At 52.4% G+C, this 48,156-nt stretch carries 44 protein-coding genes, 1 tRNA gene and 1 pseudogene; 32 read left to right on the forward strand and 14 right to left on the reverse strand.

Annotation, left to right across the window (positions count from 1 at the left end):
* Positions 1 to 125: 125 nt before the first annotated feature.
* The 7 genes from ACQ3G7_RS23820 to nfsB all read right to left on the reverse strand — a co-directional run bounded on the left by ACQ3G7_RS23820 (position 126) and on the right by nfsB (position 5,637).
* Complete coding sequence (locus tag ACQ3G7_RS23820) at positions 126 to 983, reverse strand: fumarylacetoacetate hydrolase family protein (RefSeq protein ID WP_061492440.1); 858 nt, start codon at positions 981 to 983, stop codon at positions 126 to 128.
* A gap of 26 nt (positions 984 to 1,009) precedes the next feature.
* The gene (ttdB, locus tag ACQ3G7_RS23825; RefSeq protein WP_088236934.1) at positions 1,010 to 1,618 is read right to left on the reverse strand and encodes a L(+)-tartrate dehydratase subunit beta; all 609 of its coding nucleotides are present in this window, start codon (positions 1,616 to 1,618) and stop codon (positions 1,010 to 1,012) included.
* Positions 1,615 to 2,514 (reverse strand): L(+)-tartrate dehydratase subunit alpha, encoded by a 900-nt coding sequence (ttdA, locus tag ACQ3G7_RS23830; protein WP_430892663.1) that lies wholly within the window; start codon positions 2,512 to 2,514, stop codon positions 1,615 to 1,617. Before ttdA ends, ttdB begins: the two co-directional genes overlap by 4 nt.
* Before the next feature lie 20 nt (positions 2,515 to 2,534).
* The gene (locus ACQ3G7_RS23835) at positions 2,535 to 3,830 is read right to left on the reverse strand and encodes an MFS transporter (RefSeq protein ID WP_061492442.1); all 1,296 of its coding nucleotides are present in this window, start codon (positions 3,828 to 3,830) and stop codon (positions 2,535 to 2,537) included.
* 335 nt (positions 3,831 to 4,165) lie between these two features.
* Positions 4,166 to 4,567, reverse strand: coding sequence for a type II TA system antitoxin MqsA family protein (locus ACQ3G7_RS23840; protein WP_430892665.1), 402 nt, complete (start codon positions 4,565 to 4,567; stop codon positions 4,166 to 4,168).
* A gap of 1 nt (position 4,568) precedes the next feature.
* A complete protein-coding gene (locus ACQ3G7_RS23845) occupies positions 4,569 to 4,874 on the reverse strand; it encodes a type II toxin-antitoxin system MqsR family toxin (RefSeq protein WP_430892667.1) in 306 nt (101 codons plus the stop codon).
* Between the two features lie 109 nt (positions 4,875 to 4,983).
* Positions 4,984 to 5,637, reverse strand: a complete 654-nt coding sequence (gene nfsB, locus ACQ3G7_RS23850) for an oxygen-insensitive NAD(P)H nitroreductase (protein ID WP_430892669.1) — start codon at positions 5,635 to 5,637, stop codon at positions 4,984 to 4,986.
* Between the two features lie 187 nt (positions 5,638 to 5,824).
* Here nfsB and ACQ3G7_RS23855 point away from each other — a divergent pair, with 187 nt between their 5' ends.
* The 8 genes from ACQ3G7_RS23855 (at position 5,825) to ACQ3G7_RS23890 (ending at position 14,038) form a co-directional block, all read left to right on the forward strand.
* Positions 5,825 to 6,760: a LysR family transcriptional regulator gene (locus ACQ3G7_RS23855; RefSeq protein ID WP_430892671.1), complete on the forward strand. Its 936-nt coding sequence runs from the start codon at positions 5,825 to 5,827 to the stop codon at positions 6,758 to 6,760.
* A gap of 525 nt (positions 6,761 to 7,285) precedes the next feature.
* Positions 7,286 to 8,305 carry a zinc-dependent alcohol dehydrogenase gene (locus ACQ3G7_RS23860; protein WP_430892673.1) on the forward strand — a complete coding sequence of 340 codons (1,020 nt, stop codon included), beginning with the start codon at positions 7,286 to 7,288 and terminating at the stop codon, positions 8,303 to 8,305.
* Between the two features lie 38 nt (positions 8,306 to 8,343).
* The gene (locus ACQ3G7_RS23865; RefSeq protein ID WP_430892675.1) at positions 8,344 to 9,009 is read left to right on the forward strand and encodes a dihydrofolate reductase family protein; all 666 of its coding nucleotides are present in this window, start codon (positions 8,344 to 8,346) and stop codon (positions 9,007 to 9,009) included.
* A 28-nt stretch (positions 9,010 to 9,037) separates the two neighbouring features.
* Positions 9,038 to 9,640 carry a DUF1349 domain-containing protein gene (locus ACQ3G7_RS23870; protein ID WP_430892677.1) on the forward strand — a complete coding sequence of 201 codons (603 nt, stop codon included), beginning with the start codon at positions 9,038 to 9,040 and terminating at the stop codon, positions 9,638 to 9,640.
* Between the two features lie 12 nt (positions 9,641 to 9,652).
* A complete protein-coding gene (locus ACQ3G7_RS23875; RefSeq protein WP_430892679.1) occupies positions 9,653 to 10,846 on the forward strand; it encodes an MFS transporter in 1,194 nt (397 codons plus the stop codon).
* Positions 10,847 to 11,034: 188 nt separating this feature from the next.
* Positions 11,035 to 11,346: a PTS sugar transporter subunit IIB gene (locus tag ACQ3G7_RS23880; RefSeq protein ID WP_430892681.1), complete on the forward strand. Its 312-nt coding sequence runs from the start codon at positions 11,035 to 11,037 to the stop codon at positions 11,344 to 11,346.
* 108 nt (positions 11,347 to 11,454) lie between these two features.
* On the forward strand, positions 11,455 to 12,777 hold the full coding sequence (locus ACQ3G7_RS23885) for a PTS sugar transporter subunit IIC (RefSeq protein WP_430892742.1): 1,323 nt from the start codon (positions 11,455 to 11,457) through the stop codon (positions 12,775 to 12,777).
* A gap of 358 nt (positions 12,778 to 13,135) precedes the next feature.
* The gene (locus tag ACQ3G7_RS23890; RefSeq protein WP_430892683.1) at positions 13,136 to 14,038 is read left to right on the forward strand and encodes a helix-turn-helix transcriptional regulator; all 903 of its coding nucleotides are present in this window, start codon (positions 13,136 to 13,138) and stop codon (positions 14,036 to 14,038) included.
* A 27-nt stretch (positions 14,039 to 14,065) separates the two neighbouring features.
* Here ACQ3G7_RS23890 and ACQ3G7_RS23895 read toward each other — a convergent pair whose 3' ends face one another.
* The 3 genes from ACQ3G7_RS23895 to ACQ3G7_RS23905 all read right to left on the reverse strand — a co-directional run bounded on the left by ACQ3G7_RS23895 (position 14,066) and on the right by ACQ3G7_RS23905 (position 16,486).
* Positions 14,066 to 14,464: a (R)-mandelonitrile lyase gene (locus ACQ3G7_RS23895; protein WP_263098741.1), complete on the reverse strand. Its 399-nt coding sequence runs from the start codon at positions 14,462 to 14,464 to the stop codon at positions 14,066 to 14,068.
* A 142-nt stretch (positions 14,465 to 14,606) separates the two neighbouring features.
* Entirely contained in the window at positions 14,607 to 15,770 is a 1,164-nt protein-coding gene (locus ACQ3G7_RS23900; protein WP_430892686.1) for a multidrug effflux MFS transporter, read from the reverse strand.
* A gap of 113 nt (positions 15,771 to 15,883) precedes the next feature.
* Positions 15,884 to 16,486: a helix-turn-helix domain-containing protein gene (locus ACQ3G7_RS23905; protein WP_430892688.1), complete on the reverse strand. Its 603-nt coding sequence runs from the start codon at positions 16,484 to 16,486 to the stop codon at positions 15,884 to 15,886.
* 45 nt (positions 16,487 to 16,531) lie between these two features.
* On the opposite strand from ACQ3G7_RS23905, the gene ACQ3G7_RS23910 reads away from it, so the two are divergent.
* The 4 genes from ACQ3G7_RS23910 to ACQ3G7_RS23925 all read left to right on the forward strand — a co-directional run bounded on the left by ACQ3G7_RS23910 (position 16,532) and on the right by ACQ3G7_RS23925 (position 19,670).
* A complete protein-coding gene (locus ACQ3G7_RS23910) occupies positions 16,532 to 17,224 on the forward strand; it encodes a B3/B4 domain-containing protein (RefSeq protein ID WP_430892690.1) in 693 nt (230 codons plus the stop codon).
* Positions 17,225 to 17,237: 13 nt separating this feature from the next.
* A complete protein-coding gene (locus ACQ3G7_RS23915) occupies positions 17,238 to 18,122 on the forward strand; it encodes a dihydrodipicolinate synthase family protein (protein WP_430892692.1) in 885 nt (294 codons plus the stop codon).
* Positions 18,123 to 18,292: 170 nt separating this feature from the next.
* Positions 18,293 to 19,216, forward strand: coding sequence for a DUF8812 domain-containing protein (locus ACQ3G7_RS23920; protein WP_430892694.1), 924 nt, complete (start codon positions 18,293 to 18,295; stop codon positions 19,214 to 19,216).
* Positions 19,206 to 19,670, forward strand: a complete 465-nt coding sequence (locus ACQ3G7_RS23925; RefSeq protein ID WP_430892696.1) for a lysozyme inhibitor LprI family protein — start codon at positions 19,206 to 19,208, stop codon at positions 19,668 to 19,670. The genes ACQ3G7_RS23920 and ACQ3G7_RS23925 overlap by 11 nt, the downstream gene beginning before the upstream one ends.
* 53 nt (positions 19,671 to 19,723) lie before the next feature.
* Here the strand turns inward: ACQ3G7_RS23925 and ACQ3G7_RS23930 are convergent, their stop codons facing one another.
* Positions 19,724 to 20,782, reverse strand: coding sequence for an AbrB family transcriptional regulator (locus ACQ3G7_RS23930; protein ID WP_430892698.1), 1,059 nt, complete (start codon positions 20,780 to 20,782; stop codon positions 19,724 to 19,726).
* Between the two features lie 884 nt (positions 20,783 to 21,666).
* Here ACQ3G7_RS23930 and ACQ3G7_RS23935 point away from each other — a divergent pair.
* The 16 genes from ACQ3G7_RS23935 (at position 21,667) to ACQ3G7_RS24010 (ending at position 40,934) form a co-directional block, all read left to right on the forward strand.
* Positions 21,667 to 22,119, forward strand: coding sequence for a phage tail protein (locus ACQ3G7_RS23935; RefSeq protein ID WP_430892700.1), 453 nt, complete (start codon positions 21,667 to 21,669; stop codon positions 22,117 to 22,119).
* Positions 22,120 to 22,134: 15 nt separating this feature from the next.
* Complete coding sequence (locus tag ACQ3G7_RS23940; protein ID WP_430892702.1) at positions 22,135 to 23,208, forward strand: phage tail sheath family protein; 1,074 nt, start codon at positions 22,135 to 22,137, stop codon at positions 23,206 to 23,208.
* Positions 23,209 to 23,225: 17 nt separating this feature from the next.
* Complete coding sequence (locus ACQ3G7_RS23945) at positions 23,226 to 24,596, forward strand: phage tail sheath family protein (protein WP_430892704.1); 1,371 nt, start codon at positions 23,226 to 23,228, stop codon at positions 24,594 to 24,596.
* Positions 24,597 to 24,641: 45 nt separating this feature from the next.
* Entirely contained in the window at positions 24,642 to 25,850 is a 1,209-nt protein-coding gene (locus ACQ3G7_RS23950) for a phage tail sheath C-terminal domain-containing protein (RefSeq protein WP_430892706.1), read from the forward strand.
* Positions 25,850 to 26,305: a phage tail protein gene (locus ACQ3G7_RS23955; protein WP_430892708.1), complete on the forward strand. Its 456-nt coding sequence runs from the start codon at positions 25,850 to 25,852 to the stop codon at positions 26,303 to 26,305. The genes ACQ3G7_RS23950 and ACQ3G7_RS23955 overlap by 1 nt, the downstream gene beginning before the upstream one ends.
* Positions 26,302 to 26,469 carry a DUF5908 family protein gene (locus tag ACQ3G7_RS23960; RefSeq protein WP_430892710.1) on the forward strand — a complete coding sequence of 56 codons (168 nt, stop codon included), beginning with the start codon at positions 26,302 to 26,304 and terminating at the stop codon, positions 26,467 to 26,469. The genes ACQ3G7_RS23955 and ACQ3G7_RS23960 overlap by 4 nt, the downstream gene beginning before the upstream one ends.
* On the forward strand, positions 26,466 to 27,158 hold the full coding sequence (locus tag ACQ3G7_RS23965; protein ID WP_430892712.1) for a CIS tube protein: 693 nt from the start codon (positions 26,466 to 26,468) through the stop codon (positions 27,156 to 27,158). Before ACQ3G7_RS23960 ends, ACQ3G7_RS23965 begins: the two co-directional genes overlap by 4 nt.
* A complete protein-coding gene (locus tag ACQ3G7_RS23970; protein ID WP_430892714.1) occupies positions 27,151 to 28,770 on the forward strand; it encodes a phage baseplate assembly protein V in 1,620 nt (539 codons plus the stop codon). The genes ACQ3G7_RS23965 and ACQ3G7_RS23970 overlap by 8 nt, the downstream gene beginning before the upstream one ends.
* Positions 28,771 to 28,793: 23 nt before the next feature.
* Positions 28,794 to 29,216, forward strand: a complete 423-nt coding sequence (locus ACQ3G7_RS23975) for a GPW/gp25 family protein (RefSeq protein WP_430892716.1) — start codon at positions 28,794 to 28,796, stop codon at positions 29,214 to 29,216.
* Positions 29,213 to 29,629 (forward strand): contractile injection system spike tip protein, encoded by a 417-nt coding sequence (locus ACQ3G7_RS23980; RefSeq protein WP_430892718.1) that lies wholly within the window; start codon positions 29,213 to 29,215, stop codon positions 29,627 to 29,629. The genes ACQ3G7_RS23975 and ACQ3G7_RS23980 overlap by 4 nt, the downstream gene beginning before the upstream one ends.
* A 74-nt stretch (positions 29,630 to 29,703) precedes the next feature.
* Entirely contained in the window at positions 29,704 to 32,334 is a 2,631-nt protein-coding gene (locus ACQ3G7_RS23985) for a baseplate J/gp47 family protein (RefSeq protein WP_430892720.1), read from the forward strand.
* A gap of 12 nt (positions 32,335 to 32,346) precedes the next feature.
* The gene (locus ACQ3G7_RS23990) at positions 32,347 to 35,253 is read left to right on the forward strand and encodes a baseplate wedge protein (protein ID WP_430892722.1); all 2,907 of its coding nucleotides are present in this window, start codon (positions 32,347 to 32,349) and stop codon (positions 35,251 to 35,253) included.
* A 22-nt stretch (positions 35,254 to 35,275) separates the two neighbouring features.
* Positions 35,276 to 36,412 (forward strand): hypothetical protein, encoded by a 1,137-nt coding sequence (locus ACQ3G7_RS23995; RefSeq protein ID WP_430892724.1) that lies wholly within the window; start codon positions 35,276 to 35,278, stop codon positions 36,410 to 36,412.
* 39 nt (positions 36,413 to 36,451) lie between these two features.
* Entirely contained in the window at positions 36,452 to 38,149 is a 1,698-nt protein-coding gene (locus ACQ3G7_RS24000; RefSeq protein ID WP_430892726.1) for a contractile injection system tape measure protein, read from the forward strand.
* Positions 38,146 to 40,191: an ATP-binding protein gene (locus ACQ3G7_RS24005; protein ID WP_430892728.1), complete on the forward strand. Its 2,046-nt coding sequence runs from the start codon at positions 38,146 to 38,148 to the stop codon at positions 40,189 to 40,191. Before ACQ3G7_RS24000 ends, ACQ3G7_RS24005 begins: the two co-directional genes overlap by 4 nt.
* Before the next feature lie 128 nt (positions 40,192 to 40,319).
* Positions 40,320 to 40,934, forward strand: coding sequence for a LuxR C-terminal-related transcriptional regulator (locus ACQ3G7_RS24010; protein ID WP_430892730.1), 615 nt, complete (start codon positions 40,320 to 40,322; stop codon positions 40,932 to 40,934).
* A 112-nt stretch (positions 40,935 to 41,046) separates the two neighbouring features.
* Here ACQ3G7_RS24010 and ACQ3G7_RS24015 read toward each other — a convergent pair whose 3' ends face one another.
* Together ACQ3G7_RS24015 and ACQ3G7_RS24020 are read right to left on the reverse strand one after the other, a co-directional pair.
* Positions 41,047 to 41,328, reverse strand: coding sequence for a hypothetical protein (locus ACQ3G7_RS24015; RefSeq protein ID WP_430892732.1), 282 nt, complete (start codon positions 41,326 to 41,328; stop codon positions 41,047 to 41,049).
* A gap of 84 nt (positions 41,329 to 41,412) precedes the next feature.
* Positions 41,413 to 41,853, reverse strand: a pseudogene (locus ACQ3G7_RS24020) (L-sorbose 1-phosphate reductase); the annotation flags it as partial.
* A 229-nt stretch (positions 41,854 to 42,082) separates the two neighbouring features.
* On the opposite strand from ACQ3G7_RS24020, the gene ACQ3G7_RS24025 reads away from it, so the two are divergent.
* Together ACQ3G7_RS24025 and ACQ3G7_RS24030 are read left to right on the forward strand one after the other, a co-directional pair.
* Positions 42,083 to 43,006 carry a DUF8812 domain-containing protein gene (locus ACQ3G7_RS24025; RefSeq protein WP_430892734.1) on the forward strand — a complete coding sequence of 308 codons (924 nt, stop codon included), beginning with the start codon at positions 42,083 to 42,085 and terminating at the stop codon, positions 43,004 to 43,006.
* On the forward strand, positions 43,003 to 43,461 hold the full coding sequence (locus tag ACQ3G7_RS24030) for a DUF1311 domain-containing protein (RefSeq protein ID WP_430892736.1): 459 nt from the start codon (positions 43,003 to 43,005) through the stop codon (positions 43,459 to 43,461). Before ACQ3G7_RS24025 ends, ACQ3G7_RS24030 begins: the two co-directional genes overlap by 4 nt.
* A 164-nt stretch (positions 43,462 to 43,625) precedes the next feature.
* Here ACQ3G7_RS24030 and ACQ3G7_RS24035 read toward each other — a convergent pair.
* Positions 43,626 to 43,720, reverse strand: a tRNA-Sec gene (locus ACQ3G7_RS24035).
* 288 nt (positions 43,721 to 44,008) lie between these two features.
* Here ACQ3G7_RS24035 and ACQ3G7_RS24040 point away from each other — a divergent pair.
* Positions 44,009 to 45,400, forward strand: coding sequence for a glycoside-pentoside-hexuronide family transporter (locus tag ACQ3G7_RS24040; RefSeq protein ID WP_430892738.1), 1,392 nt, complete (start codon positions 44,009 to 44,011; stop codon positions 45,398 to 45,400).
* A gap of 10 nt (positions 45,401 to 45,410) precedes the next feature.
* Positions 45,411 to 47,729 carry an alpha-xylosidase gene (gene yicI / locus ACQ3G7_RS24045; RefSeq protein ID WP_430892740.1) on the forward strand — a complete coding sequence of 773 codons (2,319 nt, stop codon included), beginning with the start codon at positions 45,411 to 45,413 and terminating at the stop codon, positions 47,727 to 47,729.
* The last annotated feature ends 427 nt before the right edge of the window (positions 47,730 to 48,156 follow it).

Consider the following 48,156-nt stretch of genomic DNA (forward strand, 5'->3'; position numbering starts at 1 on the left):
AGGGTGAGGGGAAAACCACGGCACTATGCCATTGCATTCGACAGCGCGTTTCGCCGGGCGGCCAGGTGCGTTAAGTTCCCTCTCCCCTGTGGGAAGAGGGTCAGGGTGAGGGGAAAACCACGGCACTATGCCATTGCATTCGACAGCGCGGTAACGCGGTTGACCAGGCGGCCAATGTTGCCGATTTCCACCTCGATCACATCCCCTTCCTTCATAAACAGCGGCGGCGTCCGTTTTTTGCCCACGCCCCCCGGCGAACCGGTAATGATCACGTCGCCTGCCTGCAGCGGGCTAAAGCGGGAGATATATTCCACCAGCATGGCAACGGAGTTGATCATATTGTGGGTCGAATCGTTCTGCACGCGATTGCCGTTCAGCCAGGTGCTGATCGCCAAATCCTGCGGGTCGCGGATCTCATCGCGGGTCACCATCCACGGGCCGAACGCGCCGGTTTTGCGCCAGTTCTTGCCCGACGTGAACCAGGTATATTGCATATCACGTACTGAGCCATCCATAAAACAGCTGTAACCGGCGATATGCTCTAACGCGTTGTCGCGGCTGACATTATCCGTATCTTTGCCGATCACCACCGCCAGCTCGCCTTCGTAATCAAACTCATTGCTGCTGTCGGGTTTGCACACCACATCGCCGTGTGCGGAGAGCGTATCCGCGAAGCGAACAAACAGGGTCGGCGCATCGATGGTTTGTTCGAACTCGATCCGCTTTTCCATGTAGTTCATGCCCACGCAGAAAATTTTACTGGGGTTTTCAATGACCGGCAGAAAACGGATCTCATCGGCGTGAAAATCCGCCTGCGCCGGGATCATCGGCGTCAGTTCCGCCAGCGCATTGCCCGCGATGGCGGATTTCAGGTCCGGGAAATACGCCGATAAGCGTTTCCCCAAATCAAAAACCTGCGTGCCGTCAATGCAACCCCATGTTTTTTCACCGGATGTCGGGTTAACAAAACTCAGTAACTTCATGATAATACCTGTGCCTGAACGGCGGGTTATTTAATAAACTTAACCTGCTGATTAATCTCTTCAATAATCGGCAGTTTTCGGGCGTTGTAGACTTTCTTGTTCTCTTCGAACAGGTTATTGCCTTCGCAGTCGATAGAGATAATTAACGGGCCGAACTCTTTTACCCGGTTGACCCACAGGGTCTCCGGCATCCCTAAATCGCGCCACTGGGCATCTTCGATTTTCTCTACGCAGGTGGCCGCCAGCACCGCGCAACCGCCAGGGAACACCGCGTGCACCGCTTTGTGCGTGCGGCAGCCCTCTTCGGTGTTCGGCCCCATCCCGCCTTTACCGACGATCAGCTTCACGCCCGTCTGCTCGATAAACTCTTTCTCGAACTTTTCCATACGCATGCTGGTGGTCGGCCCAATCGAGATCATCTCGAATTCATTTTCGCCTTTCTCCACCACGATTGGACCGGCGTGGAAAATCGCCAGACCTTTCAGGTCGACCGGCAGCTCGCGCTTTAACTCAATCAGGCGGCGGTGCGCCACGTCGCGGCAGGTCACCAGTGTGCCGGTCAGGTAGACAATGTCGCCAGGCTTCAGGGAGAGTAAGTCTTCGTCTTTAATGGGTGTGGTGAGCACTTTTTTCATAATACAGCCCCCTGGTGGGAAAGAATTTCGTAAGAGAGATCGGGGTTAAAACGGATTGCGCCGCGGCGGTGCGCCCAGCAACCGGTGGAAACCGCCACGCCAATGGTCGACGGGTGGCGGGCGGAGGACTCAATGTTGACGCCCATCACCGACGCTTTGCCGCCCAGGCCCTGTGGCCCCAGTCCGACTTTGTTCAGACCCTCTTCCAGCAGTGCTTCCATTTTGGCGGCGTCAGGGTTCGGGTGGCAGGAGTCCACCGGGCGCAGAATCGCTTTCTTGGAAAGACGCGCAGCTGTTTCTACCGACGTCGACACGCCAACGCCAACCAGCAGCGGCGGGCAGGCATTCACGCCGTAGGAGGTGATCACGTCAAACACGAACTGGTTGACGCCTTCATAGCCCTGGCCTGGCATCAGTACTTTAGCCGCGCCCGGCAGCGAGCAACCGCCGCCAGCCATGTACACTTCGATGGTGCAGCTGTCATCATCCGGGATGATTTCCCAGTCCAGCCACGGTATGCGCGAGCCGGTATTGGTGCCGGTGTTTTTCTCAATGAAGGTTTCTACTGCGTTGTGGCGCAGCGGCGCTTTTTTGGTGGCTTCCAGCGTGGCGGTTTTCAGAATCGACTCCAGCCCGCTTAAGTAGGGGAATTTCGCCCCGCAGGTGATGAAGTACTGGATCACCCCGGTGTCCTGGCAGCACGGGCGATCCAGCTCGTCGGCCCGTTTCTGGTTCTCAAACATGGAGTCGTACACCGCCACGGCCAGCGGTGCGTCCTCTTCCGCACGCAGTGCTTCGAGTTTTTTCATAACGTCTGTCGGCAGACGTTTCCCGACATACCCGGTAAAACGGGTCATCACGTCAGTTAATGACGAAATTGCTTCAGATGTGCTCACAATATGCTCCATTTCTTATTTCAGGCTAATGAGCTCTTCATTGCCTTACGTTTACGGCTAATTTCGATAGAGAGGGTCAGGACGGCGGAAACCACCAGCATGCCTGCCACGCACCAGAGGGCGAGGGAGAAGTCACCGGTGGTCTCTTTCAGCCAGCCGATCACCGCCGGGCCAGCGAAACCACCCAGGTTGCCAATTGAGTTGATGGCAGCGAGGCCTGCTGCCGCAGCCGGTCCATTGAGGAACAGCGACGGGATACTCCACAGCGGTGGCTTACAGGACGAGATACCGACGTTGGCCATCACCAGCGCGAAGATGGCCAGCGGCAGGCTGTGCACCAATCCGGCGAGGATAAAACCAAGGCAGGCGAACAGGCAGGCGCTGACTACGTGCCAGGTACGCTCTTTGGTTTTGTCGGAGTGTTTTGCCCACAGGATCATCGCCACAATCGACAGTGCCGCCGGGATGGCATTAATAAAGCCAATCTGGAACGTGGTCAGGCCGAAGGATTTAATAAACTGCGGCGACCAGATATTCAGTGAATAGAGGCCCGCCGACGTTCCGAAATAGACCACTGCCAGCGTCAGTACGCGAATATCGGTCAGCCCTTTCCAGATGCTGGTTTTCGCCTGACTGCCTTTGTTCTGGTTCTCTTCCGCCAGGGTGTTAATCAGCCACTGGGTTTCATCTTTGCTTAACCAGCGGTTTTTCTCCGGACGATCGTTGAGATAGAAGAAGGTGAAAATACCCAGCAGGATGGCGGCAGCGGAATCCAGCATAAACATCAGTTGCCAGCCTTTCAGGCCAAACGCACCGTGCATGCTTAAAATGGTGCCTGCCAGCGGCGAGCCAATCATCGACGAAATCGGCGCGGCTGCCATAAAGAACGCGATGACCTGCGCACGGCGTTTAATCGGGAACCAGGTACTTAAGTAGAGAATAATACCGGAGAAGAACCCGGCCTCAGCGACGCCTAATAAAAAACGCAGAACATAAAAACCGGTCGAGGTTTCAACAAACATCATGCAGGCGGCAATAATACCCCAGCTCACCATAATACGGGCCAGCCAGATACGCGGTCCGACTTTCTGCAAAATAACGTTTGAGGGAATATCTGTTAAGAAATAGCCAATAAAAAACATGCCCGCGCCAATACCAAATACCGTGGAGGAAAATCCTAAGTCCTGGTTCATAGTGAGCGCGGCGAAGCCTATATTTATGCGGTCAAAGAATGCAATAAAATAAGCAAACATCACAAAGGGTACGATACGCCAGGATATTTTCCTGAGCGTAACCTGTTCAGTTGTAGAGTTCATAACATTGTTTTCCAGCAGTTAAAATAATAATGACAGGCAACGTTACGGAATAAAAATGCGACCTGCTGACGAAACAACTATGAGAGGAATAAAACGGGGGATCATCCGGCGATGATTATATAAAAAATGCAAATAATCGATGGCGAAACAAAAACCGCGACGGAAATCCCGCTCGCGATCAATAAAACCTTAAAAACCGTGCGATTATTAACAGAATGCCAGAAGTGATTTTACATTAATGAAACAATCGCTCCGACGAGGGAAAAACGGGATATGTGATAGGGTTCAAAATCCAGGCGAATAAAAAGCCCGCGTTGATGGAGGCGGGCTTTGTATCAGGCATGTTTTAGTTCTTCAAACAATTCGGGGTGTTTATCCAATGCCTTGAACAGCAATATTAAGGGTTTAGGGGGGGCAACACGTCCGGTTTCGTAGCGGCTGAATGCATTGGCGCCACCACCGAAAATCTCGGCAGCCTGGCGCTGGTCAAGGTTGAAACGTTTACGTACTCTGGCGATAAAGTGTGGATCGACTTCGTCGGCATTAACGTTGCGTACAAACGCAGCAACCTGTTTTGCGTAATGTTCACCGTTGATGCGGTCAAAAACTATGTCGCCGCAGTTGTCGCAAAAATCACCCATAACGTTTTTTATCAACGTCTTACGATTTTTGTACTCATAAGCGACGTCGCGTGTTTCATGTTTGAGTTCTGCACCGCCGCAAACAGGACATTTCATGTTATCTCTCCTTAAACGAGACGATCAGCACGTCGTTCGAGACGATTAATTTCAGGTATATTCTTTGCCCATTCCACAATGGACGATAGACGTCATGCCAAATAGTGTGATCGGCATATGCCGTCATGCTTTTAAAAAAATCGGTCATTGTCAGGCTAAGAATGACTGTACACATTTCATCAAAGGGCGGTACGGCAAAACCGAGTTCGATAGCGCCAGCGATTGCGCTGGACGTTATTTTAATTTTTCCATCCGTGACCATTTGCTTAACGATATGTAAGCGGGTATGGGGCGTTCCTTTCTCCATAGTATTAACCTAAAAGCCAAATTATGCAAATAGGGTAATATTGTTCCCGCGGCAAGAAAGTGATCAATTACGCAGACATAAAAAAGCCCGGCGAACCGGGCTGGCGGGCTTAGATAAAGGTAAAAATCTCGTCGCGCGGCAGGCGGGATTTTGGCAGCGCGGCGTTAAAGTCTTTTTCGCTGCGAAAGCCCAGTGAGACCAGCACCACGCTGGTCAGCCCTTTCTCACGCAGACCCAGTGCAAGGTCCAGCGCGCGCTGATCAAACCCTTCCATCGGCGTGGCGTCAATGTCGAGCATCGCGGCGCTCAGCAGCAGGCCACCCAGCGCCAGGTAAACCTGTTTCTCCATCCATTGTGGAATATCGCGCTGCTCGTAGCGGTGCATATCCACATAAGAGCGGCGACTCTTGTCCTGACCGGCCTGCGCGCCTTCGGCGACAAAGCGGCCATCTTTTTGCTCCTGCGCCAGCACGTTTTGCAGGTGCTGGTCATCGAGATCGCTGCGCATGCACAGGGCGATGACATGAGAGGCGTTCAGCACTTTCGGTTCGTTATAGGCATACGCGCCGCTGGTGGATTTCGCTATCGTTTCACGGCCTTCCGGCGTGGAGGCAACCACAAAGTGCCACGGCTGTGAATTCACAGACGAGGGGCTGTTTTGCAGCACGTTAAGTAAGGTGTCAATTTTTTCCTGCGGCAGCGTTTTACCGGGTTCAAACGCTTTCACCGTATGGCGGGCAATCACAGCATCATCAAGGGTCATCCTGTTTCTCCTGGCGCAAAAATAACAAGTAGATTGAGGGGATTGTTGGAGGATAAACGCAAAAGATAACGAGATAAATCGCTGTAAAGAGGCAACACTTTCACTCCTGGAGTGAAAATGAAGTTTGCCTGCGCGCTATTTTCTGGCACAACAGACGGTGTACGCCCTTTTATTACCCGGAGAGACCATGATTCGGCTGGAAGATGTCACGCTGTTTGTCCGCTCGGCGGCACTGGGAAGTTTTTCAAATGCCGCACGGGAAGCCGGTTTGCTGCCGGGTCAGGTGAGCGCGGCTGTGCACCGGCTGGAGCGGGATTTGGATAAGCGCTTGTTTGTGCGATCCACACGCAGCTTACGGCTGACGGCGGAAGGCGAAAAGTACCTGCCCTACGCCCAGGAGATGCTGGAAGTGGTGCACGCCGGTGCGGAAAGCCTGCACAGCGGCGATAACGAGATCAAGGGCGAGCTGCGTGTGGCGATGCCGTCGGACATCGGCCGCAATGTGCTGTTGCCGCTGATCACCCGTTTTTGCCAGCAGCACCCAAAAGTGTCCTTGCGTCTTTCGCTGTCCGATCACATTAGCGATGTGTTCCGCGACCCGGTCGATATTGCCATTCGTTACGGCGTGCTGGATAACAGCAGCTATGTGGCGTTGCCGCTGGCGGAAGATAACCGCCGCGTTCTGGCAGCCTCGCCTGCTTATCTGGCACGCAACGGCCGCCCGCAAACGCTGGATGAGGTGGTGAATCACCCGTGCTTGTTGTTCACGATGAATAGCCAGGCGTATGACAAGTGGAGCTTCCCGGAAAACGGCATGCGCCGCCAGCTTATCGTTAAGAGCCGCATGTTGTGCGATGACGCTGACGTGGCCCGGCGCTGGGCCATAGATGGGCTGGGGATTGTCTACAAATCGTGGATCGATCTCAGCGATGACGTACTGGCGGGCCGCCTGGAGGTGCTTTTGCCGCAGCATCCGGGGGAGGCAGCACCGTTAAACCTTATCTGCCCGCACCGTAAACAGTTTTCTCCGGCTATCCGCCACCTGCACAGCGCATTACGCGAGCACCTTCAGCCGATCACCGCGCTGATGACCAGTCACCCTGCGTTTAAGGCAACATATTGAGTACAACATAATTGCGTCGTCACTGGTCGATGAAAACCCGCGAGCGCATCATAAAGGAATACTGCTGAGGGCATTAAGCCCCATTGCGAATGGAAAATCATGCATATTCATCGCCGATAATTCCACCAACGGCAGCCTGGACTTTTCTGCTGGTACCCGTTTCCTTCTGTGAATTGCAGTTTTCCCCGCCGATTTATACTCTCGTTGCAATATTATTTTCACCCTTTGTACTTTAATTCATTGTTTTTATGACGTTGTCTTTTCTTATTTTTTAATTATCTTTTTATATTTGTTGTGGTTCTGTGGTGTGGTTACGTGATATCAATAAAAACAAAGAGATAGGCTTATTTTAAATTTCATATAAATTCAAGCATTATGTTTTTTAAGATTGTGAGCTTTAGTTAAGGATATTTTTATAACAAAATATTGTGATTTTGCTCTCAAATGAATACAGAGGTAGCCGCTATATCTATTGGCGAAACGGATTTTTATATATGGAAGATTCTTTATAAATGGATTGTATTTATGAAAGCCATTTCACTAATTGATGAAAAAACGTTAGGGCTCATAACCCATCAGCATTACCCGCTATTACCGGATGATAGTGTTGAGATTGATATTGTACTTTCTGGTATTTGTGGCACTGATTTGGCGGTGTTAGCAGGGCGAGAGGCGGGGCTACCGGGCATTATTCGCGGGCATGAAGCTGTTGGCGTGGTTGTTAATGTCGGCAACGCGGTGACGGGCCTGCAACCGGGTATGCGAGTTGTTATCGATCCGAATGAGTATTGCGGGCGCTGTGCAGCCTGTCGCTCCGCGCACACACATCTCTGCACCGGCGGCCAACATGGAGGGCTGGATATCGCTGGTGTGAATAAACACGGTATGTTTGCGGAGCGATTTATTACCCGGATGCCATTTGTTTATCCGCTACCGGATACGATGAGCTGGGAAACCGCGGTACTCATTGAACCTGTCGCCTGTATTTTAAACAATATTGACCATGCTGAGATTCAGGCGGGAGAGCGGGTGTTAGTGCTGGGATCGGGACCGATGAGTCTGGTGGCTCAGTTGCTGCTCCGGGCGATGGGTGTAAAGACACTGGCGACGGATCTGAACCCAAACCGTATTCAATTCGGGCAGTCGCTTGGGTTGGATGTCCTGCATGCGGATGAACTCGGAACCAGGCTACAGCAAACCCGGGTAGATGCGGTTATCGACACGGTAGGGAACCAGCTTGATGTTGCCATGAGCACGGTTCGCCGGGGCGGCAGGGTTGTTCTTTTCGGGTTTGACGGAAATTACACCTATCCATTGCCGGTAAAACACGTTCTGGTTAATGCCATCCGTCTGATTGGCGCGGGGGAATATAATCAACATTTCCCGCGTGCATTACAGATGGCCAGTATGATTCCCGCGCTGGGCGAGCTGGTGACGCATCGTTATACCCTTGACGAATATGCAGAGGCATTTGACCATCTGCTCAACGATCCTTGCTCTAATATTATAAAATGTGTCTTTACACCGAATGAAAAATATCTGTGAAAATTCTCCTTCTTTAAACAAAGATAAGTTGAGAAATTATGAAAATTACTATTTTTAGTCAAATTTCTATTGATGGTAAATTAACGCTCGGCCATGGCGGGTCCAGTAAAGGATTATTCCAGCGGCTTAACGATGAAGATATACAATTTATTCATGAATTCCGTGGGAAGGTCGATGCCATTATGGTGGGGCGAAATACCATTGTGACGGATGATCCGCAATTAACCAATCGTTATGGCGGCAGTAATCCGCTGCGCATTATTCCTACCGCATCGCTGGATTTTCCCGATTCGGCAAGAGTGTTGTGCTCGCCGGAAGACTCCCTGATTGTTACGACAGAACGGGCTCGTGGTCACGCGATGATTCAACGAATCCGCGAACATGGCAAAGAGGTACTTTTCGCGGGAATCGATCGGGTCGATTTTAATCTTCTTTTTTCACTACTTAAACAGCGTGGAATAGAACATATTATGGTGGAAGGTGGTGGCTATTTAAACTGGCAGATGTTTGATCTTGATGTGGTGGATGATATTATTTTAATGCAGTTACCTATTATTATTGGCGGAGCAACTACGACTACTCTCGCAGATGGTGAAGGATACCAGGATATAAATAATACCAAAGCTTTTTCACTGCACCATTTCGATGCCAGGTCTAATTATAACCTTCTGCATTTTAAACGTATATCTGCCCAGACGTATTAATATCACTCATGGATGGCTGAGAAATAATATGGAAAAATTCAAAGCTTCAGAATTAATCTGGCTTAATGTCACTGAATACCTTGTCCTTGATGAGGATGATATTATTCTTTACACCTCTCCCGATACTGATTTTTGGCGCGGGACGTATTATGGGCTGGAGTATGATAATGCACCTGCAGCAGTTATTAGCCGCGAGGAGCGATTCTGGACTCTGAAAGCCAGAGCGTCGTTTAATTCTGCAATCTATTTTGATCAGTGTGGTCTGTTCATTTACCAGGATGAAGACCACTGGATGAAAAGCGGTATTGAATATCAAAACAATGGTTACCAGCAGTTGTTTTCGGTGGTGACCAATCAGGGATTTTCGGATTGGTCGATGTCTAACTTTGATCGGTATCGGCAGACCATGTATTACCGGTTGAGCCGCAGGGAGAGCGATTTTCTGCTGGAAAACTCACTGGATGGCAGAGATTTTCACATGATGCGCATGTTCCATTTGTCCCACGCGGAGGCGAGGGTGCAGTTTGGTTTTTTTGCCAGTAGCCCCGGAGACTCTTCTTTTGCCGCCCACTTCTCTGAGATTGAACTGATGGAGTGTCAGTGGCAGGCGCATGATGCTGACCGTTTCTGACAGGGATAAAAAATGACGATTTCACCTCATCAGCAGTGTCTGTCTCTCTGCGCCTGCTATGCCGCCATGATATGCCTGGCCATTGCACTTAACTTCTTACCCGTCTACCTGACCACATTCAGCGACGCCTTTGACAGTGTTTCCGGGCTGACCGGCGAACAATTGGGGCGTATTCCGGCAGTGATGTTTCTCAGTTTTATCACCGCTATCCTGGTGACCGGGCCGCTGGCCGACCGGGGCAATGCTCAGCGGTTTATTTTATTCGGGCTGCTGGTCATGGCACTTGGGTTAGGACTTGTGGCGATGGCGCCCACCTACACTTTCCTGTTGTTCGCTGTCGCGATGATGGGATGGGGAGCAGGCATGTTGGATATGCTGCTCAGCCCGATTGTCGTGGCGCTACAGCCTGCCAGGCGCAGTGCGGCCATGAACTGGCTACACTCCTATTTTTGTCTCGGTGCGGTAGGCGCAGTACTGATAGCCAGCTTTGCGCTGAAATGGGGGATTTCATGGCGCATGGTTGCGTTGGGGGTCATGATTGCGCCATTGGGGACGGCACTGTTGTTCCTGCGGCTTACTTTCCCTCCTCTGGTGCAGGAAGCGGCGCCGCGAGAAGCGATGACAAGCTTGATAAAACGCCCTTATTTCGTCGCTTGCCTGATCGCTATCTTTTTAGGCGGCGCAACAGAGACGGGGCTGTCGCAATGGTTGCCGACTTATGCTGAGCGGGGATTGGGATTTTCGAAGGAGATCGGTGGGTTTGCACTGGCTGGCTTTTCTGTGGCGATGGCGCTGGGGAGAATGGCGGCGGCTATGGTGCAGCAGCGTATTTCTCCAGAGGCGTTAATGCTGGGCTGCTGTGCTGTGACCATGGCGCTGTTTGTTGTGATCGGTTTTCCTCCCAGCCCAACGATTGCCATTGCTGCCTGTATTCTGGCGGGATTTTCAGGAAGCTGTCTCTGGCCAACCATGCTGGCCATGTCTGCAGACGCCTATCCGCGAGGCGGTGCGACCATGTTCGGTGTGCTGACGGCTTTTGGTAATGCAGGCTGTAGTCTGGTGCCGTGGCTGGTTGGACTGATCATGGAATATTCATCGTTGCATATCGGCTTATTGACCGTTGCGCTGTGCCCTGGCGGTATGATCATTGTGCTTGTATGGATGCATCGATTATCCGGAAAAGATAACGGCGTGCAGGTGGGATAATTACACGCCTTCATTCTCTCTTACTGACGAGTAATAATTAACGATTCTAGTTACGTTATCGCGTTATTATTGTTTGATTTTACATTTCGTTGCAGTGCTTATTGTGATCGCGCTGAGAGATAAAGATATAAACACCCGGTAAAATAACTATAAATAAATGTTTATCAATATAGTAAGGGACGAGTCATATGAAAAACATATTATTGGTATGCGCTGCAGGGATGTCGACAAGCATGTTGGTGAAACGCATGAAAGAGTATGCCGATACAGTAAATATAGAGGTAACCATTAATGCATTGGCTATATCGGAAGCCAAAGAGACGTTGAAAAAAAATGAGGTGGATATTGTATTGCTGGGACCGCAGGTGCGTTTCCAGAAAAAAGAGTTAGAGGAGGTTGTACAGGGGCGGATCCCTGTCGCAGTGATTGATATGAAAGCTTACGGGCAGATGGATGGCAAAGCCGTTTTAGACAGTGCGCTGGTATGTCTGGCTGAATAATTCGTTTTCGGATAATTATTCTTTCTTTGTGTGTGGAATCTTTTTCCTCACACTAAATACCTGTGTGCATTATTAATTAAAACGGTAACAAGATTAAAAGGAATCATCATAAGTTTCATGGAGTCTTTTGAACGAGGTATGGAGAAAATTCTCGTTCCCATTGCGGTTAAATTAAACTCACAGATCCATATTTCAGCAGTGCGGGATGCATTTATATTGTCTTTCCCGATTGTGATGGCCAGTTCGCTGATTATTCTTATTAACTTTGCGATTCTCTCACCCGATGGTTTTATCGCCAGTATTTTGCATCTGGATGCGCTTTTTCCCAATCTGGCCGCCGCGCAGGAAATATTCACACCCGTCATGAATGGCTCGGTCAATATTATGGCGGTTTTAATTACCTTTCTGGTGGCGCGCAATATTGCCATTAGCTATCAACAGGACGATCTCCTGTGCGGGTTAACCTCGATTGGCGCGTTTTTTGTTGTTTACACGCCTTACACCGTCATTGACGGGCAGGCGTATCTCACCACCCAATACCTTGGGCCGCAGGGGTTATTTGTCGCTATTATTGTTGCATTAATCGCCAGCGAAGTGTTCTGCCGTCTGGCGCGCAACCCTAAAGTGACCATTACGATGCCCGCCGCAGTGCCGCCTGCGGTCTCCCGCTCTTTTAAAGTGCTGTTGCCTATCTTCTTTGTGATGATCCTGTTTTCCGTGATCAACTACCTGCTGGCGAAGATCTCGCCGGATGGCTTGAATGACCTGGTCTACACCCTGATCCAATCTCCGTTAAAAGATATGGGCACGAATATCTTCGCTGTGCTGATCCTCGGCCTGGTTGCAAACTTTTTGTGGGTGCTGGGTATACACGGGCCGAATACTGTGGCGGCGATTCGTGAGGCCATTTTCACAGAAGCTAACCTGGAAAACCTGTCGTATACCGCGTCGCATGGTACCACCTGGGGTGCGCCGTATCCGATTACCTGGGGCGGAATCAACGATGCTTTCGCCAACTACGGTGGCTCGGGGATGACGTTGGGACTATTGCTGGCGATCTTTATCGCTTCGCGGCGTAAAGATTACCGTGAAATGGCGAAAATGGCCTTTGTTCCGGGCATATTCAATATTAACGAACCGGTCATTTTTGGGCTGCCAATTGTCCTGAACCCGATTCTGGTGATCCCGTTTGTGCTGACCCCGTTTGTTAATTCGCTGATTGGCTACGTCTTTATCTCTATGGAGCTGATTCCGCCTATCGCGTATGCAGTGCCGTGGACAACCCCTGGCCCACTCATTGCCTTCCTGGGTACCGGAGGCAACTGGTTGGCGCTGTTTGTCGGCCTGCTGTGCCTGGCGGTTTCGACACTGATCTATCTGCCATTTGTGGTCGCCGCCAATAAGGTGAATATCATAGCGACAGATCGGTAGCACCTTTTCCCCTCAAAAGCCTGCCGTATGCCATACGTTGCATGCGGCAGCGCACCTTCGATTTCCGTCAGTATCAACGCGGCAGAGGTATCGACCTGCGCGAAATACCGTACTTCACCCACGCAACAGGCTGTACTGACATTTCCTGTCAGGACAATAGGTTATCTTTCCCTCGGTGAAATAAAGGGGTTGTATAAATCTGCTGCTGTCTGCGGAAATTTCATTTTAGTTTTTTAGCTTTCTGCCGTTAACCCCTAAGAACAAACACTTTTTACCTATAAAACAGGGCTATGCCGCCATGGTCAGGCCGTAATCGTTTAACGTCTTCTGAGACTTTTGACTCCGGAACCAGGGGAACATGAAAGAAAGTCACGACAGAAAACATGACCCGCTCATTGAGCGGCTCTGTGAAATTTTCGGTGCGCTTTACCAGGGGCGAACTATTGATAAAGCATGGCTTTGCGATAAGTTCGGCATCACGGAGCGCACGGCTTATCGGGATCTTGCCAGACTGGGGCATATCCTCGATCAGGTTGCTCCCGGGCGCTACAAACTCAGTTCACATCTTCTGCCTTCTCTGCATACCGGTCACCTGGCGGAGTTCGCCGATTTTGCCGGTGTGGCGCATCTTTTCCCACGCAATGACGGCCAGTCGTTACGCAACAGCATGAAAAATCGTGACAACATTGCATTTCATGCCCCCAGTAGTCGGGAAAACCGACTGATTGAAGATCGCATCAACTTATTAAACCGGGCGATCACCACACGTTGCGAAGTGGAGTATCACTACCGTGACAAGGCCCGCCTGGCACAGCCTTACCGGCTGATCAACCAGTACGGCTTGTGGTACCTGGCCGCCGTTGAACAAGGGCGTCTGAAAGCGTTTGAACTGGCGAAAATTGAAGGCATTAAAGAAACGACGCGGCATTTTACACCGCATGCGGATGTACTGGCCGAACTGGATAGCGGCGTGGGGATCCGTTTCGGTTCAAGGGTGGAGACACGTCTGCGGGTTTCTGCTCAGGTGGCGGAATACGTTACCCGCCGTTCACTCTTTCCCTCGCAGCGTATTCTGGAACAGCATGACGATGGCAGCCTTACGCTTTCAACCGCCATCAGCGATCCCCATACGCTCTTTCGCTGGTTACGTTACTGGCTACCGGACATCGGCATCCTGTCGCCGCAGTCGCTGCGTGAGCAATTTGAGCAGGATTTGCATACCCGTTATACCCACGGTGTGATGCTGATGGCGCAGAGATAATCTGCGCCGGAAACAGCCAGATGGCTTTTATTGCCCGTGATACTGCTCATCGGTCACCTGCTCCAGCCAGGTGACCGGACTCCCGTTTAACGATTCGGCAATGGCGATATGCGTCATTGCGCTTTCGGCCGTCGCGCCATGCCAGTGTTTAACCTCTTCCGGGATCCAGACAATATCGCCCTGATTCATCTCCTGCACGGCTTCGCCTTCGCACTGGATCCAGCCTTTGCCATGAATGACGATCAGCGTCTGGCCCAGTGGATGGGTATGCCATGCGGTGCGAGCGCCTGGCTCAAATGTTACCGTTGCGCCGCCCACACGGGCAGGCGCCTCGGCTTTAAATGGCGCGTCAATGCGTACGCGACCGGTGAAATACTCGTGTGGACCCTGCGCCGAAGGAACGGAAGCATTACGGGTGATTTTCATGTTGTTCTCCTGTGTATGGGCACGTCTGTATAGCGTAGCGTGTGGATAATTCGTCTGACGGGAAAGTGGTGTGACGATCATAAAACCCGCAAGCCGTGGCGACTATTGGCGAAAATCGGCATGGCTTTATGACTGCGGCTCATCAATGGCGACGCAGCACCATCACCGCGCTGGCGACGGTGAAGAGCGTCATGATCCATGCCATGGTCCACGGCGTGCCGTCGCGAAAGCCTGCAAGCAACAGCGAAGAGATAATGCCGCTGCCATATTGCAACGCACCAATCAGCGCCGAGGCCGATCCGGCCATCAACGGTGCAGCGTCCAGCGCGGCGGCGGTTGAGGTGGCGGCAATAATGCCGTTCATCGAGAAAAACAGGAAAATCGTCACTACCACCGCAACAATGCCGCCCGGATGCAGCTTCACCGCCAGCGCTAACGCAAGAACGGCGAACATCGCCACGGTCACGGCGGTTTTCAGCACATGATCCAGTGGGTAGCGCTGTACCAGGCGGCGGTTCACCATGCTCATGCCCATCACACCGACGATATTGACGGCGAAAAGCCAGCCATAGTATTGCGGGTCAATGCCATAAAAGCGGATGTAGACAAACGGTGACCCGGTAATAAAGGCATAGGCAGCCACATAGAAAAAGGTCAGGCACAGCGTATAGCGCATAAAAGCACGGTTACTCAGCAGCGCGCAGTAATTGCGAAACGCGCCAGGTAACGAGGCTTTCACCCGCTTTTCCACGCTCAGGGTTTCCGGCAGGGCGAACAGCGACAGGAACATCAGCCCGCCGATCAGCGCCAACAACCAGAAGATGGCGTGCCAACTGGTGAAGCGAATGATTTGCCCGCCCGCCAGCGGTCCGACAATCGGCGCAATCGCCATAATAACGATCAGCGTTGAGAGCATCTGCGCCGCGCGGGTACGGCTAAAGAGATCGCGGATCATTGCCCGCGCCAGCATCGGGCCGGTACAAGCGCCGAACGCCTGAAACACCCGCCAGAAGACAATCTGATGAATATCCGTCGACAGGGCGCATCCGGCAGAGCCGATAATAAACAGCACCATACCGATAAACAGCGGCAGGCGGCGGCCCAGCGCATCGCTGATTGGCCCCCACACCAGTTGCGCCAGCGCAAAGCCGATTAAAAAGCCGGTGACCGTCAGTTCGATGTCGCCTTGCAGCTCTGTTGCCATTCGCGGCATGGCGGGCAGATAGATATCCGTCGACAGGGAGGTAAACGCCATTAGCGCGCTGAGGATCGCGAGAAACAGCGGCCCGTGTATCTTGTTGTTCATAAGATCCTGATAAGAGTAGCGATGGAAGGGCGCCGACAAAGGCGGAACGCTATCTTAAGCAGGCGGGCGAAAATGATAACCCCACTAAATCATAATGGGGTTATGAACAGGATTCATGAATGTCGTTCGCTGACCGTCATGGTGAAAATGACCGTTTGTGTGGTGTCATTGGCATAATGGTGCGGCACATCGGTTTGCGCGACCGCCGAGCAGCCTTCTGCAATAAGCAGCGCAGTTTGATCCACCTGAATAGCGAGAGCGCCGCTTTCCACATGTAACAGCTCCACCGTGCCGGACGGATGTCCGGGGGAGGTAAAACGCTCACCAGGAAACATTTCCCAGCGCCACATTTCCAGCATATCCGGGCCACTGGTGCCTGCCAGCAAACGGGCTGAACCGCCTTTTTCACCACGCCACAGCACCGGTATCTCCTCCGGTGTGATCAGATGTGCGGTCGGTTTACTGGCGACATCCACAATGTCGGCCACCGAGACGCCCATCGCCGCCGAGATTTTACACAGCAGGGCGATACTGGGGTTGGCGAGGCATTTCTCGATTTCCACCAACATGCCTTTGCTGACGCCCGCCCGGCGGGACAGCTCATCCAGCGAGAGTTTTTGTTGTTTGCGAAACGCCTTGATACGCGCTGCTACCGCTTCACTGACGCGTTGAATGTCTGCGCCTGAGTCGGTCGATTTATTGACTTTTTTGGTCATCGGTCGATAGTATGAAATAAATTGGTCACTAAAAAGGATTATCCGATGCTTTCCGTTCAGCCGTCAATCGATGCCCGCCTGGCGACCATCGCGCCAGGTTTTCATGCGCTCAGCGTGATGGTGGATGCCACCACGTTGCTCAACCCGCAGGTGGGCGAAGAGGCGCTGCTTGGCGCGTGCGCTTCTGTTGTGGCTGGTGGCCCGGCCTGGGCAGATGCGCACCTCGCCGCATGGGACACGGTGTTTAAACAGTTCGGCGCGAAGCCAAAGCGTACGCCCAACTCGGCGCTGGCGCTGCGTAAACGTGTCCAACGGGATGGCGTGGTACCAGCAATTGATCCGGTGGTGGATCTCTATAACGCCATTAGCCTGCGCTACGCTATTCCGGTGGGTGGCGAGAATATTGCCGCCTATGTGGGTGCGCCGCACCTGACCATTGCAGACGGTAGCGAGCGGTTCGACATCATGAAAGAGGGGCAACTGGCGCAGGAGTCTCCCGAGCCGGGCGAGGTGATCTGGCGTGATGATGTGGGCGCGACGTGCCGCCGCTGGAACTGGCGTCAGGGCGTGCGCACCCGCTTAAGCGCCACCGATCGCCGGATGTGGTTTATTCTTGAAAGCCTGCCGGAGATGCCGAAGGCGGCGTTATGTGAAGCGGGCGACGAACTGATCGCCGGGTTGCAACGTATGATGCCGGGTTGCAGTAGCCAAATAACGCTGCTCGGGTTTGATATCTGAAGAGGATAACAGAATGGATTTCACAGGATTGAGCGCCTTTTCGCTGACGCCGCTGGTGGATGACAAGCTGGACGAAGCGGCCTATGTGCGGCTGATTGAACGGCTGCGTGCCGCCGGAGTGGATTCGATTGGCGCGCTGGGGTCGACCGGGTGCTACCCCTATTTCAGTCGTAACGAACGGGCCACCGCGTTGCGCCTGGCGACAGAGTACTCCGGCGCAGTGCCGGTGATAGCAGGTATCGGCGCGTTGCGCACCCGCGATGTGTTGTGGCTGGCGGAAGATGCTCAGAAAGCGGGCGTTAGCGCGCTGCTGCTGGCGCCAGTCTCTTATCACGCACTAACGGAAGATGAGGTGTTCGATCTGTTTGACGCGGTGACCCGCGAACTCTCTGTGCCGTTATGTGTGTACGACAACCCCGGCGCTACGCACTTTACTTTTAGTGATGCGCTGATTACCCGCATTGCACAGTTGCCGAATATTGGCTCTATCAAAATTCCGCCGGTGTTTGCGCTGGAACGCATTGCCAACCTGCGGTCGCAGATCCCGGAAACAGTCACTCTGGGCATCAGCGGCGATGCGATTGCGGTAGACGGACTAAATGCCGGATGCGGCATCTGGTATTCGGTGCTGGGTGGGCTGTTCCCGGAGGTCGCGCTGGCTATCTCCCGCGCGGCGCTGACGGGCGATATGGCCCAGGCACGCGCCAGGTCGGATGCGCTGGTGCCACTGTGGGATCTGTTTAAACGTTACGGCGGCAGCCTGCGGGTGATAGCCACCGCCGCGGAGCTGCTCGGTACGGTCACTGCACCTTGCCTGCCTGCGCCCCTGCACACGCTGACGGGCGACGCCCGACGGCAGGTGGCGGAAGTGATTGAGACGCTGCGGCTGGCGAAGTGAGGGTCGCCGTCATGTGGAGGCCCGTTAGTCAGCAATAGCAGGCCGGATAAGCATTAGTGCTGTCCGGCAGAAAGCCACCACATGGCATTATCAACCCGGCCAATATTCCGCTTTTCATCTCATCATATTGGGTTCATGATGATTCCGTTAACGTTATTAAAGGAATAGTAATGAAACGATATCCTTCACCCACTGGAATTTTTCCGGCCACAATAATAGCCAACAGTGTTGGAAATTGTGGCGTGAATGATCCAAAAGATGTGAAAAAGCTACAGAAGAGTCTGATTGATGCTGGATATATTCTGGCGACAGGGCGAACACTCAATGTCGATGGTATATGTGGAGCAGAACTCATCAACGCTATACAATGGGTTCAGAATTTAATAAACATGCCAGCTAACGGTATGGTTTCACCGTTTACATTAGCGTTTTTTGAAGCCCTGAGTAATATAGATACTCAGTGGCAGCCCAGCTATAAGCCAGGAAATTTAAACGTCAGTATCGGACAGTATACTTTTGATAATGAAGGGCAGGACATATACTTTATACCTCTGCGTGCTAAACGCATGAAATATTTTAGCAGAATACTGCACCATCCTGATCAAAATTCTGGCGTGACTATTGGTCGTGGCTTCGATATGAAAAAAAGGAGTGTTGGCAATATCTATAATGCCATGCGGATTGCTGGTATTCCAGAATACAAATGTGTAATATGTTCTAAAGCCAGTGGGTTATATGGCCGTGAGGCAGATCAATTTGTTTCAGTTTTCAGAAATATGGTGGGAGAAATCACACACCAACAACAAATATCTCTTTTTGAAAACGCATATAGAGAAATTGTTAATTATGCTAGTGGTGTTTATAGTCGGGCGGTGAGCAAAGAATCTGCAGCCTTGCCATGGGATAAGTTAGACAGAAAGATAAGGGATGTATTCGTAGATACCCTTTATCAAGGTAACAGTACTGCCTGGGAGCTATCAAGAGCCGCGATGAAAAATGATATTCCCGCAGTGATTGAATATTTTAGAAATGACCCAACTTGCATACAATATGAAAGTTCACGACAAAGAATAAGGTATCTCAATGAAGCTTAAGACATTACTCATTATTTCGGTGAGTTGTGCTCCTTTATCTCTCTCCGCTCAGACACAACTGACGCAAGGAAATGAAGTGAAAAAATGTTATTCCGTCGGACAGTATGCGGATGTCTCGCCTGCTGAATGTATTGAGCAGGCGGCGAGAGAAAGTAACAAAACGCTCAAGCAGGCGGTTGATGACAAAATGCGTAAGATAAACACCTACGAACCTTACGCTGAGCCTTACTCAATGGAGCAGGGTGGTGAAAGTATCAAGAATGTTTATGGGAAAGCATTCCGTGAATCACAGCAGCTGTGGGAGCAGTCCCGTGATCGCCTCTGTACAGCCATAGCCACTCCCTCGGGCAATGCAACGGACAGTTATAACGCGGGTTATATGCAGTGCATAATCAACATGGACCGTCGGCGTCTGGAAGAACTCAATATGCTGCCTCCTTTTGCGAATCACTGAACTTAAGTGCGCCTTCTTATTACTTAAATATATAAAACGACAGAGGTTAGAGGCTATGTCCCCAGCCGTTTTGCGACAAAACGTGAGATCGCAGGCCCGGTGATCAGCACCAGAATAAAGCGCCCGGTCTGCATTGCCATCACAAATGAAATATCCACATGGCTTGATGAGGCGATAATCGCCACCGTATCAGCTCCACCGGGGCTGGTGGCCAGGTAAGCGGTCAGTGGATCGATACCCGCGAAGTGCACCAGTAAAAAGGCGAAACCGCAACACACGGCAACCAGCGTCAGCACCGACAGCAGCACGCGCGGCAGCGCGCGGGCGGCGTAACCCACGATCTCCCGCGTAAAGCGCAGGCCGATGCTCCAGCCGATAATGGCGTAAGAGAGCGCCAGCAACCACGGCGGCAGTTCAAGGCGCAGCAAACCGGTATCTTCCACAATCGTCCCTAAAACCAGCGTGATAAGCATCGGCCCGGAGGGCATTTTCACCTTGCGGGCAATCAGATAGCCTGCGGCGATAATCAGTAGCGTCCCGGCAAATGCGAACACGCGCAGTGGGCCAAACAGCGTAAATGTCGCTACGGCGTGGTCCGGGTTATCGGCTCCCATCCACATGCGGGTAACCAGCACCGCGACCAGCGCCACAATCATTACCCGCAGGTACTGCATAAAGGCCACCAGTCGCACATCTGCGCCAAAGCTCTCGGCCATGATGGTCATTGCTGCTGCAGCACCTGGCGACGATCCCCAGATGGCGGTAGAGCCGGGGAACACCTGTAACTTCGCCATGATCCAGCCAAGGATCGCGCTGGCGAAAATCACCGCCACAATACAACTGATGAACAATGGCCAGTCGGCCGCGATGCGACCAAAAACTGAGGGGGGAATGGCATGAGCGATCATCGCGCCGACCACCGCTTGCGCCGCACTGAAGCATTTTTTACTGATGGTGAGCGGGTGGTTGGTGATAGCGAGAAAAATGCCAGCGAACATTGGGCCTAAGAGTAGCGCCGCAGGCAGATGGATCAGCTCCATCAGCGCCACCAGCGGTATTGAAATGGCAAGTAGCCGCAACCAGTTACGAAGTAGCGGAGAGGGGAATGTCATTAACACCTCCTCCTGCGTCCTGCGGCTACGGCATTAGAAGCAATGTAAGGCATAGCGTCCCCGGCAAAGAAAAACAGTAATTGTATGATAATAAAGGTATACCGTGACTGTATAAGGTCTTCGCTCACCCTGCAATCTTTCATGCCGGATAAAGGAATTATTTTTTTCTACGTTAATAAAACGATCTGTGCTGCTAATATCTCGTTGCACAGGGGAGAAATGCTTTATCGGGCTATTTGTATAGCAAAGAGACAGGACAGGTGTTTGTTATTTTTATATTTTTAACATGTTTATAGTGTGCTTTTTAAACGAGGCGACATTCGGTGATGCCCGAATAATTATTCCTTATCAAAACGTGAATGTACACTTTAAAAAAATCTTTAACTGTATGATTCTATTATTTGGGTTTGTGTCTTTCTTATCGAATAGATGAAAAATCCGAATTCTCTTAAGGTAAACTTGCCTTTTTAAATGACCCTATCTAATTTTTTATTAATTATTTCTCTTTAGCCGCTTGTTTTTTTGTTTAAGGAAAAATAATTAACTTTTTTCACGGTTTTTAGTCTCAACAATATCAATCGTTTGTATCGATAACTCACAACTTATGCGCATTCTTTGCGCTTATTTTGTCGTTGTTATTTTAATAGTGATAATTTTTTTTGATGTTTAAAAGTGCCTGTCGAATCACTCTTTGGCGTATGGCATGGGCGGTAGCGTGCCTTTTTTAAATTTAAAGGTAACGATTTCTACTAATTCAAGCCGGTGAGAATGATTCGATATTCACTTTATCTAAAGAGTGTGCAGTATTGTCCATGCTTATAGCTGCATTGTCCATGTCTGCACTTCATGTCAAAACGCTGTGTTAACTCCAGAAGGATATATCCATGGCTACTACAGCTGATGAAATTGCCAGCCTTTATCCCATTCCCACCTATCGTTTTATCGTTACGCTTGGTGATGAACAGATGCCATTTTCCAGCGCGTCGGGCCTGGATATTAATTACGATACTATCGAGTACCGTGATGGCACAGGAAATTGGTTTAAAATGCCCGGCCAACGGCAAGCCATTAATATTACTCTCTCTCAGGGCATATTCCCGGGGCAAAATGGCCTTTACGATTGGATTAATTCTATTCAGTACAATCGGGTGGAAAAGAAAGACATTCTGATTAGCCTGACTAACGATACCGGCACAGAAGTATTACTGAGCTGGAGCGTGTCGAATGCTTTCCCCACCGCGCTCTCCTCACCGTCGTTCGATGCGACCAGTAATGAAGTGGCTGTCCAACAACTGACGCTGATGGCGGACAGAGTCACCGTGCAGGCCGGCAGCTAATACAGGAGCTGAATAATGGCGACCACCACCACCTGGCCCGGTGTCTATTTGGGTGAAGATACGACGGCCAACTTTGTCGTGTCATCGTCAGCGACCGCCGTACCTGCCTTTGCGTATCGTAAATATGTGGGGCAGCCGCATCACGATAATATTTACGTCTTCAATAACTGGGCGGAGTTTGTTAAAACCCAGCAAGGGAATGACAATGAATATGCCTATGTTATTGCCATAAAATTGTGGTTTATGAACGGTGGCGGTAAATGTTATCTGTTCCAAAAAACCTATCTGGATTACCTATTAAATCAGTATGACGATATTACGTTGGTTGTCGCTGCGGGTACCGGGAGCGATCTGTTTAATCAGATCACTGAGTTTTCAAATCGTCGTGGTCATCAAGTATTTATACTGCTTGATGCCGACAATGCAAAAATTGGCGCTGCGGATACTGCCGCTACCATTATGGCGGATTATCCGGCACTGGCAAACGCGGCTGTTTTTTACCCGTGGGGGACTTCGCTGCTCGGAAGTAATATTCCCCCCAGCGCAATGGCCGCGGCTGCGATTGCGCAAGCAGACAGCTTACTCGGTGTCTGGAAAGCCCCGGCCAATCTGGTCATTAAAGGGGTAGCGTCACTTAAATACCCCGTCAGTGATGATTTACAAGGACGATTTAACCAGGGTAAAGCGCTGAATATGTTTCGCGAATACCCGGAGTCCGGCGTCCTGTTATGGGGTGCCAGAACGCTGGAAGATAGTGACAACTGGCGTTATATCCCGGTGCGTCGACTGTTTAATATGATTGAAAAGGATGTCCAGCTTTCGCTTAATAAGGTGGCATTCGAAACCAATAATCACCCAACCTGGCAGCGTGTTAAGGCCGCGCTGGATAATTATCTCTATGGCTTGTGGCAGCAAGGGGCTTTGGTGGGCAATAACCCGAAAGAAGCCTGGTTTGTTGAGGTGGGTAAAGGCATCACGATGACGGAGGAAGATATTCACCAGGGTCGGCTTATTATCAACCTTGGTCTGGCAGCCGTTCGTCCCGCTGAATTTATCCTACTGCAATTCTCCCAAGATATTGCTCAATAATTTACAGGAACAAAATTATGTCAATCGAAACCATTGTCCCCGGTGTTTATATTGAAGAAGACGCCACCCCGGCAATATCCGTGAGCCAGGGGGCGACGGCCGTACCGCTATTTATCGGTGCCTTTGCAGCGCTGGACGATAAATATAAAGGTAAAATTCTCAGAATCAGCGGCTGGCTTGATTTTGTACAAATGTTTACCGCGAGTAGCGCAGGCTATTCTGCATCCGTTGAAATTACCTCTACGGAAAAGACAGACGCTTCAGGAGAAACTGGCGGTACCGAGACAACCGACTCTGGCGCAGCGGCCACGGCAGCGGCTGTTGCATATGAATACGTCCCGAAAGCCCCCGTTGTGACCGAAGCGACCGCGACCCTGGCGTTACAGCTCTATTTCCAGAATGGCGGTAACCCTTGCTATGTCTTTGCGCTCGAAGACACTACCGATGCCACGCTATTGGCAAGTATACCGACACTGATGGGCGATTATGACGACATCACCCTCCTGGCCGTGCTCGACGGCACAGAGGCGTACCGGGATGCCGTTTACAAGGCGCTGACAGGCTCGTTGGATCAGAGCAAAGGCTATTTCTTAATCGCCGACAGTGAATCTGCAGCCGCGCCGGATTCAGTGAAAGGGTTTGATCATGTGGCAGTTTACTACCCGGCTCTGTCTGTAAAACCGGGGAAAATCAATGATAGCGATGTGGCGATCTCGGAATATAAAGATGGCACGACTAACACCGTAACAACGCTGGCAGATCTGAGGAAAACCAATTCAACTCTGGCTGCTCAGGTGTCGGATCTGCTGACTCAGAGTGTGCCTGCACTTACGGTTCCCGCCTCCGGAGCGATGGCGGGTGTCTACTGTAAAACCGACCGTGAACGCGGGGTATGGAAAGCGCCCGCTAATGTGATCCTTAGCGGTGTATCGGATGTTAGCGTGCGCGTGTCGGATGATGCGCAAGGGCCAATGAACGAAGCCGGTGTCAATGTGATCCGCTACTTCAGCGATCGCGGTGTCGTGGTCTGGGGCGCCAGAACGCAACAGAACGATGATAACTGGCGTTATATCTCCGTTCGTCGGCTGTTTGACACCGCAGAGCGCGATGTCAAAAAAGCGATGCGCCCGGTGGTGTTTGAACCTAATAACCAGCCAACCTGGACCCGTGTCTGGGCTGCTATTGATACCTACCTCTACGGTGTCTGGCAAAAAGGCGGCCTGGCCGGAAACAGCCCGGAAGAAGCCTACTTTGTGCGGATTGGTAAAGGCATCACCATGACTGAAGAAGACATCAATCAGGGCAAGATGATTGTGCAGATCGGGATGGCCGCCGTGCGACCTGCGGAATTCATTATTCTGCAATTTACGCAAAATATGGCGCAGTAAACCTTTCGCTGACGCTCTTTTCCCTGTTCAAAAGGATCGATTCCGATGGCTATGGTGCTTCCAAGGGTATCGGTCGGCGATACCCTTTTAACCGCCGAATCAACCGATGATCCGGTGACAATACCGCTGTTTATTGGCTATACCGCGCAGGTGGAGGAGAGTGGCGTCCCGGTGGCGCTCGCGTCGCTTGCCGAAGCCAATGCGCGCTTTGGCGAAACGGGAACGCTGGCATGGGCGCTGCGCCATTTTTTCGATAACAATGGCCGCATTTGCTATGTCTATTCGCTTGGCGACACGGCGCAATGGAGCAGTGATGCCGACAGATTAGATGCGCTGGTGGCGGCACTGCAAACGCCGGAGTTGACGGCGGCGGTGATGGACGACACCCACAGCGGATTATTGCTGGCGCCGGAGTTGAGTGAGCTTAACGATCAGACCACCGACACGCTGGATCTCTGGTATCAGGGCTGGCAGGCGTTACTGGAACTTGCTCAGTATGAACGTCGCTTCGCCTTACTGGAGCTGCCTGAAGCACCGGAAACGGCGAAGACTCTGGCGCTTAACACCTTTTCCCCGGATTACTGCCGCAACGCCGCCGCCTGGTGGCCCCGCCTTGAAACCAGCTATGCAGATGAGTTGGATAGCGCCATCAGTTACCGGCGGCTCTCCCCTCTGCCTGCGGTGGCGGCAGCCATTCAGCTTAGCGCGAAAACTTATGGCGTCTGGAAAGCGCCAGCCAATATCGCCTTACTGAAAACCATTCGCCCGACGTATGACACCGCATTAGCGCAAAGTTTATTTACTCAAACCGGGGTGTTTGCCAACCCTATTTGCAGTTTTCCGGGCAAGGGCGTCTACCTGTGGGGATGCCGGACATTATTAAATGATGACACCTCGCCGTGGCGCTATATCCAGACCCGGTTGCTGATGAACAGCATTGAACATCGCCTGAAAAATATCGCCCGCTCCTTTGTTTTTGAACCCAATAACGCATTGACGTGGATGAAATTGAAAGGGCAGTTGTGGTCATGGCTGCGCCAGCAATGGCTGGCAGGTGCATTTTATGGCACCCAGGAAGAAGAGGCTTTCAGTATTGCCGTCGGACTGGATGAAACCATGACGGCGGACGATCTCAGCGCGGGAAGAATGATTGTCAACATTCAACTGGCGCTGCTGGCGCCTGCGGAATTCATTGATTTGACCATCACCCTCGATGCCCGCGCCAGCACCACGCAATTCGAGGAGAACGCATAATGGAAAACCTGCCTGCTGTGTCTCACCGATTCCTGGTGAATTTCCTTTTTAACTACATTCCCAGCCCGTTGGATATTGCCTTTCAGCGGGTTTCCGGCCTCGGCCGTGAGCTTACTGTCACCCAGCACCGTGAAGGGGGCGAGAATGCCCAAAATATCTGGCTGGCGGAGAAGGTGGAACACGGTTCGCTGGTGCTTGAGCGCGGGGTCATGCGTCTGTCGCCGCTGACGTTGCAGTTCGATCGCGTGCTGCGCCGGGAAAGCACGCTAATGGCGAATGTCGTCATTATGTTGCTGGATCACAATATGCTGTTGCCTGTCACCGTTTGGACCATCAGCAACGCCCTGCCGGTAAGCTGGCGCATGGGCGATCTGGATGCCGCCAGCAATACCGTGTTGATCAATACGCTCGAACTTCGCTACCAGGATATGCGCGTGCTGGGGACCAAATTATGACCATTGAAATTAATGAACTCATTATTGAAGCCCAGGTGACGGATAACTCGTTACCCGCCGGGCAACGGCCATTAACGACCGCAGAACGATTAGACGAAGAGTATCTGATTGAAAAACTCAAACAGGAAATTGTGGCTTACCTGATTGAACGGGAGTTGCTATGAGCCTACTTGACCGAAGCCTGGCGAAACTGACCATTTCCGCCTGGAAAGACCGCGAAGGTAAAATTCCCGCCGGGAAAATGCAGGTCATGTATAACCCCGAAACCCTCCAGCTTGATTACCAGACGCGTTACAGCACGGAAGAGACGATTAACCAGTCCGTACAGAGTAATCGCTATGTGGTTTCCGAACCGTCCGGACTGGGGCTGAACCTCTTATTTGATGCCGACATGCCCGGAAACACCGCCTCCATTGAAAGCCAGATGGCGATGTTGAAATTTCTCTGCGCGGTGGATGCCTCAACCGATACCCCCCATTTTTTACAAATCACATGGGGAAGCATGCGCTGGGAAAATAAAGGCTATTTTGCCGGGCGCGCCAGTGAATTATCGATTCATTACACCTTATTTGATCGTAACGCGACGCCCTTGCGCGCAACCGCGCACCTGCAACTGGTGGCGGATTCCAGCATTGTGATTCAGAACGCCGAAAAACAACTGCTCTCACCCAGCAATATTCTGGTCAACATCACCGATCAGGCCACGCTGGCGCTGTTAGCGGCGAGTGCCGCTGCTTCGCTGGCCGCCAATGTCGATTATCTTTCGCTCGCCTGGCAAAACGATATGGATAATCTGGACGATTTTGCTGTGGGTGGCGATTTGCTGGTGCAAAAGGGGGCGAGCAATGAATGACATCACCCTGAAAATCGGCGGGCAGACCAGCGCGCTGGGTATTCGCTGGCTGCGGGTACTGCAACAACTTAATGAGATCCCCTCCGCCCGGCTGGAGCTGATGTTACCCACGGACAATAACAACACCAGCGACACCACGCTTGCCGCCGAAGTCGCCCGGCTAACGCCAGGCGTGAATCTGACGATCGCGCTGGATAATGTTGCCCTGTTTTCTGGCGTGCTGACGCAGAAAAAAGTTCAGCTTCAGGGCGCGCAGCGGGTGATCAAAATAGAAGCCCGCCACGCCTTGCAAAAACTGGCCTGGCCGCCGCGCAGCGACCTTTACCGCCAGCAGGCTGACCGGGCGATCCTGACCACGCTGTTTAATAAAGCCGCCGTGAAAGCCACCGTGAAAGCCGATGCGCAACTGAATGCGGTAAATGAACAGATGGTGCAGTACCGGGTCAGCGACTGGACATTTATTTGCCGACGCTTAAAAGCCACCAACTGCTGGCTGTTGCCGGATGCCGCCAGCGATGCCGTCACCATCAGTGCTCTAACCATGCCTGCATCGGCAAAACATACGTTTAAACAGTACGGTGATAACGAAAAATACGCCTTATATGAACTGGATATTAATTTTGATAACCGCTTTATTCTCGACAGCCTGGCTTTACAGGGCTGGGATGTGAACGAGCAGGCGCTAAACTCCCCGCAACTGGTGAAAAATGATGCGTTTGATCCCTGGCACCCCTCCGCCGCGGCGGCGTCTGCGGCTGCCGGGGCGCAACACAACTATAAACTGGCCTTTAGTTACTTCCCGGAAACCGATTTGAGCAAATTATCCCGTTCCTGGGTCAACTATCACCAAATGAGTGAAGCCCAGGGGTTTGTGGTGATGGAAGGCGTTCGCGACATCGCGCCTGGTGACAGCATTGCGCTGGCAGATTTTGGCGCAGGGCTGGATGGCACCGTTCTGGTTTCTGGCATTGAACAGACCATTGATACAGAGCGTGGCTGGCGCACGAAACTGCTTATCGGTATGCCCATCAGCCAGATGGAGACAGATATCACCGGGACATTACATATTGGTACCGTCGCGGATTTTAACCCCGACCCGCAAAACATTGAACGTATCCCGGTGGAGATCCCGGCGCTGAATGTGGCCGGTGAATATTTGTTTGCCCGACTGGGGAAGCCCTATGCCAGCAAAGCGAGCGGTTTTTGTTTTTACCCGGAGCCGGGAGACGAAGTGGTGTTAGGGTTTATTGAAGGTGCCTACAGTTACCCGGTTATTCTCGGCTCGATGCATAACCCGAAAAATAAATCCCCGTTCCCGCCGGATAAAAAGAACAACCAAAAAGCCGTGGTGGTGAATAAGCAGGATATTACTCAGCAGTTGCTTATCGATTTGGATGCGAAAACATTCACGTTATCGGCGGATAATGGCAGCAAAGTCATCGTTGATGCTAATAACCAGATGCAAATTCATGGCAGCGAAATTGCTGTCGACGTCGATAAGCAAGTGCAAATTACGGCCAGCGATGTGACCTGGCAGGCAGATAATAAATTCTCCATTAATGGTAAAGGGCAAGTCGAAATTGTAAGTCCGAGCATTAATATGAAAAGTTAAGCCATTCAGCGTGCGGAGGAACCATGAGTAGCGATAAATACAGTGAATCTCTGGGGCGCAGTTGGGCTTTTCCCCCGCAATTCAGCGTGGCGGAGGGGGTAAAAATGGCGGAGGGCGTCGATTCGGTATTGCAGAGCCTGCTGGTTTTATTTACCACCGAACCTGGCGAGCGCATTATGCGTGAAACCTACGGCGGCGGACTTAATGAATTTCTGTTTGAAAATATTACCGATGAACTGTTGGCCAGTATTCGAAACCATATTGAAGATGCCGTGCTGGTGAATGAGCAGCGCGCGGAAGTCAAAGAGATCCTGATAAAACAAGCAACCAATGATGTCAGCCGGTTGCTGGTACAAATCACGCTGAAATTGCTGGGTAGCGATATTACTGAAACGCTATCTGGCACGCTGGCGGTCAATGAAGGTTATGCGCTGAGGTTGCTATGAGTAACTTTGTGATTGTCGATAATGACACGCTGCAATTCGGCGTCACCTTTGGCATGTATACGGTGACGCCAATTGAGCCCTGCATGATAAAAGCCTCGGGAATTGCACAAATCATGAATAAAAAAGTGTGCGTTTCAGGCGACGAAAAAAAGGTGTCGATTAAAGCGACCTATATGAATGCGACCTATCCCACGCCTGGCACGGGGAGCATCACCATTTCCAGCCTGGGTTCAGACCAACTGGCGAACTTTGCCAAATCGACGATGCCGCTGATTGTTACCGGTAGCCAGTTTACCGCCCTTTTTACCCCGCAGTCGCCAGCCAGTAATCCCCAAGGGCCGGAGGCCGGGCCGTCGCCGCAAACCGGCAACGGGAAATTCATCAATTCTCAAACCTTTGTGACAACGGGGTAAAGCCACATTTTTTCATTGATGACCACACGCAATTAAACCCTTCCGTTTTTATCAATTGCAGAGCGGGTAATGCCATGTCTGACTTAGATGAACTCAAAGCGAAGCTGGCCGACGTCGTTGTGGAGAATAACTTTCCGCTGGAAGAGAGAACGCCTGCACAAGTTCTGGACTTTTTGCAGCGATATACCGAAAAGATTCCCTTTGCCAGCGATGAAAATTCGCTTTGGGAGGATTTCTGGTTTAACGGTATAACGCCGCAACAGCTCAGTGATATTTATACCGGTGTTACACCTGCGGATAAAAATTTACCGGTGCAGCACACTTTTTTGTTGCTGTTATTAGGTTTGCTGGAAACGCCGAATCTGTTACTGAATACGGTGCCGGACCGCCATCGCACGCTTTATTACCAGGATTTATTAGGTTTTGAACACGGTGCAATAAAACCCGATACGGTGGCGGTGAGCTTTAACCTGAAAAGCAACAGCAAACCCTGGCTGCTGCCGGCCGGCACGTTATTGGATGCCGGACAGGATGCCGCCGGGAACACCATTACTTACCTGACGGACAGCGAGTTACTGTTAAACCACCAGCAGATCGTTAAATTGAGCTGGACGAAGCAGGATGCCAGCGGCAACTGGCTGCTAATGACGGCGCTGGATACGGACAACAATGTCGCATTACCGGATGGCGGCATCCGCCTGTTCAGTGATACCCAGAATGTTGAGGGCTTGCAGCGTGAGCTGGTGCTCGATTCAACACTGGTCAGCCTTAACGGCGACATTAGCGTAACGGTATTGTCGGACAGCGACGCCACCCGCAGCAGCAGCGAAATCACCCCGACAGTCTTTCTGCTCGGGCAAAAACAGACGCCACTTGTTTTTCGCGCCACACGTGCCAGCGACAGTGAAGTGCTCTATCGCTTACCCTCCAGCCTGTTGATTAAAGACTGGCATCAGGATGCCTCCGCCAGGGAAGGCGCCTCGCTGGTATTGCAGTATCCGGCCGGGAAACTTGCCGCATTGCCCGCGTCGTATCAGGTCACTGTCAGTCAGGTGCAGGATATCGGTTACCTTCCACAGAGTGGGAAAGGTTTTCTCGACAGCGTGAGTTACCCGTTTGGCAGTCAACCGGTACTGGGCGATGGTTTTGAACTCGCCTTGCCGTCCGCGTTGATTGAAAGCGGCGGCACGCTGACCATTTCCCCGCAGTGGCAGAACCTGCCGACGGAAAATTTCGCACTCTGGTATTTCCGTTACACCAACCCGCCAGCGGATAACACCGTATTTCAGGCGAGCATTTATCTGGTGCTGCCTTCTGGCGAGCGCTCTTTGCTTGCGGAGCAGGCGCTCTTTTCCGGTGACGGCGCGCCGCAAATGCAACCGCTGACCATCACGCTCCCCGCCGATCTGGATGCATCGGCAGGCGGTTACAGCATTCGGGTTGAGTTAAGCGGCTCCGATTTTCATCATCAGGAGTGGGCCAGTGATCCCACGGGGAAAAATGCGCCCTGGACGCCGCAGGTGAGTCGTATTGACACCGAGTTCACGCAAACGGTAACCCTTGAGCAGATCCTTGGCCGCACCGCGTTGCTCCGTGCTGGCGAGATCACCGAACAGGCGATGTATGTCGGCTTGAGTGGGGTGATCGCCGGGGACAGCGTCTCGATTTATTGGTCTATGCAGTCGCTTTCCGCGCTGGCGTTGAGCTGGTATTGCTACACCAGTGAAGGGACATGGCAGGCGCTGGACGCCACGCTGAATGACGCGACGCAGGGCTTATTGTTCAGCGGGCTGTGGCAGGCGATCCTGCCCGGTAACGTTGCGGTGGGCGGTGACGGGTTATCTGAAGATAACTACTGGTTAAAAGCGGTGGTCACCGGTAGCAGCGATAGCATGCCGAAAGTGCGCAATCTGTTTAGCAATGCGATGACCGCTACGCTGAATCTGAGTGGCGAGATTGATAGCAGCCATTTTGCGCAACCTTTGCCCGCTGGCTCGATTTCCCAACTGGTATCGCCGGTTGTGCCAATCAGCTCTGTCAGCCAGTTGCTCCCTTCGGAAGGGGGCAAAGCGCGGGAAACCACGGCAGAGCTTTTTGAACGTACGGCGCTGCGCATCGCCACCCGCCACCGCGCCATTACCTGGCAGGATATGCGCCATATGTTGCTGGAGCAGTACCCCCAGCTTTATGACATCCATTTTCTGGATGTGAGCAAACTGCTGACCATTCCCGCGTTGACAGTACAGGAGCTGGTCATTATTCCAGGCAGTAGCGTCAGTGACAGTGACGATACGCTGCGTCCGGCATTAAGCCAGGGCCGGCTGGACGAGATGGCCGCGTGGCTGAAGCCGTTCACCTGCCCGTGGGCAAACCCCAAATTAATCAACCCGGTTTATGTCGATATTACTGCTCGCTATCAGGTCACGTTCCATGATGGCGTGAACCCCACCTATGGTTATCAGCAATTATCAGATTGGTTGCAGCAACGCTATATGCCTTGGGGAGCCGACCTGCAGCAGGTGGTGTCGCTGGGTAACCAGATCGATTACTACCAGCTGTTAGCCACTATTCAACAGCACCCTCTGGTGCAAAACGTCCTGCTGCTGGAACTGGTCGATGCCGAAGGGAACCCCCATGAGGAAACTATCGTGGCGAAGCAAAACGAGGTCTTAATCTTAACGCCGCAAGTCAAGTCTGATGCCTAAAGGGAGCCGCTTATGTCTAAAGAAAATGCCCTGTTCCCGGTGGTTAAAGCGGACATCGATTTCGCTACGCTGTGGCAACAGGCGACGGAAAGCCTCAATGCCTTGTGTGGTGATATCTGGACCGATACCACCGATCACGACCCCGGCGTGACCTTATTGCAGGCCACCACCTGGAATGATTCTGACCTCGGGTACCGCTTGTCGCTATCACTTAACGATTTGCTTACTGCTGCCGGAAAAACCACTCTTTTCCCGCCTGAGTTTGGGCCGCAGGGCGTACTGTGCTGCAACACGGTGACCGCCGAAGATTACCGCCGCGCTATCCTCGATATTCATAGCAGTGATGTCGGCCTTAGCGGTGACGAGCAGGGGTTTATTTTTGATGATTGCGCGCTGGTAAAAGAACCCGAGGACAGCAGCAATACTTTTCACTGGTGGTATGACAAAGTTAACCGTAAGTACACCTTTACCAAACCGACCGATGCGGTAGATGACGAGTGGCAGGAATTAACGCTACGCGGTAATAACTGGCTCTATCTGGTGCCTTCTCGCTATACGCAGGCACTTTCCAGTGGCGACAACGCGACGGTGCAAACTTATCTGGCGGATTTTCTGGCCAGTCACCGTAATATTGGTGAATTTTTCGCACGGGTTATCTGGCTGCAGCCGGTGGATTTTAACCTCAATCTGGAAATCGGCCTGAGCAGTGATGTCGAGAATATGGCGTCGGTCGTGGCACAGATCTTCGAGGCCACCAGCGCGCAACTCATTTCTTCGGTTACACGTTTCACGACTGCGCAGATGCACGACAAAGGCTATACCGATGAAGAGATTTTTGAGGGGCCTTTTCTTAAACATGGCTGGCAGATTGCAGATCCGACACCAATAACTGCAAGCGGGACGACCGTCAGCCTGGGTTCCCTGGCTAACCGTCTGTTGACCATTGCGGGGGTGGAGAGTGTGAATGCGGTCTCGCTGACGTCGCTTCCGCAACAGATACATGGCGTCGCGTCAGATAAATGGTCATGGCAAATCGATGCGGGTTATTACCCCAGGCTCTGGGGGTCTGATCCGTTTACGCTACTCGCGGGGGCAGACAGCCCGTTAACACTGGTGATCAAAGGCGGGATTTATGAAAAACCGGATGCCGAAGCCATTCGTCTGTACCTTAGTGCCCCGGCATTAATTAATACCCCGCCGGTGGTGCTTGCTACAGGCACGCTGCGCGATTTCAACGCCTACGTTCCGGTTGGCAACCGGCTGCCGGGTTGTTACCAGCTTCAGCAGCCGCTACAACAGGTGCAACAAAACATCCGCGAGTTGCATCAGTTCCTGCTGCCAGTCGATCAGCTGCTGGCCAATATGTGCGCTGAAATCGTGTCGATACCGCAACTGCTGGCGTTTGAGGAACGGGCTGACATCATTCGTGGCACCCGTTGGCCCTATAGCGATGGCGGGATTAACGACAGTGTGCACAGCGATTACAGGAAAGCGCTACAGCAACTCACACTGCGGGACGCAGAGATTTTTCAGGCGGACGGTGTGACGCCCCATCCGCTGAACTTTTCCCGCGAACTGGCGTTTTTGCAGTATTTGCTGGGCTACTTTGGTGCATCGCGCGCCGCGCGCCCGCTGACCCTCGATTTAGCCGATTTTCTGCTGACCCAGCGCGCCTATCTCGCCCAACAACCGCAGCTGGGTTATGACCGCATTAATATCCAGATCAATAAAGTCTCGGCGCTGCAAAAACGCATTACTGCCATCATCGGGCTAAATAGCGAGTGCTTTAAAGACAACCCCGACCTCAGTAATTTGCCGTTTTACCTGATTGAGCATCGCCAGTTATTGCCGCTGGTGCCTGCAACGGGTTATTCCACTGACCAGACGCCGCAAAGCTTCGTCATCAGCGGCACGCTGGTGACGATTACCCAGTCGGGCAGCGCCGGGAAAATCGAAGTTGGCCAGTTAGTCGATATTATCGCGATTCAAGGCGACAGCCGCCTGGTAGTAGGCCAACAGATGGTGACCAGCGTTAACGGCGATGCTTTTACTGTCAACATGGAAAATAGCCGACAGCTAGAGAATGAAATGAGTTTTTTACAGACCGCATGGTCCGGGGGCAATTTACGTTGGCAGAGCAGTAATCTCTGGTTGCAGGATATGGACTTCCCCCTAAGCTATGCCGACGCTTCGCTCCAGCCTGCAGACAGCACGCAAAAATTACTGATGAGCAGCGATCAAAGCCCTTACCCGGCGATGGTTGCCGCAGGAGATAAGATTGTGATCCGGGCGGCACCGTTAACCACAACGATGGTGGGGGAAGTCAGTACTACCATCGAACCCGCTGCCGCTGAAGACTGGCTGCTCAATGCCACCATTCTTGCTGTGAACCCGCTGGCTGGCACCCTGCTGGTGGAAAAAGCCGCCGACAGCCAGTATGACTTCCCGGCGGAGGCCGATGCCTGGCACTACGTGTGGAACTTTAGCGAGTCGGCTTATGCCACCACCGACCGCTTTTCATTTGTGATTAGCCTGGTGCTGAACCGCACGATTATTTCCAGCCAGAATATTGTGCCGGATAAGCTGATCACCTGGATGTTGCAGGTAGTGATGGAGCAGTTTCCGGCGCATGTGTCGCTGATCAATCACTGGCTGAGCGACTCGGCGTTTAAAAACTTTGCCCAGACCTATGCCCGCTGGCAGAACAACGGTAACCCGCTGGGGGACGATGCCTGGAGCATCCTGCAAATGCTGACTCTGGGTCACCTGCCAGCGTCTGAACTGGGCATTGGCTTAATGCGTATTGCCACCGATGCACAGCGTACCGCTGTTATCGGGGCTGATGGCAGCCAATGGAATACCAGCGTTATTGTGCAGGAACAGCTGTTCTATGTTCCGCAAGACTTGCCCACCGCTTAATCACTGAATTCTGGAGACGATTATGGCTGATACCAAAAAATTACAGTCGCCCGATGCCCTGAAGGCGCGTTTTAAAGCGGGCAGTATTCCGCTGCAAAGTGATTTTGCCGATCTGATTGATCTGGCAAATGCGGGCGCGGTTGCCGCCGGGCAGGCTGCCGGTCAAATCAATAATGCCGGTATAGGGATGAAGTACGGCAGCACAGGGAAACTGGAGCTGAATGCTACTAAATCGTTTAATTACGACAGTGACAACGATAGGGAGCACGCTGTGCAACTATCGATTGATACTTCAAATAATAAGCCGGTTGTCGATTTGGCTTATGGGCTGATTGGATCGTCTGATGGTTTAAGCGTAAAAGCCTCTACGGGCATTGTTGTTAACGGTAATGGCGTCAGCGTCGCATCGGACACCATGGCGTATGTGGAAGCGGCAGCGAGAGGCGTGGGCAAGTTTCACGGTCAGGATGGTAAAGCTGGCGTCGGTATGCGCTACAGTGCGGATGGCAAGTTGGAGCCTAACCTTGAATCTCATGATTATGACGGCAGTGAGGCTGGTGTCCTGCCTTTAAAAATAGACAGCTCCACCAATATGATGGTGGTTGATCTCGACCTGGGACTGGTCGCCAGTGACGATGGGCTCAGCGTGAAACCCTCGACGGGGATTAAAGTTGATACCAATGGCGTCAGCGTTGATATGGCCTATGTGGTGCCGCGAGGGATTATTGTGATGTTTAGCGGCAGCGCCGCGCCAACCGGCTGGGCATTCTGTAATGGCAGTAACGGTACCCCGGATTTACGCGATCGGTTTATTAAAGGCTCACAGGATTTCAATACATCAACGGGCGGTGCTAAACGGAATACTTACACACCAACGGGGACCATAACGATTGATGAACATACACTGACGGTCGCTGAAATGCCCTCGCATACTCACCGTTGGGTGAAACAGGGTGGAGGTAATATGTCTGATGGGAATAGGTATGCTCAAGTATATTTCGACAGTACTTGGAGCTCGGTTACGTATCCCAACGGCAATGCATTTGAATCTACTGGTGGTAACCGACCTCACTTTCATACCGGTTCATTTAATGGTTTCAAATATGATCAGAATAACGAACCACAATATTTTGCGCTGGCTTTTATTATGAAGTTATAACGGTTTTATTTATCATTGAATAATCTCGAGATACTCTCTATGGCTGAATCTGATGTGTGTATTAACACATTGCGGGTTACGTTATTTATTGAGCCCGCGTTAGCTAAACAAAGAAACATCGAATATCAGTTTATTAATAAAGAACAACTTCTCTCTGTTTTGCAAACGGCGAAAAATAACGTTGCGATAACCCGCAATATCATTATTGATAAAGTCGTGCTGAATTTAGGTGCAATGCCGCGCCAGCATCTTTCTCTCTATTTTTATCAGCGTCTGCATGCGGCGCTGGTGCAACTGTTTACGCAGTTAGCCAGCCGCGCGCGCAATACGACATCGACGGGCGGGGGAGTAACCGGAACGGCTGCGGGACAACGTGGTTCCCTTGTGGCCCAGGCTATCGACTGCCTGCAAAGTGCAGGAGCAAAAACCGACGTCTGGCGTCCGCAGACGCAGCGTGCAGCGCCTGCGCGACAAGGCAGGCACTCCCATTACCGGGCAACACAACCCGGTTGGCCTGACACACCGCATTCGCGCCACCATAACACGCATAGAGATGCGACCTATGTGCCGCATGCCCGGCGTCGGGAAACGCCCCCGGAAGCGCTTTATCACGCGTTCACTCGGGGTGTTAACGACTATTTTGCAGCAAGCGTGGGTTCTTCGCCGTACAACGCCATCCTGTCTGCTCACCCGACAGTAAGCTCCCCGGCCTGGTGGCCGGAAAGCCACCCCGGTACAGCATCAACGCGCCTGACGCCGTTGCGGCTGGTGCAGCAAGCACTGAGTTATTTACTGACGGTTGCAGAGGGCCGTCACTGGCTAAGTCAGCACAGCATGACCCATGCGCAACGCGATGCCTGGGCTGCGGCGTTAGTACAGCAGGAAATCCCGCTAACGCAGTTCCTGCAACTGGTGGCGCTGCTTGAATCCTTACCCATCGCACAGGCGCGGGCCATTGCCGGACGCTGGGTGATACCGTTATGGCGTTATGCCGGTATGGCAAAAACGGTGCAACTGCACGCAGGGAACGCAGCACAACAGCAGATTGATGATTATCTGGCTTCTTTATTGCCAGAAACCCTTGCCGCTGCACGTTCCCACAGAGCAGACAAACCTGACGGAAACCTACCAACGTCAGGGCTGGCGCAACAGCGCAGAGAAACGTTAGCCGCCCGGCAGCGTGCCCGTCGCGCAGATGACGAATCCCCTTTGGGGCTACCGGTCAGCAATGCCGGGGTTGTGTTGCTCTGGCCGCTGTTGCCGCAGTGGTTTACCGCGCTGGGGCTGGTGGCGGAGAAGCAGTTTATCAGCGACGACGCGCGCTGGCAGGCGGTTGCCGCCATTGACTGGCTGGTGTGGGAAGCGGAACGGCCGCAGGCGCAGCGTGTGGTGGTCAATCAGTTTTTGTGCGGCCTGCCGCTGGAGGAACCACCAATCATGCCGGAGCCGTTGAGTGCACAGCAGCAGCAGATCACCTCTGAGTGGGCATCCAGCGTCTTTTCGCAGATCGCCGCCTTTGAAAAAATGGGGCTGACCGATATCCGCCAGCTCTTTTTGCAACGTCCTGGCGAACTCTTTGCCGACGTAACCCCGGCGGTGCTGCATATCCAGCCGGAAGTGTTCGATATTCTGCTGACGAAATGGTCGTGGCCGTTGAACCTGGCTTTTTTCCCCTGGTTCGATGCGCCGCTATTGCTTGAATGGTTGCCTGGCGACCCAGGGAGAATGCTGCCATGAATCTGCCGCTGCACACTTTTGCGGAACCGGATGAACACGAGGATGCCGCCATTTTGCAGGCGCAGCTTCAACGGCTGGGAAAAGCCGCATCGACATGGGCGCAGTACCAGCAAACCGCCCATTTTCACTTTTCAGACCCACTTCCGGTCGATTTCAATGCTGACGCGCCATGGCAAAACGACGAGGTGGCGATCCCCGTCGGCTGTCGACTCGATTCGCTGGTGAGCCATTTTCAGCTAAGCGCGCTTGAGCGGGATATTTTATTACTGACTCTGCTGCCGGAATATGACATCCACTACGGCCAGCTCTTCGCCAGCATCCATCCGACCAACCGGAGCACACGCCCCTCCGTTGCCATCATCATGGGGATTTTGTGTCGTGACGGAACGGCACCCACAACGGTGCAAGCCTGCCTGTTGCCGGGTGGGAGTTTGCTGCGGGCGGGGCTGTTAACGCTCCAGCAAAAAGAGAACGATAGCTTCTCTGCGGCCGTGCCGGGGGCCGATAGCGCGCTTTACGGCTGGCTGCTCGGCGGCGACACGCTTCCCGGTGAACTGGCGCTCTATGCGCGTTGGCTGCCGGTTCCCGTGCAACCGGAGATCACACCGCCATTAACCGAACAACTGGTGCAGTGTTCCATTGAAAGCGAACACGCGCCGGTGGCGACCATTTTGCGGGGCTACCGTCTACAGGAACAACTGGCCGCTGTCGCCAGGGCGATGGAGAGGCGAAGCCGATCGGTGCTGTGCCTCGATTTGGCGCATCTGACCGGCGCTCTGACGGTTGCCGCGGTACAGAAAATGCTGCAACTGGCGATACGGGAGACGCGGCTTTATCAGGGATGCCTGGCGATATATGCGCCAGAGAACATCGTTGAGCACTTTCCGCTGCTGTGGGGCTGGCTGGCGCATGAACTGCGCTACCTGGCCGGGCCGGTGGTGTTCCTGACGCACCCTTCCGTGACGCTTCCCCGGCTGGCGGGATTTAGCCAGGTGGTGATTGTCATGCCAGTGATTACGGCGGATGACACGCTCGGGCTGTGGGAGCGCCAGTTGTCCGGTGTGCGTGTTGAACCGGCGCTGGATATTACTGCGCTGCTTAATCGGTTTAACCCGGACAGCCAGTCAATCCCGCAGCTTATCCGGGAAGCGACGCTGTACCAGCGGCTGCGCGCAGTGGATGACACTCACGCGGTGATCGCGACGGAAGATTTACGCTATGCCTTTCAGTTACATACTCAACAGTCCTACGGCAAGCTGGCGCAGCGCTACACGCCGGTACGCACGTTTGATGATGTGGTGATCGATGAGGCCACGCAGCAGCATCTTCAGGAGATTCTGGCGGCTGTTCGCCAGCGCGATAACGTGCTGAAACAGGGATTTGACCGGAAAGTGGCGTACGGTACCGGGATCAGTACCTTGTTCTTTGGCGATTCGGGAACCGGCAAAACCATGGTGGCGGAAGTGCTGGCCGGTGCGCTGGGGGTTGATTTAATTAAGATTGATCTCTCTGCGGTGGTGAATAAATACATTGGTGAAACGGAAAAGAACCTCGCCCGTATCTTTGACATCGCTGAACAGGACGCAGGCGTGCTCTTTTTTGATGAGGCGGATGCGTTGTTTGGTAAGCGCAGCGAAGTGACAGATGCGAAAGATCGCAATGCCAATATCGAAGTTGCCTATCTGTTGCAACGGCTGGAGGGTTACCCTGGGTTGGTTATTCTGGCGACCAACAATCGTAACCATCTGGATGCGGCGTTTGCCCGTCGCCTGACCTTTATTTTACGTTTTCCATTCCCGGATGTGGCATTGCGGGAACGCATGTGGCGGGTCATTTGGCCGGCCAATGTCTCTCTTGCGAAGGAGATTGATTTTCACCTGCTGGCGCAGCGTGCAGAAATGACGGGCGCCAATATTCGCAATGCGGCATTACTCGCCAGCTGGCTGGCGGCGGAAGAGGGGGATGATCAGGTTCAACTCCACCATCTTGAACGTGCAATAAAACGAGAGCTGGTGAAAGTTGGTCGTGTATTACGGTTTTAATCTGCCGGAGATAAGTGCGGATACATCAGGCCGTTTTTTTATTTTTCTTCTGCAATGGGTAAGCAATCGAGTATTTATGGAAATTAGGGGCTTCATACATATGAAATAATATTGTCTGGAGGTTAGATATGTATATCATCTCTCAGGATAGCTATTTTGTAAGTGGAATGGATAAGTTACTTAAAAACATTAATCCGTACGCGACCCATACTCTTATTGTCTTCGATCGCGGAGATGGGAAAATAGTATTTTTTAGCATGCATTCATTGCTTCTTATTCTTGCGGAACAGAAAAATTTCCATACCTTTATCTGTACGAAGTTTATCAAACTGGATAAGTGTTCCCCTATGAGTTTTATGGAATATGAGGTGCGTAAGATAATAGCCTTCCTTAAGGGTAAAGAGCAGGAGGATCGTATTCGCGAAGTGCATTTGAGCGTGGTGGAGTACAATATCATGACGATGATTCTGGATGGCCGCCCGAATAGCTATATTATGGAGGCGCTTAATCTTGACCGCAAAGTCGTGAGTAATTATAAGAACGCTATTCTGCGCAAGTTAGGTTTAAAAAGCATGGCGGAGCTGATTCATATTTATCAAAACTGGAATGCCTGTTTTTGCTGCACCGATGGCATTGTTATGCCCGATATTACGTTAGTCCCGCATGAAGAGACGAACGAGTTGAAAATGATCAGATATGGCGCGATAAAACAGGGCGATGTGTGCCACTCATCAGTGGCGTAAACAGAATGATCTGTGGAGCAGTGCCGACGCGGTTTCGATTTTATTTCCTGTTATTTTTTTCATTTCTGTAAAAGGGAGCCCGTGCCCCCTTTCGCCCGGATAAGACGTCATGTCAGAAATCATAGGCATTAATGACTTTCATTAATGCGGCATCATTCTTGTACTTCGCCCGTAACGTTTTGAGCTGCCCGGCGGCTTTGCCGCAGGTGGCTTCCAGTTTGGCGTCCAGCTCTTTTTGTCGTTGCTCATCAAGATCGGCGTCTTGCTCACCGGCAAAATGCTCACACTGATCGGCAAGGTCGCGAAAAGTCTGGACATCTTTCGGCAGGGTTTCTGCGGCATAGCTGGTGTTAATAAGAAAGGCTGTGGTGAAAATCAAAAAAGCGCGCTTCATGTGTGGTTGTCTGTCAGTCTTTAAAAACCTGTAAGGTAGTCTTACAGGTTCGCTTTGTACAGACAGACTTTGTGTTATGCGTGCTTATGCGGTGGGCGTCGACAACAAATAGTGCTCGGCTTCGCCGGACCAAAGCCCCTGATGGCGTTGCAGGATCTGCTGAAGCTGCGGGTCGCTGAACCCGGTCAGTGCGGTCAACGGCATTTTTTTCCCGGTATAAACCAGCTTTTTACCCCCTCCCACCTCCGGCAGCCTTAGCGTTGTCTCGCCAGCGGCATCCAGCCCCAGAATATGCGTCACCACTTTTGCTGGCTGGACTCGCTTCTCTTCGATCAGTTTTACCGCTGTGCGCATGTCGTCGGTGTTGCCGCCGGACGTACCGACATAGTGCGTGAAAGCGTAGTGCACATCGTAAAAGTTAACGGCTGCACTGAACTGTTTATTCTGCGGACCGGCAAAAAAGTTCATGCAGCCATCGGGCGCAAGCAGTGCGGAGGCCATGGTCACCAGTTGTTCGTCGGCGATTCAAGTCACTACACTGGAGTCGGGTTAGCCCAAATTGTCTCTTAAGGGTTGTTAACACTCAGGCGGTGCAGACAGTCCGCAAAAAATTGTGTATGTCTTAGCCATCTGTTTTGAACGTTGTAAAATTTTTACGACGTTTCCTGTTACATTGTTCCCGAATGACGATCGCATCTTTAAAATTGCATAAAAGTGAAAAGTTTTTTGATGCATCAAGGATAGGAGAGTGTTCATGGGTAGTCGACAACGCTACGGATCACGGATTATGCGGATTGATTCCACTGTAGGGGAGTGTGGCAACAACAAGACGGAAGAAGTTTTGTGGTTTCAGGAAACGCTCAGTAAGTCCGGTTATCAAGAAATAACCGGGCGAGAAGTTGAGATTACTGGCAAGTGTGACAGGGATACGATTGACGGTATTCGCTGGTTTCAGAATATGCTCTCTATGAGGCCTACGGGAATGATTCATCCTGGAGACATCTGGCTTCAGGAAGCTATAAATAACGTTGTTTTACAGCCCTGGCGTAAAACTGTCGGGGCGGTGCAGGTAAGGGTGCCTGAAGGTCAGGTTACCTTTGATGCAGAAGGGCATGATTATATTTTTCCAGATTATGCTCCCAAGAGGGCACCTAAAAAACCTGACTATTTCTCCCGAATACTGCACTGGCCTGGTGATGTATCAGGCGTCACACTAGGTCGCGGCTACGACATGAAGATGCGAACTGCCGGAGAGATTTTTTCAACATTGCGAAGTCTTGGTATAGAAGAATATCGCGCAGTGATTGCATCAAACGCTGCATATCTTAGTGGAAGACAGGCAAAGGTTTTTGTCGATACCACATGGCAGTTATTTGGCGAGATAAGCTATGTGCAGCAGATTGAATTATTCAAACGTTCTTATTTAGAGAAAAAGAATTACGCCAAACCGTTTTATGTCAAAACAGCAACAAAAAAACCGAACGCACCATCATGGGATCAACTCGACCAGAAAATTAAAGATGTTGTTGTTGATATTTTTTTTCAGGGCATAAGATATCCTGCAAGCTTAATAGAGGCTGCAATAGCGGGCAAAATAGCGCTTATAAACTTCATTCGGGAAGATTCATCACTTATGCGTTATGAGTCTACAAGACACAGAATCAGGTATTTACAATGAAAAAAATAGTGCTAGCGATTATTTTTATGACTTTGGTTCCGTCAGCTTACAGTGCTGAGAAATCAGATATTATCGCAGGGCCAGAAACTGATAATTGTTGGCGTAGTAATGCTGATCGAGGAAAAGCTTCTGAATGCTTACACGCCCTTAGTGATAAAAGCAATAAAAGTATGGACGAATTAATTACCAAAACAATCAATCAAATAAAGGAAAACAATACTGGTCCCGTTTACAAAAGTAAGCACCCTCAACTGACCATTGGTGATGTCTTCAGTAAGTTTTTCCTTGATTCGCAAAACTCCTGGAAAGAGTATCGTAAGAACTTCTGTTTAGGCGTTGGGTCGCAAATCGGGGAAGATACCTATGATTACTGGCCTTATATTTATCAGTGTCAAATCAATCTTAATAAAAGGCATGCTGAAGAGATAAAAATGCTTCATGTAGATGAAGAGTGATCGAGTTCATAAAGTGATCTCAGTTGCCTGCTGACTGAATTTTTGTGTTCAGCAGGCTTAAGCCAGTTTGACCCTGACCCCGAATATGCTCAAGTCATAATCAGGAATAATTGCGGATATTATAGGGGATTTACTTGAGATAGTGGAGTTCAGGGGAGGCATTTTGGCGGAAGATCACAGGAGTCGAACCTGCCCGGGACCGCTGGCGGCCCCAACTGGATTTGAAGTCCAGCCACCTCACCGGAGGTGACGATCTTCCGCGCCTGCATTGCTACATGGAGGCGGGGCGCATTATAGCTACTTTCATGCATTTACCACATACCCTGGCCATAAATTTTCTCGTTGTGCTGCTGCTTTACATCCCCGTTTAAGATAAATCCTCACATTTTCCGATGGTTAGATTTTTTGTGCGGCGAAAGTAACCGCGATCACAGAAAAGAATAAACGTAATCTGATAACCAGAAAACGGAATACCCGCCTGAAAAACGATCGTTTACAACCACTGAGACCGCTCTCCGCTTACTTTTCAGGCGTTAAGGAAACAAAAATGGACAGTCAGATTATTTCTGTGAAAGAAAAGATTGGCTACGGGATGGGCGATGCCGCCAGCCATATCGTTTTTGATAACGTAATGCTGTACATGATGTTCTTCTATACCGATATCTTCGGTATTCCCGCCGGTTTCGTTGGCACCATGTTCCTGCTGGCGCGCGCGTTAGATGCCATTTCCGACCCGTGCATGGGGCTGATTGCCGACCGCACGCGCAGCCGCTGGGGTAAGTTTCGCCCGTGGATCATCTTCGGCGCACTGCCCTTTGGCGTGGTCTGCGTGTTGGCCTACAGCACGCCGGATCTCAGCGTCAGCGGCAAAATGGTTTATGCCGCTGTAACCTATACGTTACTCACCCTGCTTTACACCGTGGTAAACATCCCGTACTGCGCCCTTGGCGGGGTCATCACCAACGACCCGAAACAGCGTATTTCGCTGCAATCCTGGCGCTTTGTGCTGGCGACTGCGGGCGGCATGCTCTCCACCGTACTGATGATGCCGCTGGTCAAACTGATTGGCGGGGAAGATAAAGTTTTTGGCTTCCAGGGCGGTATTGCGGTGCTCTCGGTGGTCGCTTTTATGATGCTGGCATTCTGCTTCTTCACCACCAAAGAGCGTATCCAGGCACCGCCGAGCACCACCTCCATGCGTGAAGATTTGCGCGACATCTGGCAAAACGACCAGTGGCGCATCGTCGGTTTACTCACCATCCTCAACATCCTCGCCGTCTGCGTGCGCGGCGGAGCAATGATGTATTACGTCACCTGGATCATGGGCGATGCCGCCATCTTTACCGCCTTCCTCACCACTTACTGCGTCGGCAACCTGATTGGCAGCGCCCTGGCCAAGCCGCTCACTGACTGGAAATGCAAAGTCACCATCTTCTGGTGGACCAACGCCGCACTCACCGTGCTCAGCGTCGCCATGTTCTTCGTGCCGATCGAAGCCAGCGTCACCATGTTTATCTTCATCTTCGTTATCGGCGTGCTGCACCAACTGGTCACACCCATCCAGTGGGTGATGATGTCCGACACCGTGGATTATGGCGAATGGTGCAATGGCAAACGCCTTACCGGCATCAGTTTTGCGGGCACATTGTTTGTGCTGAAACTCGGGCTGGCGCTGGGCGGCGCATTGATCGGCTGGGCATTGGCTGGTGGTGGCTACAACGCGGCGGCGCAGAGCCAGAACAGCGCCACCATTAGCATCATTATTGCGCTGTTCACGCTGGTTCCGGCGGTCTGCTACTTACTGAGCGCCTTTATCGCCAAACGCTACTACACCCTCAAAACGCCTTTCCTGACATCGATTATGGCGCAACTGGCGCGTGGCGAACGCCGCGATCCACAAGGACAGGGCAGCGTCTCTCACCGGGAAGAATTACTGTAAGGAGTCATGCATGAAAATCAGTGATGGCAACTGGCTGATCCAGCCGGGTCTGACATTAATCCAGCCCATTCAGGTGTTCGACGTTGAACAGCAGGGCAATGAGATGGTGGTGTATGCCGCGCCGCGCGATGTGCGCGAACGCACCTGGCAACTGGACACACCGCTGTTTACGCTGCGTTTTTTCTCGCCGCAGGAAGGCATTATCGGCGTGCGCATTGAGCACTTTCAGGGCGCGGTGGATAACGGCCCGCACTTCCCGCTGAACCCATCGCCGCATGTGCATGTTGCGCTGCATAACACCGACGAATTTGCGGAGCTGCAAAGCGGCGCGTTGAGCGTGCGGGTGGGGAAAGGCGAAAACTGGGCGCTCGATTTTCTGCGCAACGGCGCGCGCATTACCGGCAGCCAGTTGAAGAACAACGGCTATGTGCAGGATAACAACAGCGGGCGTAACTACATGTTCGAACGGCTGGATCTCGGTGTTGGCGAGACGGTGTATGGTCTCGGCGAGCGTTTTACCGCGCTGGTGCGTAACGGCCAGACGGTGGAAACCTGGAACCGCGATGGCGGCACCAGCACCGAACAGTCCTACAAGAATATCCCGTTCTACCTGACGAACCGGGGCTACGGCGTACTGGTGAACCACCCGCAGGCCGTGGAGTTTGAAGTCGGCTCCGAGAAGGTCTCCAAAGTGCAGTTCAGCGTGGAAGGGGAGTCTCTCGAGTACTTTGTGATTGATGGCCCGACGCCGCAGGCGGTGCTGAACCGCTATACGCAGTTTACCGGTCGCCCGGCGCTGCCGCCGGCCTGGTCTTTCGGCTTGTGGCTGACCACTTCGTTCACCACCAATTATGACGAAGCAACGGTCAACAGCTTTATCGACGGCATGGCGGAGCGCCAGTTGCCGCTGCATGTGTTCCATTTCGACTGCTTCTGGATGAAGGCCTTCCAGTGGTGCGATTTTGAGTGGGACCCGGTGACCTTCCCGGACCCGGAAGGCATGATCAAACGCCTGAAAGCGCGCGGGCTGAAAGTCTGCGTCTGGATCAACCCCTATATCGGCCAGAAATCCCCGGTGTTCCGTGAACTGAAAGAGAAAGGCTATCTGCTGAAACGCGCCGATGGCTCGCTGTGGCAGTGGGACAAGTGGCAGCCGGGGCTGGCGATTTACGACTTCACCAACCCGGAAGCCTGCCAGTGGTACGCCGATAAACTCAAAGGTCTGATGGCGATGGGGGTCGACTGCTTCAAGACCGACTTTGGCGAGCGCATCCCGACCGATGTGGTGTGGCATAACGGCGCGTGTCCGCAAAAAATGCACAACCACTACGCCTACATCTACAACGAACTGGTGTGGAAGGTGATGAAAGAGACGGTGGGCGAGCAGGATGCGGTGCTGTTTGCCCGTTCGGCCTCCGTTGGCGCGCAGCAGTTCCCGGTGCACTGGGGCGGCGACTGTTACGCCAACTACGAATCGATGGCGGAAAGCCTGCGCGGTGGGCTCTCCATTGGTCTGTCCGGTTTTGGTTTCTGGAGCCACGACATTGGCGGCTTCGAAAATACCGCGCCTGCGCATGTCTATAAACGCTGGTGTGCGTTTGGCCTGCTCTCCAGCCACAGCCGCCTGCACGGCAGCAAATCTTACCGCGTGCCGTGGGCCTACGATGAAGAGTCCTGCGATGTGGTGCGCCACTTTACGCAACTGAAATGCCGGCTGATGCCGTACCTGTACCGCCAGGCGGCGCTGGCGCACGAGTGCGGCACACCGATGATGCGCGCCATGATGCTTGCATTCCCGGGCGATCCCGCCTGCGATTACCTCGACCGCCAGTACATGCTCGGCGAGGCGCTACTGGTCGCCCCGGTGTTCAGCGAGGCGGGTGACTTGCAGTTTTATCTGCCTGAAGGGCGCTGGACGCACCTATGGCATAACGATGTGCTGGACGGCAGTCGCTGGCATCAACAGCGCCACGACGTGATGAGTCTGCCTGTTTATGTGCGCGACAATACGCTACTGGCGCTGGGCAGCAACGATCAGCGCCCGGATTATGCCTGGCATGAAAACACCGCCTTCCAATTGTTTGTGCTGGATGAGGGGCGTGAAACGTTGTGCGAAGTACCGGACGCGAACGGCGCGGTGATTTTCCGCCTGCGGGCGAAGCGTGAAAATGGCGTGATTAGCGTGCAGGCTGAAGGCGAAGCCCGCAACTGGACGCTGTGCCTGCGCAGTATCGCGCAGATTGCCGGAGTGCAGGGGGCGACGCAGTCGGGCAGCGAACAAGGCGTGGTGATAGCGCCGCAGGGTGGGGAGATCCGTATTACGCTGTGAGTCTCCCCTCACCCTGACCCTCTCCCCGGAGGGGCGAGGGGATAAGGCGGGTGCGGGTTTTCCCCTCATCCTGGCCCTCTCCCCGGAGGGGCGAGGGGATAAGACTGGTGCGGGTTTTCCCCTCACCCTGACCCTCTCCCCAAAGGGGCGAGGGGATAAGGCGGGAGCGGGGTTCCCCTCACCCTGACCCTCTCCCCAGAGGGGCGAGGGGATAAGACGGGTGCGGGTTTCCCCTGACCCTCTCCCCGGAGGAGCGAGAGGATAAGGCGGGTGCGGGTTTCCCCTCACCCTGACCATCTCCCCGGAGGGTTAAGGGGATAAAGCGGGTGCGGGTTTTCTCCCTCTCCCTTTCAGGGTGTACGGTCCGGAGACATGGTAGACAGGTGTTCGGAGACATGGTGAACACTTTTTAACACCCTTCACCCTT

This window comes from Kosakonia sp. N21 (assembly GCF_050587465.1).
Lineage (GTDB): Bacteria > Pseudomonadota > Gammaproteobacteria > Enterobacterales > Enterobacteriaceae.

What these genes read in the sequence shown, in the direction of transcription:
- ACQ3G7_RS23890 (WP_430892683.1), top strand. Translation starts at nt 13,136, where the DNA reads ATGAAAGAAAGTCACGACAGAAAACATGACCCGCTCATTGAGCGGCTC.
- ACQ3G7_RS23900 (WP_430892686.1), bottom strand. Translation starts at nt 15,770, where the DNA reads ATGAACAACAAGATACACGGGCCGCTGTTTCTCGCGATCCTCAGCGCG.
- ACQ3G7_RS23860 (WP_430892673.1), top strand. Translation starts at nt 7,286, where the DNA reads ATGAAAGCCATTTCACTAATTGATGAAAAAACGTTAGGGCTCATAACC.
- nfsB (WP_430892669.1), bottom strand. Translation starts at nt 5,637, where the DNA reads ATGACCCTTGATGATGCTGTGATTGCCCGCCATACGGTGAAAGCGTTT.
- ACQ3G7_RS23930 (WP_430892698.1), bottom strand. Translation starts at nt 20,782, where the DNA reads ATGACATTCCCCTCTCCGCTACTTCGTAACTGGTTGCGGCTACTTGCC.
- ACQ3G7_RS23915 (WP_430892692.1), top strand. Translation starts at nt 17,238, where the DNA reads ATGGATTTCACAGGATTGAGCGCCTTTTCGCTGACGCCGCTGGTGGAT.
- ACQ3G7_RS23990 (WP_430892722.1), top strand. Translation starts at nt 32,347, where the DNA reads ATGTCTAAAGAAAATGCCCTGTTCCCGGTGGTTAAAGCGGACATCGAT.
- ACQ3G7_RS24015 (WP_430892732.1), bottom strand. Translation starts at nt 41,328, where the DNA reads ATGAAGCGCGCTTTTTTGATTTTCACCACAGCCTTTCTTATTAACACC.
- ACQ3G7_RS23895 (WP_263098741.1), bottom strand. Translation starts at nt 14,464, where the DNA reads ATGAAAATCACCCGTAATGCTTCCGTTCCTTCGGCGCAGGGTCCACAC.
- ACQ3G7_RS23875 (WP_430892679.1), top strand. Translation starts at nt 9,653, where the DNA reads ATGACGATTTCACCTCATCAGCAGTGTCTGTCTCTCTGCGCCTGCTAT.
- ACQ3G7_RS23995 (WP_430892724.1), top strand. Translation starts at nt 35,276, where the DNA reads ATGGCTGATACCAAAAAATTACAGTCGCCCGATGCCCTGAAGGCGCGT.
- ACQ3G7_RS23970 (WP_430892714.1), top strand. Translation starts at nt 27,151, where the DNA reads ATGAATGACATCACCCTGAAAATCGGCGGGCAGACCAGCGCGCTGGGT.
- ACQ3G7_RS23940 (WP_430892702.1), top strand. Translation starts at nt 22,135, where the DNA reads ATGGCGACCACCACCACCTGGCCCGGTGTCTATTTGGGTGAAGATACG.
- ACQ3G7_RS23965 (WP_430892712.1), top strand. Translation starts at nt 26,466, where the DNA reads ATGAGCCTACTTGACCGAAGCCTGGCGAAACTGACCATTTCCGCCTGG.
- ACQ3G7_RS23975 (WP_430892716.1), top strand. Translation starts at nt 28,794, where the DNA reads ATGAGTAGCGATAAATACAGTGAATCTCTGGGGCGCAGTTGGGCTTTT.
- ACQ3G7_RS23905 (WP_430892688.1), bottom strand. Translation starts at nt 16,486, where the DNA reads ATGACCAAAAAAGTCAATAAATCGACCGACTCAGGCGCAGACATTCAA.
- ACQ3G7_RS24005 (WP_430892728.1), top strand. Translation starts at nt 38,146, where the DNA reads ATGAATCTGCCGCTGCACACTTTTGCGGAACCGGATGAACACGAGGAT.
- ACQ3G7_RS23925 (WP_430892696.1), top strand. Translation starts at nt 19,206, where the DNA reads ATGAAGCTTAAGACATTACTCATTATTTCGGTGAGTTGTGCTCCTTTA.
- ACQ3G7_RS23920 (WP_430892694.1), top strand. Translation starts at nt 18,293, where the DNA reads ATGAAACGATATCCTTCACCCACTGGAATTTTTCCGGCCACAATAATA.
- ACQ3G7_RS23880 (WP_430892681.1), top strand. Translation starts at nt 11,035, where the DNA reads ATGAAAAACATATTATTGGTATGCGCTGCAGGGATGTCGACAAGCATG.
- ACQ3G7_RS23980 (WP_430892718.1), top strand. Translation starts at nt 29,213, where the DNA reads ATGAGTAACTTTGTGATTGTCGATAATGACACGCTGCAATTCGGCGTC.
- ACQ3G7_RS23840 (WP_430892665.1), bottom strand. Translation starts at nt 4,567, where the DNA reads ATGAAATGTCCTGTTTGCGGCGGTGCAGAACTCAAACATGAAACACGC.
- ACQ3G7_RS24030 (WP_430892736.1), top strand. Translation starts at nt 43,003, where the DNA reads ATGAAAAAAATAGTGCTAGCGATTATTTTTATGACTTTGGTTCCGTCA.
- ttdB (WP_088236934.1), bottom strand. Translation starts at nt 1,618, where the DNA reads ATGAAAAAAGTGCTCACCACACCCATTAAAGACGAAGACTTACTCTCC.
- ACQ3G7_RS24025 (WP_430892734.1), top strand. Translation starts at nt 42,083, where the DNA reads ATGGGTAGTCGACAACGCTACGGATCACGGATTATGCGGATTGATTCC.
- ACQ3G7_RS23820 (WP_061492440.1), bottom strand. Translation starts at nt 983, where the DNA reads ATGAAGTTACTGAGTTTTGTTAACCCGACATCCGGTGAAAAAACATGG.
- ACQ3G7_RS23960 (WP_430892710.1), top strand. Translation starts at nt 26,302, where the DNA reads ATGACCATTGAAATTAATGAACTCATTATTGAAGCCCAGGTGACGGAT.
- yicI (WP_430892740.1), top strand. Translation starts at nt 45,411, where the DNA reads ATGAAAATCAGTGATGGCAACTGGCTGATCCAGCCGGGTCTGACATTA.
- ACQ3G7_RS23945 (WP_430892704.1), top strand. Translation starts at nt 23,226, where the DNA reads ATGTCAATCGAAACCATTGTCCCCGGTGTTTATATTGAAGAAGACGCC.
- ACQ3G7_RS23855 (WP_430892671.1), top strand. Translation starts at nt 5,825, where the DNA reads ATGATTCGGCTGGAAGATGTCACGCTGTTTGTCCGCTCGGCGGCACTG.
- ACQ3G7_RS24010 (WP_430892730.1), top strand. Translation starts at nt 40,320, where the DNA reads ATGTATATCATCTCTCAGGATAGCTATTTTGTAAGTGGAATGGATAAG.
- ACQ3G7_RS23950 (WP_430892706.1), top strand. Translation starts at nt 24,642, where the DNA reads ATGGCTATGGTGCTTCCAAGGGTATCGGTCGGCGATACCCTTTTAACC.
- ACQ3G7_RS23985 (WP_430892720.1), top strand. Translation starts at nt 29,704, where the DNA reads ATGTCTGACTTAGATGAACTCAAAGCGAAGCTGGCCGACGTCGTTGTG.
- ACQ3G7_RS23955 (WP_430892708.1), top strand. Translation starts at nt 25,850, where the DNA reads ATGGAAAACCTGCCTGCTGTGTCTCACCGATTCCTGGTGAATTTCCTT.
- ACQ3G7_RS23910 (WP_430892690.1), top strand. Translation starts at nt 16,532, where the DNA reads ATGCTTTCCGTTCAGCCGTCAATCGATGCCCGCCTGGCGACCATCGCG.
- ACQ3G7_RS24000 (WP_430892726.1), top strand. Translation starts at nt 36,452, where the DNA reads ATGGCTGAATCTGATGTGTGTATTAACACATTGCGGGTTACGTTATTT.
- ACQ3G7_RS24040 (WP_430892738.1), top strand. Translation starts at nt 44,009, where the DNA reads ATGGACAGTCAGATTATTTCTGTGAAAGAAAAGATTGGCTACGGGATG.
- ACQ3G7_RS23935 (WP_430892700.1), top strand. Translation starts at nt 21,667, where the DNA reads ATGGCTACTACAGCTGATGAAATTGCCAGCCTTTATCCCATTCCCACC.
- ACQ3G7_RS23835 (WP_061492442.1), bottom strand. Translation starts at nt 3,830, where the DNA reads ATGAACTCTACAACTGAACAGGTTACGCTCAGGAAAATATCCTGGCGT.
- ACQ3G7_RS23865 (WP_430892675.1), top strand. Translation starts at nt 8,344, where the DNA reads ATGAAAATTACTATTTTTAGTCAAATTTCTATTGATGGTAAATTAACG.
- ACQ3G7_RS23845 (WP_430892667.1), bottom strand. Translation starts at nt 4,874, where the DNA reads ATGGAGAAAGGAACGCCCCATACCCGCTTACATATCGTTAAGCAAATG.
- ACQ3G7_RS23870 (WP_430892677.1), top strand. Translation starts at nt 9,038, where the DNA reads ATGGAAAAATTCAAAGCTTCAGAATTAATCTGGCTTAATGTCACTGAA.